The sequence below is a fragment of the Sphingomonas benefaciens genome (assembly GCF_052907485.1).
Genome location: NZ_JBREIC010000002.1, coordinates 393,491 through 449,065, shown reverse-complemented (window position 1 = coordinate 449,065; position 55,575 = coordinate 393,491). Strand labels below are relative to the sequence as shown.

The window sequence follows — 55,575 nt, the reverse complement described above, 5'->3', positions numbered from 1 at the left end:
CGTCATCGGCCCGAGTTCCGGCGACAGCACGGGACCGGTCTCGAGGTGCAACAGCGCATCATAGGCACCGGCGGTGGCGGCGGTGTTGGCGGCGACCAGTGCGACCAGCGCCGCCGCGATCAGCACGATGCCGCCCGCCGCCTCGCTGGACAGGAAGGTGCGCAGCGCCGATCGCGCGCGTCGGGGCAGCAGGCTCATGCCCGCTGGCCTAACCCCTCCCGCTCGCCGCGCAAGCGCAACCCGCCAGCCTGCGCCAGCGACAGCGCCCAGAGCAGCAATCCGCCGAGCGCGAGGCTGCTGCCGACCCAGCCGGTCGCGGTCCAGCCATAGCCGGCGGCGATGGCCAGCCCGCCGAGCCACGGGCCAAGCGCATTGGCGACGTTGAACGCGCTGTGGTTGAGCGCGGCGGCGAGGCCCTGCGCATCGCCGGCGACGTCCATCAGCCGCGTCTGCAACACGGTGGCGAGCGCCCCGCCGAAGCCGATCGCGAGCACGTCGACGATAACGAAGGTCAGATGGTGCGCGGCGACCGGGAACAGCGCCAGCCACGCCGCCGACCAGACCAGCAACACGCCCGCGGTCGGCATCAGCGCGCGATCGGCGAAGCGCGGCACGACCAGATTGCCGAGCGTCATGCCGACCCCGAAGGCGGCAAGGACCATCGGCACGGTGCTGCGCGGCACGCCGGTCACCGCGACCAACGTCGCGGCGAGATAGGTGTAGACCGCGAACAGGCCACCGAAGCCGATCGCTCCGGTGGCGAGCGTCAGCCAGACCTGCGGCCGGCGCAGCGCACCGAGTTCGCGCAAGGGGCTGGCGTTGGCGGCGGCGCGGTCGCGCGGCGCCAGCGTGCCGACCAGGGCGGCGGTGAACAGGGCGAGGCCGGCGACGATCGCGAACACCCAGCGCCAGCTCGCGATCTGGCCGAGCCAGGTCGCCAGCGGCACGCCGACGATGGTGGCGACGGTCAGCCCCAGCATGATCCGCCCGACCGCCTGCGTCCGTCGCGCCGGCGGCACCAGCGAGGCGGCGACCAGTGAGGCGATGCCGAAATAGGCGCCGTGCGGCAGGCCGGCGAGAAAGCGGAAGGCCAGCATCCAGCCATAGGTCGGCGCCAGTGCCGACAGGCCGTTGCCGATCGCGAACAGCGTCATCAGCGCGACCAGCAGCCACCGCCGCGGCAGCCTGGCGGACAGAACGGCGATGGTCGGCGCCCCGACCACGACGCCGAGCGCATAGGCACTGATCACATGACCGGCGGTCGGCGCATCGACGCCCAGCCCGCGGGCGAGGTCGGGTTCGAGGCTCATTGCCGCGAATTCGGTGGTGCCGATCGCGAACCCCCCGACCGCCAGCGCGAGGTGGATGATGCCGGGATGCGCGGCGGCGTTCTGGCGGAATGTCATGACCGCTGTCCTAGCTGCCGATGTTGCATCGCAGCAAGCAACACCGGCTATCGGGAAGCGAAGCTTATCTCGGCGCGTCGATCCGCCACTAGATCGACAGGCCCTGCAGCAGCTTGGGCAGATCGCCCGACTCGCCGCGCGCTTCCGCCATGAAGCGGTTCTTGAGCGGCGGCAGCCGATCGACCGCGCTGATGCCGAAGCGGCGGACGGCGCTCGCCGCCTTGCCGGGGATGCCGAACAGGCGCGTCAGCGTGTCGGTGGCGGCGGCGACCATGAAGGTGTCGAGCCCGCGCCAGCGCTGGTAGCGGTCGAGCAGGGCGGCGTCGCCGAGGTCGAGCCCGAGCCTCTTGCCCTCGACCAGCACCTCCGCCAGCGTCGCGACGTCGCGGAAGCCGAGGTTGAGCCCCTGTCCCGCGATCGGATGGATGCCGTGGCCGGCGTCGCCGACCAGCACCAACCGCGGCGCGGTGATCCGCGCGGCATGGTGGAAGCCGAGCGGGTAGCTGGCGCGCGAACTGGCATTGGACAGGGCGCCGAGGAAACCGCCCATCCGTTTCTCCGCCTCGGCCAGGAAGGCGCGGTCGGACAGCTTGACCAGCCCGGCGCCGTCCTTGGCATGCACCGACCAGACGATCGCGGACCGGTGGCCAATGTCGTCGTCGGGCAGCGGCAGCAGCGCGAACGGGCCGGCGGGGTAGAAGATCTCATAGGCGACGCTGTCATGGTCGCGCTCGTGGTGGAAGGCGCCGACGATCGCGGCATGGTCGTAGTGCCAGCGTGCGACGGTGATCCCCGCCGCCGCACGCGTCGGCGACTGTCGTCCCTCGGCCGCGACCAGCAGCGGCGCGGTCACCGTGCTGCCGTCGGACAGGGTCGCGGTGACGCCCGCCGGCTCGCGCCGCACGTCGACGGCGCGCGTCTGCATGCGCAAGTCGACGCCCGCCGCCGCGCTCGCCGCCTCGAACAGGACGCGGCGGAGCAGCTTGTTCTCGTACATCGTGCCGAGCGCGCCGTCGTCGGCATCGGGGACGAAGTCGAGCTTGCCCGGCGCCAGCCCGTCGCTGACGCGGATCTGGCGGATCGCACAGCCCTGCCCCGCCAGCGTCGCGCCGATGCCGATCGCGTCGAGCATCCGCCCGCTCGCGCTGGCGACGGCGGAGGCGCGGCCATCGAAACCGGGGGCGAGCGTCACCGCCGGATCGGCCGGGTCGACGACGATGCTGGTCAGCCCGTGCGCGTCGAGCGCGAGGGCCAGTGTCGCGCCGACCAAACCGCCGCCCAGGATGATGACGTCTGCTTGCTTGTCCATGCCGCCTCTCTACGCGTCCGCATCACGGGTGCCAACGCGCTTGGCGCTACGCGGGTGCCGCGGCGACGGTGCGGCCCGGTCCGTCGCCTACGCCTTGACGCCGTACCCGTTTTGGTCCGATGGTTTTCCACAGGACATTCTCGGACATCGAAGGGATTTGGGGCGATGGCGAGCCGTGCGCAGCCAGGCTTGTGGCGTGAGACGGTGAAGGCTGGGGCGGTACGGGGCGGTGCCCTGGTCGCCGCGCTGGCCGTCTTCCTGGCCACCGCGCTGATGGTGCTGGCGCTGGCCAGCTACCATGCCGGCGACGCCGCGCTCAACACCGCCTCGGGCAGCCCGATCCGCAATCTTGCCGGGCCGCCGGGGGCATGGTTCGCCGACCTCGCGCTGACGTTGTTCGGCCCGGCGATCGCGCTGCTGCTGCCGATCGGGCCGATCGTCGCGATGCGGCTGTGGCGCGACCAGCCGGCCGGTCGCTGGCTGCGCATGCTGCGCGGCGCCGTGATCGGTGTCGCGCTGATGGCGGCGGCGCTCGCCTTCGTCTCCGATGCGGCGGTGCTGGCGCTGCCCGCCGGCTGGGGCGGCGTCGTCGGCCTCGGCATCCAGCATCTCGCCGAATGGGGACTGAGCTTCATCGGCGCGCCCAATGTCGAGCGTTGGGCGGCGCGCGCGATCGGCCTCGCCGCTGGTGTCGCGGGCATCATCGTCTGGGCAAAGAGCCTGGAGATCGAACTCGGCGAGCGGCGTTTCCGCCTGCGGCGCAGCCGATCGACGGACGACGGCGCCGACGACCTGCCGTTCGACGCCTATGACGACGATGCGGAGGACGAGGAGGAACCGCTCGACCTCAAGCGCAAGGCGATCGAGCCGCGCGCGCTCGCCACCCCCGATCCGCGCCCCGCCCCGGTGATCGCCGACCGCACCGTCGCGCCGTCGCAGGCGCGGCCCAAGCCGCAACAGACGCAGCTGGCGCTCGATCATAGCTACACGCTGCCGGGTCTCGACCTGCTCACCCCCTCCCCGCCCGCGCCCAAGGCGGCGATCGACAAGGCGTCGCTCGAGCGAAACGCGCGGCTGCTCGAGAATGTGCTCGACGATTTCAAGGTACAGGGCGCGATCACCGAAGTGCGCCCCGGCCCGGTCGTCACGATGTACGAGCTGGAGCCGGCGCCGGGCATCAAGGCGAGCCGCGTCATTGCGCTGGCCGACGACATCGCGCGCAACATGTCGGCGGTGTCGGCGCGCGTCGCGGTGATTCCGGGGCGCAACGTGATCGGCATCGAGCTGCCCAACCAGAAGCGCGAGATGGTCTCGCTCCATGAGCTGGTCGGCAGCCAGACGTTCGAGGATCAGGCGGCGCAGCTGCCGATCATCCTCGGCAAGAACATCGCCGGCGATCCGGTGATCGCCGATCTCGCGCCGATGCCGCACCTGCTGGTCGCCGGTACCACCGGTTCGGGCAAGTCGGTCGGCCTCAACTGCATGATCATGTCGCTGCTCTACCGGCTGACGCCGGAACAGTGCCGGATGATCATGATCGACCCGAAGATGCTGGAGCTCAGCGTCTACGACGACATCCCCCACCTCCTCTCCCCCGTCGTCACCGATCCCGCCAAGGCAGTGCGCGCGCTGAAATGGGCGGTGGAGACGATGGAGGATCGCTACCGCCAGATGTCGTCGGTCGGCGTGCGCAGCCTCGCCGGCTTCAACGACAAGGTGCGCGCGGCGAAGGCCAAGGGCCAGCGGCTCGGCCGGCGCGTGCAGACGGGCTACCATCCGGACACCGGCCAGCCGGTCTATGAGGAAGAGCAGCTCGACTATGAGCCGCTGCCGCAGATCGTCGTCATCGTCGACGAGCTCGCCGACCTGATGATGACCGCGGGCAAGGAGGTCGAGTTCCTGATCCAGCGCCTCGCGCAAAAGGCGCGCGCGGCGGGCATCCACCTGATCATGGCGACGCAGCGGCCGTCGGTCGACGTCATCACCGGCGTGATCAAGGCCAATCTGCCGACGCGGATCAGCTTCCACGTCACCAGCAAGATCGATTCGCGCACCATCCTTGGCGAGCAGGGCGCGGAGCAGCTGCTCGGCCGCGGCGACATGCTCTATATGCCGGGCGGCAAGGGCATCGTCCGCGTCCACGGCCCCTTCGTCAGCGACGACGAGGTACGCGGCGTCGCCGATCATTGGCGGGGGCAAGGCCAGCCCGATTACATCAGCTCGGTCACCGAGGAGCCGGAGGAGAGCTATACGCTGGAAGGCGCGCCGATCGGCGAGGATTCGGCTGAGGACCAGCAGTATCGCCAGGCGATCCAACTGGTCTGCGAATCGCAGAAGGCGTCGACCAGCTGGCTGCAGCGCCAGCTGCGCATCGGCTATAATTCCGCCGCGCGGCTGATCGAGCGGATGGAAAAGGACGGCATCGTCGGCCGCCCCGACCATGTCGGCCGCCGCGAAGTGCTCCGCGACGCGGAAGGCCACGCGATCTGAGGGTCGGGAAAGGGGGAGCCATCGCCCCCTTCGCCGGTTAAGCGGCTATTCAACGCTTTTCCGGCACCAGGACCCGCATGATCCGACACGCTTTCGCTCTCGCCGCCGCGCTGGCGGCGCCCGTCGCCGTCCACGCCCAGGCGACCGGCGACCTCGCCGCGGTGCAGCGCCATCTCCAGGCGGTCACCACCATGACCGCCGATTTCAGCCAGACCGACCGCAACGGCCGGGTGCTGACCGGTACCCTCACGCTGAAGCGGCCGGGCAAGCTGCGCTTCCAATATCAGAAGGGCGTGCCGCTGCTGATCGTCGCCGATGGCGGGGCGCTGACCTTCATCGACTATTCGGTACGCCAGGTGCAGCGCTACCCGATCCGCAACACGCCGCTCGGCATCCTGCTCGACCCGAGCCGCGACATCACCAAGATAGCCAAGCTGTCGGCGACGTCGAACGCGCAGGTCATCTCGGTCGAGGCGAGCGACCCCAAACATCCGGAGATCGGCCGGATCACCCTGATCTTCATGCGCGATCCCGCCGGCCCGGCCGGACTGATGCTGCAAGGCTGGGTGATGATCGACAGTCAGAACAACCGCACGACGATCCGGCTGAAGAATCAGAAGTTTGGTGCGCCGGTGAGCGACGGAACGTTCCGCTGGAACGACCCGCGGAAGACCGGCGGGCGAAGCTGAACGAAATATCCGGTTCCATTCATGCAAGCGACAGGTTTGCAGCCCTAAACAGACACCCGCGGATGTGGGGCGTTCGGGATTTTTCCCCCTGTTGCCCGGACGGTACCGACCACTTCCCGCCCTGCGTGACGAACGCTGTGTCGGCCCTCGCTCCATGCCCCCGGAGCGGGGGCCTTTCGCGTTCGTGGTGTGCGCCATCATGGCGCAAGCCGCGAACGCGCGGCCGGCGGGCCCTGCCCGTCCGACGTCACGGGCTTCGCTCGTGACGCGCCCGAAGCGGGACTTGGGCGCTGCGGCCGTAGTGACGATCGTTGAAACCCGCCGCCACCTTGCTCCCCCTTCCCCCGCCGCCTAGATGCGGCGACGTGAAGATCGCCTCCTGGAACATCAACTCGGTCCGCTTCCGCTCCGCCATCGTCGAGCAGTTCCTGACCGAAGCGGCCCCCGACGTCCTCTGCCTGCAGGAGACCAAGGTCGTCGACGCCGACTTCCCGCACGATCTGTTCGACCAGCTCGGCTACATCCATCGCGTGATCCACGGCCAGCGGATGCACCATGGCGTCGCGATCGTCAGCCGCGTGCCGATCGAGGCGGACGACCGGTTCGACTGGCAGGCCAATCAGGAGGCGCGGCACGTCGGTATCCGGCTGCCGGGCGGCGTCCGGCTCGAGAACGTCTACGTACCCGCCGGCGGCGACGAGCCGGACCGCGAGGTCAATCCGAAGTTCGGACAGAAGCTCGATTTCCTGGCGCGGATGACCGAATGGTCGCGCAGCCTTGCCTGCCCGACGATCCTGACCGGCGATTTCAACATCGCGCCGCTGCCCAGCGACGTCTGGAGCCACAAGGCGCTGCTCAAGACGGTCAGCCATACGCCGATCGAGGTGGCGGCGCTCGACGGCCTGCAGACATCGAACGACTGGGTCGACCTCGGCCGGCATTTCTATCCGGCGCCGGCGCGGCTGCACACCTGGTGGAGCTATCGCTCGCCCGACTGGACCAAGAACGATCGCGGCCGCCGGCTCGACCATATGTGGGCGACCGGCGACGTCGCGCGCCAAGCGATCGGCCATACCGTGTTCGAGGATTGCCGCAGCTGGCTGAAGCCGTCGGATCATGTGCCGATCATGACCGAGTTCGCCTTTTGAACGACCGGCACCCCCACGACGCGCAACGTCCAAGCGATCCGCGTGCCGCGGCGCGGGCGGTCGACGCGTTGCGGCGGGGCTGGCCGATCGCGATCGACGGGCTGACCCTGCTCGCGGTCGAGACGGCGGATGCCGACCGACTGGCGGCGTTCGATCCGGCGGGCGGGGCGGGGGTGCTGATTTCGTCCGGCCGGGCGGTGACGCTGAAGCTCGCCAATCAGCTCGCGGCCGCCGATCCCGATGCGCCGGTGCTGATCGAGCGCGCGCCGTGGCTCGATTTCGCCGCCGCGACGGCGCTGGCCGACCCGAGCCTCGACCTGGCGACCCCGCTCAAGGGGCCGTGGCGGACGGTGACATTGGACCGGCCGGTCGCGGCTGCGGCGGCGCTGCGGCTGGCGCGGATCGCCGGGTTGCTGCCGGCCTTTTTCGTCGGCGGCGGCGATCCGGAGGTGACGATCAGCCCTGCGGATATCGATGCGCATGAGGATGCCCGCCGCCTGACACTGGCGACGCGGGCACGGCTGCCGGTCGAGGGGGCGGAGGATGCGGAGATCGCCGCCTTCCGCTCGCCGGAAAGCGCCGACGAGCATGTCGCGCTGCTGATCGGCCAGCCCGATGGTCGGCCGCCGCTGGTGCGGCTGCACAGCGAATGCCTGACCGGCGACGTGCTCGGCAGCCTGAAGTGCGATTGCGGGCCGCAACTCCACGCCGCGATCCGCGCCATCCAGGCGAGCGGCTGGGGCATCCTGCTCTATCTGCGCCAGGAGGGGCGGGGGATCGGGCTGGTCAACAAGCTGCGCGCCTATGCGCTGCAGGACCAGGGCTTCGACACGGTCGATGCCAATACCCGGCTGGGCTTTGCGGTCGATGCGCGCGACTTCGGCGTGGCGGCGCGGATGCTGCAGCTGCTGGGGCAGCGTTCGGTGCGACTGCTGACCAACAATCCGGCCAAGGTGGCGGGACTGGAGGCGGCGGGGATGACGGTGGTCGAGCGCGTGCCGCACAAGCTGCCGCCCAATCCCCATAACGAGCGTTATCTGGCGACGAAGCGCGACCGCACCGGGCACCAGCTCTGATCCCGCTTCCGCTGACGGGAGGGTCAGGGGAAGGGGGCCGCTAGCACGCCGTCACGGATCAGTCGGCGAAGGCGTCCGGATCGATCAGCCCGGTCAGCCGCCGGGCGGCGCGGCGCGCGAACGACAGGGTGCAGCGTTTGCGGACATGCGCGGGCAGGGGATGGGTATGCGCCTCGCGCACGATCGCAGCATCGTAGCGGTCGGCGACGATCACACCGGTGCGTTCCGGCAGGAAGGCGACGCCGTCGAGCGGCGCAAGGTCGAAACCGGCCGGCACCGCCCAATAATAGCGGTCGCAATGCGCCAGATAGTCGGGCCATTTGCCGTCGCCGAGCAGATCGGCCCGCGACACCTTGATCTCGACGATGACCAACTGGCCACGCGCGTCGAGCGCCATCAGGTCGGCGCGGCGGCCACCGTCGAGCGGCACTTCGGGGATAGCGGCGAGGTCGTGGCGCAGCAGCATCCGCGTCACGCCGCGCGCCACGTCAGCGGCGCAGATCGCGGGATCGCCGCCGTCCAAACACGAAGCCGGGGCCATGTCGAGCATGACCCCGGCTTAGAACATTTCACGAACGGGGCAAGCCCCGGATCGCGAAATCAGCGATAGAAGACGTGGTTGCCGATCGACGCGATGCGGATGACGTTGCCGCCCGGGCGACGGTTCGGCGTGTTGAAGTACAGCGCCTGCGGGGCCGGGCTGTCCCAGGCGGCGTCGAGCGCGATCTTGGCGACGGCCAGGGCGGTGCGATAGGTGGCGCGGCTCTCGTCGATCGACGGGATGGCGCCGCCGCGAACGAAGGAGAACTGGCCGCGTTGCTTGACGACGCCGCAGACGTCGGAGGGGAAGCGGCCCGACTTCGACCGGTTGATGATGACGTTGGCGACGGCGAGCTGGCCGGCGAGCGGTTCGCCCTTGGCCTCGAAATAGACGGCGCCGGCGAGGCAGCGCTGCGCGTCGGAGACCTCGCCCGCGTCCTGCGCGGCGACGGCCTGGGCCAGCGTGTCGAATTCGTCCTGATCGTCCTGGTCGTCCTGCTGCGGGAGCGGCTGCACGACGGCGGTCTGCGCGCTGGGAGCGGGAACGATGACGGGGGAGAGGGTGTTGGAGTCAGACGGAGTCGCCGTCTGGGTGGCCGTCACGACCTTGCGATCGAGGTCGGAGGCGCGGCCGGGCGAACTGGTGCTGATCAGCCCGGCGAGAGAGAAAGTCATCGCCGCGATGGTGGCGGCGCGCTGAAGAACGGTCATTCAACTAGTCAATATGCGGTGAGATCACGGACCCGACGCGTCCTTCCCGAAGGAACTGGCATCGTCCGGGCTTCCCCCCGACTGCGTCACCGATCCGTATCGCACACGGACGCGGCACAACGCGCTTGCAACGTGCGCGGGGCGTTGCTTCACACGACTGTCACCGTCAATCGTTCAGGATCGTTTCAGCGGCGAACCGTTCGGCTTGCGCGATATCCAGTTCGATCACCCACAGATCGGGGTCGCGTTCGCGCCGTCGCCGCCAATAGTCGTCGATAGGTCCGGATGGAGTCGAATCTATCAGTGTCACTGACCCATTCAGATCGCGCGAGCGCTCCAGCAGCCGCGATGCGCCGTCCCGGTCGACCAGCGCGATCAACAGCCCGCCGTCCTGCGCCTCGCCCCGCGCCCGCACCACCGCGAGGCCCCCCGCATCGTTGACCCGGCGCAGCAGCGCTCCGACGACGAGGTGGGTCGGCAGCCGCGCGGTCATGCCGCGCGATAGCCGGGCAGGCCCGACAAGGGGATCTGCGAGCGCATGAAGGTGCCGGTGCCGCGCGCCGCCTCCTCGCCCTCGGCATCGACCAGTCGCGCATCGCCGACATAGACGCGGCGCTTGCCGCTGATCCAGCGGCCCTCCGCGACCACCGGTCCGCTGCGCAGCGGCCGGGTGAGCAGCAGGTTGAACGCCGTGGTCAGCAGGAAGCGGTCGCTGACCAGGCTGTTGCACGCATAGAAGGCGGCATCGTCGAGCATCTTGAAATAGCTCGTCCCATGCACCGCGCCGGCGGCGTGGAAGTGGCGTTCGTCGAGGACGAAGTGGATGCGGGCGATACCGGGGGCGGGGATCTCCAGCCGCGAATCGAACAATCGATTGATCGGCGCGGCGGCATAGAGCGATTCGAGCGCGCGGAAATGCGCCGTTTCCGCCTCGCCGGCGACCAGCGCATCAGGCGGCGTCATGCGCGAGTTCGGCGGTGAACAGCGCGTAAAGCGCATCGGGCGAACCGGCGCCGCGCAATTTGGCGAGAAAGGCGCGGTCGCGCAGCCGCCGCGACACCCGCGCCAGCGCCTTCAGATGCTCCGCGCCGGCATCGACCGGCGACAGCAGCAGGAAGACGAGGTCGACCGGCAGGTCGTCGACCGCGTCGAATTCGATCGGATGGGCCAGGCGCATGAACACGCCGGTGACCGCATCGAGCCCGTCGAGGCGCGCATGGGGAATGGCGACGCCGCCGCCGAAGCCGGTCGAGCCCAGCTTCTCGCGCGCTGCCAGCCGCTCGGCGACCAGGCGCGCGTCGATCCCCTGCGCCTCCGCGGCGGCGGCGAGCTGGGCGAACAGCGTCTTCTTGTTGGCGACGGCCACGTCCTTGAAGACGGCGTCCGGCCGCAGCAGGTCACTGAAATCGGTCATGCGAAACTCGAAGGGCCCCCCGCCGGGCCCTTAGCGGCTCCGGCGGGGGCGGGAAAGGTCAGCTGCCGGCCTGTACCCGCTGCGGTTCGACCCAGCCGATCGTGCCGTCGCCGCGGCGATAGACCATGTTGTAGGCACCGGTACCGGCATTACGGAACAGCAAGGCGGCGGTGTTGCGCAGGTCGAGCATCATCACCGCGTCCGACACGCTCGCGTCGGGGATGTCGACGCGCGTCTCGGCGACGATCAGCGGCGCCTCGCCCGCCTCGTCCTCGGCATGTTCCTGGAACAGCGTATAGCCGGCATTGTTGTCATAACCGCTGTCCTCCTGCAGCTGGACGACCTCGCCGGCGTTGCGATCCTTCAGCCGGCGCGAATAGCGGCGCAGCTGTTTGTCGATCTTCTCGGCGGCGCCGTCGAAGGCGAGATGGGCATCCTGCGCCTCGTGCCGGCCCTTCAGCACCAGGCCGCGCGTCACGTGCATGACGATGTCGCATTTGAAGCCGACGTCGTGCGGCCCCTTGCCGAACGTCACCTCGGACGAGATGGCGCGACTGAAATATTTGGTGGCGATACCCTGAAGTCGGTCGCTCACATGATCCTTGAGCGCGTCGCCGGTCGCGACCTGGTGACCAGAAATCCGGATATCCATCGTCTTCTCCATGGTTGGGGCGGGCCTGTTGACCTTACCCGGGTGATCGTCAGTTGGGCGATCCGACCTCCCAAAGCGGATTGTCCAGGGTAGCAACAAAGGCTGCGTGGGCGGCAAGTTCCGCGTCATGCGCACGGAAGGTGCGCGGCGGCCGCACGATGCTGGGCCGGCGCGTCGCCAGCGGGCTGGCGGTGGCGACGGCGATGTCGCTGACCAGGCCGAGGCCGATCTGCCGCCCGCCCATCAGCTCGACATACACCTGGGCGAGCAATTGCGCGTCGAGCAAGGCGCCGTGCAGCACGCGATGCGACCGGTCGATGCCGTAGCGCGAGCAGAGCGCGTCCAGCGTATGCTTGGCGCCGGGATGCTTCTGCCGCGCGATCGCCAGCGTATCGACCATCCGGTGCATCGCGACCAGCTCGCGGCCGCAGCGGCCGAGCTCGCCGTTGATGAAGGAAAAGTCGAAACCGGCATTGTGCGCGATCAGCGGCGAATCGCCGATGAAGTCGATCAGCTCGTGCACCACCGCCGCGAACAGCGGCTTGTCGGCGAGAAAGGCGTCGGAGATGCCGTGCACCGCCTGCGCCTCCGCCGGCATCGACCGTTCGGGATGGTAATAAGCGTGGAAGGTCAGGCCGGTTTCGACCCGGTTGATCAACTCGACGCAGCCGATCTCGACGAGTCGGTCGCCGCCGGCGAAGCTGAGGCCGGTGGTTTCGGTGTCGAACACGATTTCACGCATGCGAGACGTTATCCGCCCGCGCGCGCCGTCACGCAAGCGAGGACGTGACGAACCGCCTCGCGGGTCCGGTCGAGCGGCACGTCGGTGGGAATGACGAAGTCGGCGCGGGCGCGCTTGTCGACATCGGGAAGCTGGCGGGCGAGGATCGCGTCGAGCTTCGCCGCGGTCATGCCGGGACGGGCGAGGACGCGGGTGCGCTGCACCTCGGCGGCGGCGCTGACCACCGCCACGGCATCGACCCCTGCATCGCCCCCGGTCTCGAACAGCAGCGGAATGTCGAGCAGCACGACCGGCGCGTCGGCATGGGCGGCGAGGAAGGCGGCGCGCTCGGCGGCGACGGCGGGATGGACGATCGCCTCCAGCCGTTTCATCGCCGCATCATCCCCCAGCACGGCGCGGCCGAGCGCCTGGCGATCGACGCCGTTCGCATCGGTGGTCCCCGGAAAGACCCGTTCGATCGCCGCGACGACCGATCCGCCCGGCCCCTGCAGGCGGTGGACCGCCGCGTCGGCGTCGAACACCGGCACGCCTTCCTCGGCGAACATGGCGGCCACCGTCGATTTGCCCATGCCGATCGATCCCGTCAGCCCGAGCAGGACCGGCCTCATGCGATCAGCAGGTCGCGCAAATCGTCGTCGCGGTCGCGGGGCGGTGCGACGCCGAAAAACAGTTCGAACGCCAGCGCCGCCTGGCCGACCAGCATTTCCAGCCCGTCGACCGTCTCCAGCCCGCGCGCATTGGCGGCGGCGAGCAGCGGCGTCTCGAGCGGCGCATAGACGATGTCGTAGACGATCGCCTGCTCGCCGAGCGGCGACAGGTCGAGCTCGAGCGGCGGCTGGCCCGCCATGCCGAGCGTGCTGGCATTGACCAACAGCCCGGTGTCGGGGGCAAGCGGCTGGGCGAGGGGCCTGGCCTGTCCCTTGAGGCCGAAGGCGGCGAGCAGCGCGCCGGCCTTCAGCACGTTGCGGTTCATCAGCGTCACCGGGCCAACGTTCATCCGCGCCAGCGCGAACAGCACCGCCCGCGCTGCACCGCCCGCCCCCACCACCGTCACCGGTTTGCCGGCAAGGTCGAAGCCGGCGAGCGGCGCGTAGAAGCCGCCGGCATCGGTGTTGGTGCCGATCGGCGTGCCGTCCTCCGCCCGCACCACGGTGTTGATCGCGCCGATCGTATGACGCACGTCGCCGCGATCCTCGACGTGATCGAGCGCGGCGATCTTGTGCGGCATGGTGATGTTGCACCCGCGCCAGTCGGGGTCGGCGCGCCGGCTGGCGAAATAGCCGGGCAGCTCGTCGGCGGAGACGAGGGTGCGGCGATATTCCGCGTCGATGCCGAGCGCATCAAGCCAGAAGCCGTGGATGATCGGCGATTTGGATTGCGCGATCGGGTCGCCGATCACTTCGGCATAGATGGTCATGCGGCGGCTCCCTTGCAGGCGAACTGGCCGCCGCACACGGTTTGGACGGCGACGTAACCGCTGCCGATCAGCACGATCGGCAGCAACAGGGCGACGAGGGCCAGGCGCAGCAGCAGGCGGCGCGCGGTCGCCCGCTTGCCGGCCGCGGCGGCGATGGCTAGGATCAGCGCGACGAGAAAGCACGGCACCCACGCGACACAGCCGGCGAACAACAGATTGACCGGCCAGCCTCCCGCCGCCGGCGCATCGAACAGCATCGGGCTGATGAATAGCGCAAGGCCGCCGACCGGCAGGCCGAGCCCCGCCAAAATCGCCAGGACGATCGCCGCACCGCGCTCGCCGCTCACGCCGACATCACCCCGCGCACGCGCAAATAGTCGAGGACGTTGAGCAGCGGCAGGCCGAGCACGGTGAACTGGCTGCCCTCGATCCGCGTAAACAGCTGCACGCCCGGCCCCTCGATCCGGTAGCAGCCGACGCAGCCGCCGATCGCCGGCCATTCCTGGTCGAGATAGCTGTCGATAAAGGCAGGGGAGAGCGGGCGGACGTGCATCTTCGCCGCCTCGACATGGCGCCAGACCGGGCGACCCGCCTCGGCGATCACCGCCGCGCTCCACAGATGGTGCACGCTGCCGCTCATCCGCGCCAGATGCTCGGCGGCCTGGTCGCGGCTCTCCGGCTTGTCGAGCAGGCTGCCGTCGGCGAGCGCGACGACGCTGTCGCTGCCCAGCACCAGCCGCTCGGGCGCGCGCGTCGACACCTTGACCGCCTTCAGCTCGGCGAGCGCGTCGGCAAGGTCGCGTGGCCGGGCGCCGGCCATCGCCGCCTTGACGGCATCCTCGTCGACGCCGGCCGCGGTCGCGTCGAACGGCACGCCCGCGGCGGTCAGCATCGCGCGCCGCGACGCGCTCTGCGAGGCGAGCAGCAGCAGGCTCATTCGCCCTCGCGACGGAGCGGTCGGGCAAGCAGCGCGCCGATCACGCCGTCGACCGGCTCGCCGGCGAGCAGGCGACACACCGCATCAGTCACCGGCATCTCGACCCCGGCGATCGCCGCCGCCTCGCGCAACACCGGCGCGGTGAAGGCGCCTTCCGCGACGGTGCGGCGGTCGGCGAGCAGGTCCGCCGCCGCCCGGCCGCGACCGAGCCCGACGCCGAGCGAGAAGTTGCGGCTGCTCGTCGACGAACAGGTCAGCACCAGGTCGCCTAGTCCCGACAGGCCGGCGAGCGTCTCCGCGCGCGCGCCGCGCGCCAGGCCGAAGCGCGTCATCTCGGCGAAACCGCGCGCGATCAGCGCCGCCCGGGCGTTCTGGCCGAGGCCGGCACCCTCGACGACGCCGCAGGCGATGGCGAGCACGTTCTTGACCGCGCCGCCGATTTCCGCGCCGATCACGTCGTCGCTGGCATAGGGGCGGAAGTGCGGCGCGGCGAGGCGGGCGGCGAGCGCCTCGCCCAGTGCCGCGTCGCGCACCGCCAGCGTCACCGCGGTCGGCAGGCCGGCCGCAACCTCATGCGCGAAGGTCGGGCCGGACAGGACGGCGACCGGCGCCTGCGGGTGGACGGCGCGCGCGACCTCGCCGACCAGCATCCGCGTCCCCGCCTCGATCCCCTTGGCGCACAGCACCAGCGGCGTGGCGCCGACCGGCGTCTCGGCCAGGACGCTGCGGACGTGCTGAGCCGGCGCGACGACGAGCAACGCGTCGACCCCGGCGAGATCGCCGAGGCTGCCGGTCGCACGGATCGCCGGCGACAGCGGCACGCCGGCGAGGAACAGGCCGTTCTCGTGGTTGGCGTTGATCCCCGCCACCACCTCCGGCTCGCGTGCCCACAGCAGCACCGGCTCGCCACGGTGCGCCGCCACCTGCGCCAGTGCGGTGCCCCAGGCGCCGCCCCCGATCACGCCGATCTTCATGCTTTCACTCCTGCCCCGCGCACCGCCTGCGCGGTCGGATCGAGCGGCCAGCGCGCCCGCGCCGGCGTGTCGAGCGGATCGGTCAGCCCGGCGGCGAACCGCTCCGCCCCGGCCCAGGCGATCATCGCCGCATTGTCGGTGCACAGCCAGAGCGGCGGCGCGACGAAGCGCAGGTGGTGCGCCTCCGCCAGCTCCTGTAACGCGCCGCGCACGGCGCCGTTCGCCGCGACGCCGCCGGCGACGACCAGCGCGGTCGCCTCGATCCCGGCGATGCCGCGCGTGGTGCGGTCGATCAGGCAATCGACGACGGCGGCCTGGAACGAGGCGGCAATATCCTCCGGCGCATGCTGACCGACCGCACGCGCCACCGCGCTCTTCAGCCCGGCGAAGGAAAAATGCGGCTCTTTCGAACCACTTAATGGTCGCGGCAGCGGTACGATCGGCCGCCCCTGCGCGGCGGCACGTTCCACCGCCGGGCCACCGGGAAAGCCGAGGCCGAGCAGCTTGGCGGTCTTGTCGAACGCCTCGCCCGCGGCATCGTCGATCGTCGTCGCCAGCCGGCGATAGCGGCCGACCCCCTCGACCAGCAGCAGCTGGCAATGGCCGCCGGAGACGAGCAGCAGCAGATAGGGAAAGGCGAGGTCGGGATCGGACAGGCGCGGGCTGAGTGCGTGACCTTCGAGATGATTGACCGCGATCAGCGGCTTGCCGACCGCATGCGCGATCGCCTTGCCGGTGACGAGGCCGACCATCACTCCGCCGATCAGCCCCGGCCCGGCGGTGGCGGCGATCGCGTCGACCTGGTCGAGGCGGAGGCCCGCGTCGGCGAGCGCCGCCGCGATCAGCGGCTCCAGCGCCTCGACATGGGCGCGCGCCGCGATCTCCGGCACGACGCCCCCGAAGGGCGCGTGATGCGCTTCCTGCCCGGCGAGCCGGTGCGCCAGCACCTGCCGGTCGCCAGTGACCAGCGCCGCGGCGGTTTCGTCGCAGGAGGATTCGAGGCCGAGGATGACGGGCACGGACATGGCGCTCCCTCTAAACGGGTTGAGGAAGGTTGTCGAAGGGGGCGGATATCGGCCATGGACGACATCGGAATTGGACTGCCCTCACCCGTCCGCGGCTTCGCCGCTCCCTCCCTCTCCCGCCGGGCGAGGGAAGGGGCCCGCGGCCGGAGGCCGTGGGAAGGGTGAGGGTGGAGTATCGATGACCGTCCCCTTCAAGCTCGGCACGCGCGGATCGCCGCTGGCGCTGACCCAGGCGAACATGGTGCGCGATGCGCTGTGCGCGGCGCACGGCTGGCCGGTCGATACGGTCGAGCTGGTCGTGATCCGCACCACCGGCGATCGCGTGCAGGATCGCGCGCTGGCGGAGATCGGCGGCAAGGCGCTATGGACCAAGGAGCTCGACCGGGCGCTGCTTGCCGGCGAGATCGACGCCGCGGTCCATTCGATGAAGGATGTCGAGACGATCCGTCCGGCGGCGATCGCCATTGCCGCGATGCTGCCGCGCGCGGACGTGCGCGACCGGCTGATCGGCGCCGCCACGATCGCCGCGCTGCCGCAGGGCGCGGTGGTCGGCACCAGCAGCCCGCGCCGCGGCGCGCAGCTGCGGCGGTTGCGGCCGGATCTTCGCATCGTGCTGTTCCGCGGCAACGTCGACACGCGGCTCGCCAAGCTGGCGGCGGGCGAGGCGGACGCCACCCTGCTCGCCGCCGCCGGGCTCGATCGGCTCGGCCGCGACGCGGTCGGGGCGGCGATCCCGACCGGCGACATGCTGCCCGCGCCGGCGCAAGGCGCCGTCGGTATCGAGGTGCGCGCCGACGACGTGCCGGCGCATGGCTGGGTGGCGGCGATCGACGACCCGCTGACCAGCCGCTGCGTGCGTGCGGAACGCGCCCTGCTCGCGGCGCTGCAGGCGGACTGCCATTCGCCGGTGGCGGCGCTCGCCGCGGTGTCGGGCGAGACGCTCAGCCTGCGTGCCGAGCTGCTCGCCGAGGATGGCAGCGCCCATGTCGAGGGCAGCGCTGAGGGGCCGGATGGCGAGGCGGTGGCGCGGGCGCTCGCCGCCGATCTGCTCGCGCGGGCGCCCGCGGCGGTGCGGCGGCTGTTCGGCGGATGACGCGCGCCCTGGTCGTGCGGCCGGAGCCCGGCAATGCGGCGACCGTCGCGCGACTGCGCACGCTGGGCGTGGAGGCGCAGGGCTGGCCGCTGTTCGCGGTCGCGCCGGTCGGCTGGCTGCCGCCGGATCCCGCGGACTTCGATTCGCTGCTGGTGACCAGCGCGCAGGCGATCCGCCACGCCGGCCCCGGTCTCGCGCGCCTCGCCGCCCTGCCGGTGATCGCGGTCGGCCCGGCGAGCGCGATGGCGGCGCGCGCGGCGGGGCTGCGCGTCGCGGCGATGGGGGAGGGGGATGCGGTCGCGGCGCTCGCGGCGGGCCGGGCCGGCGGGCTGCTCCGGCCGCTGCACCTCGCCGGCCGCGATCATGTCGCGACGGGATGCCCGACGATCGTCGTCTATGCCAGCGATGCGGTGCCGGTCGACGCCCGTGCCTTTGCCGCCGCCGCGGATGGCGCCGTCGTGCTGCTCCATTCCGCCCGCGCCGCGTCACGCGTCGCCGCCTTGATCCCGCCGGCCCGACGCGGCGCCGTCGCGCTCGCCGCGATCAGCCCGGCCGTGCTCGCCGCCGCCGGCGCGGGGTGGGGGAGGGCGGCGGCGAGCGCCATGCCCGACGACGGGAAACTGTGTGTTCTTGCGCAGGCGATTGACCGTGCCGAACCGGGCGGGGATAAAGGGCCATGAGCGAATTTGAACCGATCGTCGCGACGCGCCCGCGCGCCCCACGAGCCGGTCTGATCATCGTCCTAACCCTGTTGGCCTTTGTCGCGGGAGTCGGACTGACGGCATTGGCGATGAAGCGGATCAGCTGGCTGCACGGCACGCCTGCCGCAGCGCCCTCGCCGACCCCGGTCGAACCGACCGGCTTCTCGCCGGCGCAGCCGCTCAATGCCAATGGCGAGGCGCCCGATGCGACGGTGCTCGCCACGCGTGAGGCAGCGCTGGCGGCGCAGCTTGCGGCGCTCGAGACGCGCACCGCGACCATCGGTGCCGATGCCGCGGCGGCGGGAACGCAGGCGACCCGCGCCGAGGGGCTGCTGGTCGTCGCGGCGGCGCGCCGCGCGCTCGATCGCGGCACGCCGCTCGGCTATCTCGAGGAGCAATTGCGCAACCGCTTTGGCGCGACTCAACCCAAGGCGGTCGCCGACGTGATTGCCGCCGGCCGCCAGTCGGCGACGCTGGAAAGCCTGCGCCAGGGGCTGGAGGCGATCGCGCCCGACATCCAGACGGTCAGCGGCGGCGACTGGTGGACCAGCCTGCGCCAGGAACTGGGCGGTCTGATCGTGCTGCGCCGCGCCGACACGCCGTCGTCGCGGCCGGTCGAGCGACTGTCGCGCGCGCGCCACTTCCTTGATGCGGGGCAGGTCGAGGCGGCGCGGGCCGAGGTGCTGCGCCTGCCCGGCGCTCGCCACGCCGGCAACTGGCTCGCCGCGGCGGACCGCTATATCGGCGCGCGCCAGGCGCTCGACCGGATCGAGACCGCGGCGCTCAGCGTCCCCGCCGCTCCGGCCGTGACGTCACCGGCAGCGGCCGCGCCCGCCGCGGCCGAGGAGCCGGCGACGACGACCCAGCCGGGCGGCATCTAAGCAGCGCAGCGAGGCGGCGGCCGGACCGGCGCCGCAAGACCGTGCTGGCGCTGCCGGTCCGCTGATTTGCATGCGGCCTGCCGCCGTCGGACATGGGCGACCTTCACCGGCATAACGCTGTCTGCCCGTGACAGGCATAAGCGAACAGGCGACCCCGCAGGACCGCCGACCGCATCACATTGTGTGGAAAGACTGGAGCGGGCGGCGGGATTCGATCCCTCGACCCCCAGCTTGGCAAAGACACCGGGCACTTTTCGCCAAGGTTTCCATTTGCACGTTACGACCCGCTAAGCCCCTTCCACGACAAGGATAATCTGGACGCAGACCATCCCCTCCATCTCCTGCGCCGACCCGCCGATTTCCGCCCTTCTGCTTCCCCCAAGCTTCCCCGACCGCCGGGGAAGCAGATCGGAGAACGAGCAGGACATCGAGAAATTTGAGGAGTTGAGCATGGCCAAGATCACCAAGCGCGTCGTCGACGCGCTGAAGCCGAGCGATAAGGCTGACGTGTTCGCCTGGGACAGCGAGTTGAAAGGCTTCGGCGTTCGCGTGAAGCCGTCCGGCACGAAGAGCTTCCTGATCCAGTACCGCAACCCGGAGGGCCGCACCCGTCGGCTGGTGCTGGGGCAATACGGGGCTCTGGCGCGGGACGGGGCGCGAGACATCGCCCGCCGGAAACTCGCGGCGGTCGCCGACGGGGAAGATCCGTCCGAGGACCGGCACGCAGCTCGCGCGGGCATGACCGTCTCGGACGTATGCGACGGCATCTGACGGAAGCGGCGGCGTGCCGCATCCTCGGCTGCAGCCGGCGCCCGATCGAAGCGACGACGCTGAAGATGGACCGAAGCCGCATCGATACTCACGTCCGGCCGATCATCGGTCATCGGCTGGTCGCCGGCCTGACGCGCCGCGACATTGAAAACCTTCAGGCCGACATCGCCGCGGGTCGTTCGGCAGCGAAGCGGAAAGGACGTGGCGGCAGGACGAAGGGCGGCATTGGCGTTGCGAGGCGCATCATTTTGATGCTGCTGCCGCGAACATGGCCTGCGCCGACGTACAGGCTGTGCGCGCATGGTTGCGAACGGTGTAGAGACAGACCGGCTGTCACACTCCGTTCCGAACGCCCGAACTGCTCATGATCCAGCCTTGAAAACACGACGTCTCGTCAGGAAGATGACGATCGCGCCGATCCCGAACGCCAGCCCCGTCGCGCAGACGCCGCGCCAGCCCCAGGCACTCCAGACAACGCCCGACAGGGCGGATCCGGCGGCACCGCCGAGGAAGAACAGACCGGTGAAGAGGCCGTTGATCCGGCCGCGTGCCTCAGGGCGAATGAGATTGATCGCACGTCGTCCAAGCGTTTGGTCAGCGATGACGCCAAGATCAAGGACGATCGCCGCGATCAGAAGGAACGCGAGCGAGGTGTCCCGGCTGCCCGCGAAAACCTCACCTCCGAAATAAGCGAGGATCATGGCGGTGGCGACCGCGGCATGAGCCAGCATTGTCGCGGGCCGCGTCGCGCCCCGATCCCCGGCGCGACCGGCGATCGGAGAGATGATCGCCCCGGCGGCGCCCGCCAAGGCGAAAAGAGCGATCCCGGTCTGGCCCAGCGCGATCGGCGGCTGGGCGAGGCGGAGCGCGATAGCCGTCCAGAACACGCCGAAGGCGCCCATGCACATGGCCTGCGTCGCCGCGCGCTGGCTGAGTGTCGGCTCCTCCCGGAGGATTGATCCCAGCGATCTGATCAGTTGCAGATAGCCCGTTTGGCCGTTGGGCCGTATTCTTGGAATAAAGCGAGCAAGCCCGAGCGCCAGTGCGGCGACGGCGACACCCAGGGCGGTATAGAGCGACCGCCAGCCGGCGGCCTCCGTTACGAGGCTGGCGAGTGGGCGTGAGAAGAGGATGCCGAGCATCAGGCCGCTCATCACGTTGCCGACTGTCCGTCCTCGGCTGCTTTCGGAACTCAGCGATGCAGCGACCGGCACGAGCATCTGGATCGTGCTCGTCGACAGTCCGACGAGGAAGGACGCGATCAGGAAGGCAGCCGCCGTCGGCGCCGCCGCCAGCGTCAGCAGAGCACAGACATTGGCGGCGAGCGTCGTAAGGATGAGCCGTCGGTTTTCAACGAGATCGGTCAGCGGGACCAGCAGAAACAGGCCCGTCGCGTAGCCGAGCAGCGTCAACGTGGTGGCGAGGCCGGACGTGACGGGCGACAGACCAAGCTCAGGTCCGATGATCCCGATCAGGGGCTGCGAGGCATAGAGCGCCAGCACCACGACGCCGACCGCCAGCGCGAAGAGCGCGGTTGGCGGCGACCCGGCGCCTTGGCTGGCAGATCCGGGTTCGCGAGCAACTCCAGTTCTCAACGCCGTTCCTCCGTCCAACATCAGAGGGCAGCACATTATCTTGATCGTGGATGGCGATAATGGGAGATAATTGGGAGTTAGAATCACGGACACGTTGAGAATGGCGGGGCTTGAGCACTATCGCACCTTCGTCGCGATCATCGAGGCGGGCAGCCTCACCGCCGCGGCGCGCCGACTCGATTGCTCGCTTCAGACCGTAAGCCGATCGCTGATCGGTCTTGAAGCGGAGATAGGCGCGAAGCTGGTCCACCGGACGACCCGCCGGCTCCAGCCGACACCGGCCGGGACGGCCTTCTACGAACGCATCCGGATCGCTTTGCGTGAGATCGATGAGGCCAGAAGCGATGTGATGCGCGGCGCGTCGGAGATCGCCGGTCTGTTCCGGGTGGGCGCCTCGGTCCAGTTCGCTCCGCGCTATGTGGTTCCCACGACGACCGCCTTCATCGACCGGTATCCCGGCGTGGAGGTCGATCTGATCCTGTCCGACGCCCTGATGAACCTGATCGAACACAGGCTAGACGTCGTCGTGCGGATCGGCGAACCCGCGTCCTCGTCGCTGAAGTCGCGCCTGCTCGGCAAACTCAGGCGCGTAGTGGTCGCGGCACCGCAGTACCTCGCGCGCCATGGCCGCCCATCGACGCCGGCCGACCTTCGAGAGCATAGCTGCGTGGTGCGGACGTTCGGACCGGAGGGAGATAGCTGGCCCGTGACGGAGGGGGCTGCGGTGACGAAGGTCGCCGTCAAGGGACGCTTCCGCTGCAACGACGCCGCCGCTGCCAATGCCGCCGTCCTCCAGGGTGCCGGCGTGGGTCTGGCACCGCTCTGGCAGGTCCGATCGGAGATCGACCAGGGCCTGCTGGAGGTTCTGCTCCCCAATCATGAACCGCCCCCCATTCCGGTTCACGCCTTGTGGCTGGAGAACGCCGCCATGCCGGTCCGGACCAGAATGTTCGTTGACATGCTGAGGCACCGGATGGCCAGCGAGCGCATCTAGCATGCCGGGCCTCGCCGGGTTGACCTCACGTCCGCTGGATACCGACGATGACTTTTTGCCATTTAGGGCCAAGCGAAAGGCGTCTCCGATGATAGTCGGAGACACGGGTCGACCTTATCCGAGAATGGTTCAGTCTTCGGGCAGGAGGCAATGCGTGCTATGCAGAAATACACGTCAAAGGGTGCGTAACAGCCAAAAGCCGCCAAAACATCGCTGGAACGCACCGTCTGCTGCTTCCCCCAATCCGCGTCCTGACCACGTCACAGCCGCGTAGCTTGCTGTCGATGGCGAAGTCGAACCGGGTTCGATCGCGCAAACGCCTATGCTGGTCGAGCCACAAGCGAATGGCTCAGACCTGCTGTTGTTTCAGGGCGCGTTGGGCACCGGCCGATCGACCCTCGTTCCAAGGACGAACTTCAAGAAAGGCAGGATTCATCAAAGGTTGGCCCATCACCCGTCTCCATCACACTGACGTGAGCAGTTGAGATCGCGCCGGTGGGGTAACCGATGATGGAAAGAAAAGTAGGATCGGCCTTTAGGGTGTGTGAACGAACGACCGTTGCTCGGAAGGCTGGAGGCTCAAAATTCTCCGACCCGATGCAGACTGGCCAGATCGAGGATCACCATCTTGCGGCCTCGTACGACGAGCAGGCCTTCGTCACGCAGCCGGCCCAGCACCCGATTGATATGGACGGGCGTCAGTCCGAGCATATCGCCGAGCTGTTCCTGCGTGAACGGCCAGTCGAACGTATCGTCCTGCGTGAGCCCCAAAGCTCCGAGACGTGCGTGCGTTTCGGCCACCAGATAGGCCAGGCGCTCCCGCGCATTGCGGCGCCCAAGGCTGACCAGGCGGGCGCGGAGGCGAAATAGCACCTCACCTTGCTGCGCCCGCCGCGCATGCTCGACCAGACTGCGAGAGCGATCCGACATCGCGTCCGTGTCCAGCGCGGCAATGCGAGCCGGACCACAGGCTTCGACATAGGACGAGGTCTCTCGCTCCAGGTCGGCGATGACGCAAAAATCTCCTGGGATGATCACATCGGTTATCTGCCTCGCCCCGTTCCGCAAGATCTGCGACCGGGAGCCCCATCCAGTGACAAGGACGTGCGCGGTCTTGGAGGACGGACGTGCCGGAAACGGGTGCCTGGCCTCAACCTGATGGATGTGGGTCACGTGATTGACAATATTCGACACATCGTACCGATTGCCGATGTCATAGCGGGCAAAGGCCCTGATGATCAGGTTCGAGACATCCTCATCTCGAGCCCTGCTCAATTTCTTGGTGCGAAGGGATGTCCGGTTGAACGCGCCGGTGAGCGGAGCTTCGATCTGGAGATGTGTCATAGCGTCACTCCATTTAGGTGAGGCTATGCTCGTGCGCCGCTGGCGACGGCGGCATAGGGATAGTTCCTAGGTAGGCTTCCGGGCCTTCCCCCCCGCCTTTGACGACGACAGCCCGACGGCGAGCGCGATCTGGCCGAGTTCGGTCAGGCTGCCTGCTCCCAGCTTGCTCATCACCTGTGCACGATGGAGTTCGACGGTCCGCGGACTGATGCCGAGCGTTTGCGCGATGACCTTGTTCGTCCCGCCGTCGATCAATCCAACGAGCACCTCACGCTCGCGCGGCGTCAATCGTCCGATTTGCGCATTGACTGCTTCGTCCCGCGACGACGACCCCGTTGTCGCGTGGCACTCCGCCAGGGCCGTGGCCAGCGTCTCTCGCAGCACCTCCTCCTTTTCGCACAGGACGTAGTCGATCGCCCCGGCCTTCATCGCGGCGACCGCTGCTTCTGCACCAGCCTCCGGTTCGTCCAGCGCAACGGCCGGCAATGCGATCGACCTCGCCTTGAGTTCGCGCGGAACAGTAAGGCCGTCCTCCCGCGCTTTGCGAAGGTCGACCAGAACGCAACCCGGCGCCAAAACCGGAGCGATGTCGAGAAAGGCGTCCGCGCTGTCGAAGAGGCGGGCCTGATAGTCGATCGTTCGTACCAACCGGGCCAGGCGACGCGCCTCCGATGCCCTGGCGCTGATGATATAGACCTGCCGGCTATCCTCCTGCGTCAAATTCTCGGCGATGCCGCCGATGCGCATGATCGCACCGTCGTCATCCCGGATCGGGAAACTCGTGTCGCGTAGCCACCGCACCCCGCCATCCCTCGGCCTGACAATGCGATACTCATATTGCACGACCTCGCCGGCCGTGACCGTTTCCATCGCCCGGGCAACGGCGGATCGATCGTCAGCGTGGATATTCTCCATCCATGCCTCAACCGTGGTCGGCGCCTCGTGGCATGGAACTCCCCAAATGCGCTCGAAGGCGGCACTGCGATAGATGATCTGGCCTGCGGCGGGATCGACGATCCACAGCAGGTTGCTGCTGTTCTCCGCGAACCCGCGGAACTGCGCCTCGCTCGCCCGCACGGCGGCCTCGTTCCGCCGCTGCTTGGACACGTCGACAGCCGCGCCGATGAAGGCTGTGGGGCGGCCGTGCTCGAAGGTGGTGCGGCCGAAGGTGGCGATGTGGCGCAGGACGCCGTCGTCGCGTCCGATCACCCGATATTCGATCGAATAGCGACCGTCGCCCGCCGGGTCGACGCAAGCGAGGATCGCATCGCGCACCCGCGGCAGGTCTTCGGGATGGATTCCATTCTCGTACACCGCCGTGTCGACCGGTGCGCCAGGCGGAAGGCCCCACATCGCGCGTAAGCGGTCATCCCAGTCGAGTGCGCCGGTGACGGGATCCCACGCATAGATCCCCAAGTCCGCCAGCTCGGTGGCAGCCCGCAACCGCGCCTCGTTACGCTTGACCTTCTCCTCGAAGGCGCGCCGCTCGCTGGTGTCGCGCGATACGCCGACGACGAGTTCGACGGTGCCCTCCTCGTTGCGCACCGGTCCCCACAGATAGCTGAAATAGGCAGCATGACCGGTGGGGCTCTCGTAGAACACCTCGTCTTCGATCGTCACGGCGTCCCTGAAGATCCGGTCGATATGGTCGTTGAGGTGGGCGGCCAGGGCGGTCGGATAATCGAGATCGGCGAAGGTCCGCCCCAACATTTCGGCACTGGTAAGGCCGAACAGGCCCAGCATGACCGGGTTGGCATAGACGAACCTCCGCTTGGCATCGAAGGCGTAGACATAATCCGGGATGGAGGACAGAGTCGCTTCCACGAAGCGGGACTGGCTCGCGAGTTTCGCGGCTGCCACCTCGATCTCCTCGCCGGCGCGCTTCAGATCATCGACATCCTGCACCACCACGATCGCCTCTGCATGGTCGGCGTTCTCGCGATGGAAGGGTACGGCGCTGATCCGCATCCAGCGTTCCGGCGCATTACCGGGATCGTAGAGGAAGTCGGTGCCGGGCATCACGCGCTCCCCACGCAGCGCGCGCGAGCCTGGGTAGTCGCCAGGCTGTACCGGCCGGCCATCGGCGTCGTAAGCGCGCCAACGGTGGGCTTCAGCCGGCTGGCGCGACGGCAGGCGGTCGAGATACCCATAAGTCCGCAGGCATCGGTTGGAGAGGGTGACATTGCCGTCGGCGTCATAGACGCCGATGCCAAGCGGGAGATTCTCGAGGACCGAGGCGAGCAGCAGGCGCTCGTCCCGTAGCGCTCGCTCGACCTCGCGCAAGATCGCTGATTCGAGCGCGATATCGTTAGACAGCCGATCTTGCGGCATCTTGCCGGCACTCCCGCAGGTGATTTGCCGGCGTGCCGGCAAGCTCTTTCGGCTGGGTAAGGTTCCCTAGGGATCGTCCGTATGGGGATGAACCGAGCCATGCGGCAGTCCGACGGCATCCCTTCAAGGAGACCGGCATGAAAGCCTTAGTCTGGCATGGCAAGGAGGATATCCGGTATGACACGGTATCCGACCCTGCGATCGAAGATCCCCGCGACGCCATAATCAAGGTTACCAGCTGCGCGATATGTGGTTCAGATCTCCACCTTTTCCATAACCTCGTTCCCGCGATGCTGCCCGGCGACATCATGGGCCACGAGACGATGGGCGAGGTGGTCGAGGTTGGCAGCGACGCCAAGGGCAGCCTGAAGAAGGGCGACCGGGTCGTCATCCCCTTCACCATCCAGTGCGGCGAGTGCGACCAGTGCCGCCGCGGCAACTTCTCGGTGTGCGAGCGCACCAACCGCAAGAAGGAGCTGGGCGATAAGGCGTTCGGCCATGCCACCGCCGGGCTGTTCGGCTACACCCATCTGACCGGCGGCTATCCCGGCGGACAGGCCGAATATCTGCGCGTGCCCTTCGCCGACACCACCCATATCAAGGTGCCCGGCGGGATCGAGGACGAGAAGCTGCTGTTCCTGTCGGACATCCTGCCGACCGGCTGGCAGGCCGCGGTGCAGGCCGACATCCAGCCCGGCGACACGGTCGCGATCTGGGGCTGCGGCCCGGTCGGCCAGATGGCGATCCGCTCGGCGATCCTGCTCGGCGCCGAACAGGTGGTGGCGATCGATCACCTGCCCGAACGCCTGTCGATGGCGGCTGCGGCCGGGGCGATCACGATCAACTTCGAGGAGGAGAGCGTCGTCGAGCGGCTCAACGAGCTGACCGCCGGCAAGGGGCCGCACAAGTGCATCGACGCGGTCGGCACCGAAAGCCACGTCAATTTCGGCCAGCCTGACACGGTGCTCGACCGCGCCAAGCAGATGCTGATGGCGGAGAACGACCGGCCGCACGTGCTGCGCGAGATGATCTATGTCTGCCGGCCCGGCGGCGTCATCTCGATCATCGGCGTCTATCTGGGCCTGGTCGACAAGATCCCGATGGGACAGGCGATGAACAAGGGCCTGACCTTCCGCATGGCGCAGGCGCACGTGCCCCGCTGGACCGGCGATCTGCTGCGCCGGATCGAGGACGGACAGATCGATCCCTCGTTCGTGATCACCCACAAGGTCGACCTGTCCAAAGGTCCCGAGATGTATGCGACGTTCCGCGACAAGGCGGATGGCTGCATCAAGGTCATGCTCCAGCCCTGAAGGACGTTTGCCATGTCACTCACCAACATCACCGGCGTCGCCCGGTCCGAGGGCGACCCTCGCGTCGAGCGCAAGGGGCCGAGCTCCTTGAGCGGCGCCGACCGTCTGTCTCGCGCGCTGGGCTGGTTCTCCATCGGGCTCGGCGTCACCGAGCTGGTGGCACCGGGGCGGCTTGCCCGCATCCTCGGCCTCGAGGGCAAGGAGGGGCTGATCCGTGCCTATGGCGCCCGCGAACTGGCGAGCGCGGTGCCCACGCTGTCGGTCGACAAGCCAATCGGGCTGGGCGCGCGCATCGGTGGCGATGCGCTCGACCTGGCGACGCTCGCCACGGCGCTGGGGCGTGACAACCCCAAGCGCCACAATGCCGCGATCGCCACCGCCCTGGTCCTCGGCATCACCTTGCTCGACGTGGCTGCGTATACCGGTGTCAAGGCCGCGCACCGTCGCTCGTCGGGCAGCGAGCGTGACTATTCCGATCGATCGGGCCTGCCGCGGGGCGCTCAGGCGTCGCGCGGTCTCGCGCGCAAGGACTTCGACATTCCACCCGATTATCGCGCCGAAGGCACGGTCGCAGCCGCGCTGCCGGTGGTCGCGTCATGAGCGCCCCCGCCGCTGAAGCGGAACTCGACGGCTCCGCCCGTGCGGCGGTGACGATCGGCAGACCCGCCGACGAGCTCCGCCCGCTCTGGCTCGGTCCAGCCACCCAGTCGCGCATCTGGACGCATTTCGCCAACGTGACCCCGCTCGACGATCGCACGGCCGACTGGGTCGCGCGCGGGCCGGCAGGCGGCGAGTATCGGTGGCAGACGAAGGTCGCCGACCCGAACTCGAGCGATATTCGATGGTCTGCCGTAGACGGCGCTGACATGCCGAATATCGGATCGCTGGTCTTCCGGCCGGCACCGGGCGACCGCGGCACCGAACTTCACCTAAACGTGCGGTTCGATCCTCCCGGCGGGGCCGTTGGAGCGGCGATCAGCAAGCTCTTCCACATCGCTCCCGCCGAGATCGTGCGCAAGGCGCTCTATAAGTTTCGCGCGCTCGCCCTGACCGGCGAAATCCCGACCACCGAACCCCAGCCCGCCGCCCGCCACGGCGGCACCGACCGCTAGGAGCCAGGCCGATGCGCGCACTCTGCTGGAACGGCGTCAACGATCTGCGGGTCGAGACGGTCGCCGACCCCGAAATCCTCAACCCGAAGGACGTGATCCTCAAGGTCCGGCTGACCACCACCTGCGGGTCGGACCTGCATCTCATCGACGGCCTGATCCCGACGATGCGCGAAGGCGACGTCCTCGGGCACGAGTTCATGGGCGAGATCGTCGACGTCGGGCGCGACGTGACCAGGGTGCAGCGCGGCGATCGGGTCGTCGTCCCCTCGTTCATCGCCTGCGGGCAGTGCTGGTATTGCGCGCACGACCTCTACTCGCTGTGCGACACCAGCCACCCCAAGCCCGAGCTGCAGGAGCCTCTGCTCGGCTATCCGACGGCGGGCATCTACGCCTATTCGCACGCCTTTGGCGGCTATGCGGGCAGCCACGCCGAATATGTCCGCGTGCCCTTCGCCGATACCGACTGCTTCCTCGTGCCCGATGGCCTGGCCGACGACGATGCGCTGTTCATCTCGGACGCCGCTCCGACGGGGTTCATGGGCGCGGACTTCTGCAACATCCAGCGCGGCGACGTGATCGCGGTCTGGGGCTGCGGCGGCGTCGGCCTGATGGCGCAGCAGAGCGCAATGATCCTCGGCGCCGAACGCGTGATCGCCATCGACCAATATCCCGAACGGCTCGCCAAGGCTGAGTCCTTCGGCGCGATCCCGATCGACTTCACCAAAGTGGACGTGGTTGATGCGTTGAAGGAATTGACCGGCGGGCGCGGCCCTGACGCGTGCATCGATGCCGTCGGCATGGAGGCGGCCGGCACCGGGCTTCAGGGCGCCTATGACCGGGTGAAGCAGGCGCTGTATATGGAAACGGACCGCGGCACGGCGTTGCGCCAGGCGATGCTCGCCGTCCGCAAGGGCGGCACGTTGTCGATCCTCGGTGTCTACGGGCTGATGGATAAGTTCCCGCTCGGGCTGCTGATGAACAAGGGCGTGACCGTGCGTACCGCGCAGCAACACGGCCAGGCCTATGTCCCGCGGCTGCTCGAACATGCGCAACGCGGCGAACTGAAGCCTGCAGCGCTGGCTACGCACCGCTTCTCGCTCGAAGATAGCCCGACCGGCTATCACATGTTCAAGCACAAGGAGGACGGCTGCCTGCGCGCGGTGTTCGCGCCCTAGGGCCGCCGCGGGCCAAGGTCTTCACGATACCGGTGAAACAACGGAGACTCACAATGGCGACGCAGGTCAGCAGGGCACTTCTGGTTCGCCTCGAAGCATTGCCCGGCAGGGAGGATGAGGTTCGCGACTTTCTCAACCGGGGCCGGTCGATCGTCGACGGGGAGCCTAGGACAGTCAGGTGGTTCGGTCTTCAGTTCGGTCCCTCGTCGTTCGGGATTTTCGATGCCTTTCCTGACGATGACGGGCGCCAGGCCCACCTGTCGGGTGCGGTCGCGACCGCGCTGAATGAGAATACAGGCGTGCTTTTCGAAACGCCCAGCATCGAAGAGCTCGATGTCGTCGCGGAGAAGGCGCCGACCTAAGCGCACGTCCCCGCGCCGCGTAACCAATCATAGGAGATGGGCAATGCCGGACGACACGCTGAAGGGCATGAAGGTCGCGATCCTGGTGACGGATGGCTTCGAACAGGTCGAGATGACCGAACCGCGCAAGGCGCTCGACGCGGCCGGCGCTGACACCCGGCTCGTGTCGCCGAAGACCGATCAGGTCAAGGCGTGGCAGTTGACGGATTGGGGCGATACCTTCCCCGTCGACCTGCCGCTGGCCGAGGCTAGTCCTGACGCCTTCGACGCGATCCTGCTGCCCGGCGGCGTCATCAATTCCGACACGTTGCGGATGAACGAGGACGCCGTCGTCTTCGCCCAGGCCTATATCGATGCCGGCAAACCGGTCGCTTCCATTTGTCACGGGCCCTGGACGCTCATCGAAACCGGCAGATTGCGCGGCCGGCGGCTCGCATCCTGGCCGTCGCTCCAGACCGACGTCGAAAACGCGGGCGCACAATGGGTGGACGAGCCGGTGGTAGTGGATGGCAATCTGGTCACCAGCCGCAAGCCGGACGACATTCCGGCGTTCAATCGCGAGATGATCGCGCTGTTCGGCCGGGCGCGGTCCGGCCACGCGCAGCGGTCGGCCGATTGATGTCGGCGTGGTCGCCGCGAGGGGTGGAAAGGCGCCCTTTCGGTACTGCGCGCATAGGGTCTCGGTCGTCGGCCAGGGCAGCTGGTATATCGACGAGGCGCACCGGCCGTCTGCGGTGGCGGCGCTTCGTCGGGGCATGGATGTGGGGATGACCGAAAACGACCTCGCCCGGATCGGCGCGGCGTTTGCGCGCGACGCCAATCCGCGCCGGCTTCCCGCGCTGTAACCCGATCGGCCACCAACCTGCTGGCGCCACGCATATTGTCGGCCGGGCGGTCGGCGACCGGAAGCTAGAGACGAGGAGCCGAACATGACCGTAGGACAGGGTGTCGGAGCGGCGCTGATGCTAGTGTTTCTCGCCGACGTCTTCCTGACCGTTTTATACGCCCGCGCCGGCACCGGACTGCTCGCGCCGCACTGGAACCGCGGAATATGGGCGCTGCTTCGCGGCGTCTCCAAGCTGGCCGGCAGGCGCGACAGCACTGTTCTCACGTTTGCCGGTCCGCTCATCGTCGTCTTGCTGATCGGCTTCTGGGCGATCGGTTTGGTGCTCGGTGCCGCGCTGATCATTCGGCCCGAGCTCGGCACCGCCATCCGCCCGTCTAGCGGCGCATCCTCGACTGACTTCGTCACCGCGCTCCTCGTAGCGGGCAATAGCCTATCGATCGTCGGCGGCGGCGACTATTCGCCCCATACAATGGGCACACGGCTATTTTTTCTGCTTAATTCGCTGATCGGCGCGTCGGTGCTGTCGCTGGTGCTCAGTTATCTGGTTCAAGTCTATTCGGCTCTTCGCGAGCGCAACGCGCTGGCGCTCGCGATCGACCTGATGAGCGACGGCACGGGTGACGCGGCGGTGATGCTGGCCAGGCTTATGCCCCGAGGCAAGGCAGGTGACGCGACCAGCGAGCTCGGCAATCTCGCCCGGTCGCTCGCGGCGACCAAGGAGGCGCATCACTTCTATCCCCTGCTCTTCTACTTCCGCTTCGAACAGCCGCTGTATGCGGTGTCCAGGTTCAGCTTTGTTCTCCTTGACGCGATGACGCTGATCGACACCGCGCTCGATCAGGACCGCTATGGCGCCGTCTCAGCTTCTGCGCCTGTCGCGGCGATCCGCCGCGGCGCTCGATTGCTGCTAGAAACCCTCGACTCTCATTTTCCGACTGGCAGCGCCCGCAATGATCCTTCTGCGGAAGCCTGGCAGTTCCGCCAGAGCTATAATGCTGCGACCAGAATCCTTGCGGAGGCGGAGATCGCGACGTCGCCGAACGGCGCGAAAGCATATGTTGCCGCGCGCAGCGATTGGGAGTTGCTCGTCCGGCGTGTGGCTCCGACGCTTGGCTATTCGATGCCGGAAATCGATAGGCGAGCAGAAATCGTGGCATCCTGACGAATGGCGCCGAACGACAGATGGCTGCCGATTACAAGATGAACGGGCGGCAGGGGGGAGGAGCTGAGCAGAACACGCTGAGCGAACGCTTCCGAGTCGTCATGACGGAAGGGCGGAGCAGCCGCTAAGGGCCACATTTGGTCATAGAAGGTGGACGGTGTTGCCCAATTGCCGGCATTCCCGAGCGCCAGCAAAGCTAGTGAACGAGCGAGGCATATCCGTTGCCCAACCCCAATGTCGCGTCAGCGAGTTGGGGGGCCAATTCGCGCGATAGCCACAGCATATAGACCGGTACGACCGTTCAGAGGAAACACCAAAAAGCGGCGCTCGTCGGCCGAAGACATTCACACGATCTGGATATCGCGGGTATTGTAGCAGACCCGCAAGGTGACGTGTCGAAGCTGTAACAGCGGAGGGGAACGATCTAGCAGCCTCGAATAGCCGTGATTGGATCTCAACGCAGATTGCGCGCCAGAAAGTCCACAAATACCCGCACTCGGGCGGGCACGTTGCTGCCACCGACGAAGACGGCATGGATCTGCTCGACGTCGCCGGGATTGAAGCTTTCGAGAAGAGGCACGAGCGCGCCTGTCGTCACCTCGTGAGCGGCGCTGAACGCGCCCACCCGGGCAATGCCGACGCCGGCCGTGGCAAGCTGTGCCAATGTCTCGCCGTTATTGGCCTCGATGCTTCCGCGTACCGACAGGCTGAAGTCGTGACCGTTGCGTCGGAACGGCCAGACCGGCTCGGCGCGGCGGAAGTTGAAGTTCAGGCAATTGTGCCGGAGCAAGTCCTCCGGCTCCTCCGGCACGCCATGCCGCGCGAGATAGGCTGGCGATGCGACGATCACGCGACCGGTTTCGCCCAACTTGCGCGCGGTCAGCGCGCTGTCGGGAAGCGGACCGAAGCGCACGGCCACATCAGCCTGGCCCGCAGCAAGGTCGACCAGCGTGTCGGACAGGGCGATGTCGACGATGATGTCGGGGTACAGTTCCACGAAACGGCCGAGCAGCGGCACGACGCAGAGTCGCCCGTGCGACAATGCGGCGCTGACGCGCAGCCTGCCGCGCGGCGCACCCTGATCGGCGATCAGCTGCTCTGCATCGTCAAGGTCGGCAAGGATACGCCGCGCCGCCTGAAGGTAGCTTTGCCCTTCGGCGGTCAGCGACAGCGCGCGGGTCGAGCGCAGCAGCAGGCGCACGCCAAGGCGGGCCTCGATCCTGTCGATAGCGCGGGCCACTGCCGATGGGCTCATGTCGAGCACGCGCCCGGCAGCCGAAAAGCTTCGCTGCTCCACCACGGTCGCGAATAGCGCCAGCGCACGTGCGCGATCGGTGCCGCCCGTCAGTTTTGCGTTCATGGCAAAGATCCTCTGCTCGCGCACCTTCTATTACGACGCGCTGCGAGCGTCCATCTATGCGCCACGACAGCATAAGGGATGAGACATGGAGTATCGGCAACTCGGCCGCTCGGGCCTTCGCGTGCCCGCGCTCAGCTTCGGGACGGGCACATTCGGCGGCAAGGGGCCGCTGTTCAGCGCCTGGGGTCAGAGCGACTCCGCCGAGGCACGACGGCTGATCGACATCTGCCTCGAAGCGGGTGTCACCCTGTTCGACACGGCGGATGTCTATTCCGCCGGCGCTTCCGAGGAGATCCTGGGGCAGGCGATCCGCGGTCGGCGGGACGAGGTGTTGATCTCCACGAAGACGGGCTTGCCGATGGGGGACGGACCGCAGGATTGGGGCGCGTCGCGCTCTCGGCTGATCCGCGCCGTGGATGCCGCGCTGCGCCGGTTGGCCACCGATCGTATCGACCTCTTGCAACTCCACGCCTTCGATGCCGCGACGCCGACCGAAGAGGTGATGGAAACGCTGGCCGCGCTGATCGCGTCGGGCAAGGTCCGCTATGCCGGCGTTTCCAACTATCCGGGCTGGCAGTTGATGAAGGCGCAAGGCCTTGCCGATCGACATGGCTGGCCGCGCCTCGTCGCGCATCAAGTCTATTATTCGCTGATCGGCCGCGCCTATGAGGCCGACCTGATGCCTCTTGCAGCGGACCAGGGTATCGGTGCGCTGGTGTGGAGCCCGCTTGGCTGGGGTAGGCTGACCGGCAAGATCGGCCGAGATCGTCCGTTGCCAGAATCCAGCCGCCTGCACGAGACTGAGCAATTTGCCCCTCCCGTCGCGCCCGAGCACCTGTATCGCGTCATCGATGCTCTGGAGGTCGTCGCTGCAGAGACGGGCAAAACCCTGCCGCAGGTTGCGATCAATTGGCTGCTGCGGCGGCCAACCGTGTCGTCCGTCATCATCGGCGCACGGAACGAGGAGCAGCTTCGTCAGAACCTGAGTGCAGTGGGCTGGGCGCTGACGAGGGAGCAGATTGCGGCGCTGGACGAGGCCAGCGCCGTGCTGCCGCCCTATCCCCATACGCCCTACCGCCAGCAGGAGGGCTTCGCCCGCCTCGCGCCGGCTCTTGTGTGAGGATCCAGAGATGAAGATCAACCCAGGCTTGCTGGCCCTGGCCATCGGCGCGTTCGGCATCGGCGTGACCGAGTTCGCCCCCATGGGGCTGCTGCCGGTAATTGCACATGACCTTCACGTCTCGATCCCGGCCGCGGGGCTGCTCATCAGCGCCTACGCCTTGGGCGTTCTGATCGGCGCACCGGTGATGACGCTGACCACCGGGCGCGTGCCGCGGCGCACATTGCTGATCGGATTGGCCGCTATCTTCACCGCGGGCAACCTGCTGGCGGCGATATCGAACAGCTATGCCATCCTGCTCGCCGCGCGGGTGCTGACCGCGTTCAACCATGGCGCCTTCTTCGGTGTCGGTTCGATCGTGGCCGCCAGTCTGGTCGCGCCCGAGAGGCGCGCCAGCGCGGTGGCGGCGATGTTCATGGGGCTGACGATCGCCAATGTCGTGGGAGTGCCCGTGGCGACCTGGGCCGGCGAACATCTTGGCTGGCGTGCCTCCTTCTGGGGTATTGCGGCGCTGGGCGTCGCGATGATGGCATCGCTACGGCTGACCTTGCCGCCGCTGCCCGCGACGAGTGGAGAGAGTGCGCTGGCGGAATTGCGCGTACTGACCCGTGGCCCCGTGTTGGCAGCATTGGGCCTCACGGTCGTCGGATCGAGCGCGATGTTCACCGTTTTCACTTACATCGTGCCGATTCTGCGGGAGGTGACGCAGGCCTCGCTGGGCTTCGTTACCGCGATGCTGGTGACCTATGGTTTGGGACTGACCGCCGGCAATTGGCTCGGCGGGCGCTTTGCCGATCGGTCCGTCGATAGTACGTTGATCGTGACGCTCGCGTCGCTGTCGACCATCCTGGTCGCCTTTGCCGTGCTGATGCCGCATGCCGGCCCGAGCGCGGTGCTGATCTTCCTGTGGGGCACGGCGAGCTTTGCACTGGTGCCGCCATTGCAGGTGCGGGTCATGTCCGCTGCTGCCGAAGCGCCGAACCTCGCCTCGGCGGTGAACATCGGGGCGTTCAATCTCGGCAATGCCATTGGCGCGGCGCTTGGTGGCGGCGTCATTGCCGCGGGCTTCGGCTACCCCGCCGTGGCGCTCACCGGCGCAAGCACATCCGCCGCAGGGCTTCTTGTGCTGTTGCTCGTCACGCGCACCCCTTCGAAGCCTAGCCCGCTACCATCGCCGAGCTAGGCCGAGCACGAGAGGAACAGGCATCTGCTTTTGGGCTCCACCGTGATCCAGTTGAAAGGCCGGAAATGGTCACGGTGGCTAGCCAGACGCCCTGGCCAGCCACCACAGCGTTTATGCTAACGTGCGCACGCTCGGCTCGCGGTCCCAGTAACGCTTCTTGGCCGCCTCTACGAACCCGGACAGATCGGTAATCCCTGGATCAGGCTCGACGCCGGCCTTGTCGAGCAGCGGCTTGGCCGCCGCATTGTGCCCGATCGCCTTCAGGTGCCCGAAGGCATCCATCACCCACTGCACCGCGGCACCTTCCTTGACGAGCTTGGCGCAGGCGGCGTCCGCCAGGATCACGGCACAGGCATCGACCGTCACCGATGGCTGGCCGAACAGCTGCGCGTCCGCGGCGATCGTGCTGCCGTCGGACAGCGGTACCTTGCCGACTTTGGGCGCGATCGTCATCGGCGTGCCGCCGGCGGCCTTTACCGCTTCCTGAACCGCCTCGAGTTCGCCGGCGTCCGTTCCTTCGGCAATCAGAATGCCGACCGTGCGGCCCTCCAGCGTATGCTTTTCCAGGGGACCGCGGATGATCCGCAGCGCGGGCGAGATGTCCATGTCGAGCACCGGTGCGGCGGTCTTCGACGGCTGTGGCAGGTCCATGGCGAGGCCGTCGGCAACGCGTTGCGCCAGATCCTCGTCGACGTTGCGCAAATTGGCCATCATCGCGATGCGGATATGCTCCAGGCTGACCTTGCTCAGCTCGAATACCAGCGCCGAGGCGATATGCGCCTGTTCCGCCGGGTCCATCGATCGGAAGAACAAGCGCGCCTGGCTGTAATGGTCGGCGAAGCTCTCCGGGCGAATGCGTAGCTTCTGGCCCTGCTCGTCCGACGGGAAGGTCGTGTAGCCGCCGTCCGGGTCCTCGCGCGCGCCGGCTTCCTCACCCGCCTGCGCCAGGCTGTTGGGCTCGTAATTGGCGCGGCCCTTGGGCACCGCCATTTGCATGTGACCGTCGCGCTGCTGGTTCATGAACGGGCAGCCTGCCGCGGCGGCGCGGCCCTTGGCGGCATTGATCGGCAACTGGTGGAAATTGACCGAGCCCAGTCGGGACAGCTGCGTATCGGTATAGCTGAACAGCCGCCCCTGCAGCAGCGGATCGTTGCTGAAGCCGATCCCCGGAACGACGTGGCTCGGCACGAACGCCGCCTGTTCGGTTTCGGCGAAGAAATTGTCGGGATAGCGGTCGAGTACCATGCGCCCCACGATGCGGACCGGCAGCACCTCTTCAGGAATGATCTTGGTTGCATCGAGCACGTCATAGGGCTGGCTGTCGGCGAATTCCTGGTCGAACAACTGGACGCCCAGGTCCCACGTCGGAAAGTCACCGCGGTCGATGCTCTCGAACAGGTTGCGACGCTGGAAATCGGGATCGGCACCGGCGATTTTCACCGTCTCGTCCCAGATCGTCGAAGCGAGGCCCGCCTTAGGCTTCCAGTGGAACTTGACGAAGGTACTCTTGCCCTCCTTGTTGATGAAGCGGAAGGTATGGACGCCAAACCCCTCCATATTGGCGAAGGTCCGCGGCAATGTGCGATCCGACATCGCCCACATGATCATGTGGGTCGATTCCGGCATCAGGCTGATGAAGTCCCAGAAGGTGTCGTGCGCGGTCGCCGCCTGCGGATAGCCGCGATCCGCCTCCATCTTGGCGGCATGGATCAGATCGGGGAATTTGATCGCATCCTGGATGAAGAAAACGGGAATGTTGTTGCCGACCAGGTCCCAATTGCCCTGGCGGGTATAGAATTTGACCGCGAAGCCGCGCACGTCACGCGGGGTGTCGACCGACCCCGCGCCCCCGGCGACCGTCGAGAAGCGGGTGAAGACCTCGGTCCGCTGGCCCTTTTTCTGAAACAGGTCGGCGACGGTGATGTCGGCCAGACTCTCGGTGCATTCGAAATAGCCGTGTGCGGCAGATCCGCGCGCGTGGACGATGCGTTCAGGAATGCGCTCGTGATCGAAGTGGTTGATCTTCTCACGGTAGATTTCGTCTTCCAGCAGCACTGGGCCACGCGGCCCCGCCTTGAGCTGGTTCTGGTTGTCGACGATCGGCGTGCCGTGATTGGTGGTGAGCACCGGATAGTTTTCGCCGGCGGTTTGATGCGTTTCGCCGCCCGAACCGGCGGTATGTGAGACTGTCTCGGCCATGTTAGCTCCCTGGGATATGGAGGTAGAACGAACCAACATGACGGTCGGGGGCGGAGATGATCTGGATCAATACGATTGATCAAAGCGCGGTCGGATCGATGACTGGTCGAGTACGGTACCCGCACAATTTCAACGGCGGCCGCAGAACAGGCATCCTTTGCGACGGACACAGGTTGCACGTCCGACAAGGAGAAGGGCGTGGCCGAGAGTGAGGATGAGCGCTGGATGCGGCGCGCGATAGAGATTGCCCGAGCAAAGGGGGCCGACCCGTCCACTTCGCCGCTGGGTAGCGTCATCGTGCTCGAGGGGCGGGAAATTTCCGCCGAGCGCAACCAGACGCATGAGCTGCCCGACGCGACCGCGCATGCCGAGATGATGGCGATCCGCCGCGCCTGCGAAAGCCTGGGCGAGCTGGAGCTGAGGGGAGCGACGCTCTACTCAACGCTGCAGCCGTGCGGCATGTGCACCATGGCGTCGATCTGGTCGAAGGTCGGGCGCGTAGTGTACGGTGCCGGTCGCGACGACGTTCATCGCATGTATTTCGAGGCCAGGCACATCGACACGCTGTCGTTCATTGCCGACGCCTATCGGGACGATATCGTCATCGAGGGCGGGTGTTTACGTGCCGAGTGCGCAGAGCTCTACTATGGCCCAGACGCCGACCTGCCTCGCGAGGAGCAGGCAAACCTATGAGCAGCCAGCAGACCATCGACGTCAACATTGCTACGGCTGACGAAATCGACGCCATACCGGCGCTCAAGGGCCATGGCTTTGAGATTGTACGCTACCGGGAAGATCGGGGCGGCTTCACCGACCTGCGCCAGTTGGATGAGGTGCCCGGCATGGTCGGCAAGGCCGACGGCTTGGATGGCATTCTGACGATTGGAAAGGATTAGCTGCCCGCATCCAGACGCTGGTTTACTCAGACCACGCACTGCTGACGATGAACGAGAGACCCCTTTGGGGAGCGCCATACCACGTGGCGAGCGACTGCAGTTGGGTCCTGTCAATGGACTCGTTTGAGGGGGATCGCGGCGCTTCGTTAAAGCTGCTGCACGACGCTAGCAGCGAAAGCGGCCGGTCAGTGGTGATGGCCTCACGCTGTCCCATCGTTGTAAGAAAGCGCGATTAGGCGCGGCCCCAACATTGGGGGCGTGATGTGAGTTGGCTTCGCGACATCGATCGGTGGTTCGTGGCGGATGTGTTGCCGCACGCTGCGGCCTATCGAGCGAAAGCGGCGCATTTCTGTGGGCGCGACGACGCGGACGATCTGGTCCAGGAAGCTTATGCCCGCGTGTTGAACGCATCGGACTATCGGGCGATCACTACCCCGCGCGCGTTTGTCCTGGCGATCATCCACAACCTGGCATTGGAGCGGTTGCGTCGGGCAAGCGTCGTGCGGATCGATCTGCTCGCGTCGCTGGAGGCATTGGATGTCGCGGATCCTGCACCCGACGCCTTTGCGGTCGCATCAGGCCGATCGGACATGCAGCAACTCCTGCAGCTGATCGATGGCTTGCCGCCGCAATGCGCGCGGGTCCTTCGTATGCGCAAAGTCCAGGGCATGGCGCCCGCGGCGATCGCCGAGACGCTGTCACTCTCCGTCTCGACCGTCGAAAAGCATATCGCTAAAGGACTGGCCCTCGTAACGAAGGCGCGTCGCGATCACGCGCGCTGCGTGGAGGAAGTTTGTCCGATCGCTTCGAATCTTCGCAGCATCACGCTAACCTGACGGACGAAGCCGCCTGTTGGCTGGCTGCACTCGATGCCGGGTCTGCAGACGTGACGGCGTTCGAGGCGTGGCGGGCGGCGGATATTCGTCATGCTGTCGCCTTCGCTGAGGTGGCAGGAGCATGGCGGGATATGGACCGGCTCCGTCACGCAGACGGCGATCGGTCGGAGAGGGTCGATCCGATCTCTTCGGCACCGACCGCGCGCACACGCCGTCAGGTCCTTCGCACCGCCGCATCGGTCGCCGCGATTGCCGCTGTCGGTGGTGGCGTGGCGTATCGTGCGCAGGCACGCGAGATGGCGACGACTGCGGTGGGGCAGCGCAAATCGCTGGCGGCGGCGGCGGGCGTGTCGCTCGATCTCAACACCGATAGCCGCATCTACTGGAAAGACGGCGTGCCGATGCGGCTCTGGCTGGACCGCGGCGAAATCGCGATCGCCTTGGCGGCGGATCGGCAGGCACAGCTGATGACACCCGCCGGACGGTTCCAGCTGCTGCCAGGCACCTACAATGCGCGGCTGCGCGGCGTGGGATGCGAGCTGGCGGTAGTCGAGGGGGGGCTATCGGGTGAGGGCGATCTGCACATGCGGGCGGGCGACACGGCGTTCGTCAACGGCGGGATGGTCAGCACCCGCTCGCATGACGGCGACGACCTCGGCCGCGTCACCGCTTGGCAGCGCAACACGCTCGTGCTGAACGGGGAAAGCCTTGATTATGCCCTGTCCGAAGTGAACCGCTACCTGCCAAACAAGATTGTGATCGGCGATCCGCTTCTGTCCCGGCTGCGACTGGGCGGCACGTTCGCGACGACCGACCCGGCGGAATTCCTGCAGGCGTTGCGTACCTCGTTCAACGTGCGCGCCACCCGGATCGGCAACGGCGAGGTCATTCTCACCCGCGCCTGAGTTTTTTTGCAAACCGGGTAGCGGTTTTTCCGCGCCCATCCATCCCTGCATCGACATTCGTGCCAAGCGGGGATTTTCCATGTTCAAGTTTCTCACGACGACGGCCCTCGTCGCGGTCGCGTTGCCGGCGTTCGCCATCGCGTTGCCTTCGATCGCTACGGCGCAATCGCCATCCGCACGCATACGGTTCGACATCAAGGCGTCGGATACCGCAAGCGCGCTGAACAGGTTCGCGCGGCAGGCCGGCGTCCATGTCGTCTTCCCCTATGACGCGGTCGCCACGCGCCGGGTTACGGCCTTGCGCGGGATGTTCAGCCGCGAGGAGGCGTTGCGCCGACTGATCGCGGGGCAGGGGTTGGTGATTGCCGAGCAGACGCCTTCGATGATCTCGCTGAAAGTCGCGCCCGTCGAGGCACCAAATGACACGGCGAGTGCCGCGACGCAGGATATCATCGTGCTGGGGCAGGGACAGTCGCGCCAGGTGCAAAGCGTGTCGCCTCGGGCGATGAAAAAGCTGACCCCCGGCGCCTCGCCGCTGCGCGCGCTCGGACGGTTACCCGGCGTGAATTTCGATTCGTCGGACGCGCGCGGGACCTATGAGGCGGCGACGCAGCTGTCGATCCGCGGCTTCCTGACCGATCAGATGGGATATACGCTGGACGGCGTTCCGCTCGGCAATATGCAATATCGCAACAACAACGGTCTTTCGATCAACCGGGCGCTGCTGACCGAAAACAATGGTACCGCGACGCTCGCACAGGGCAGTGGCGCATTGGGGACGGCGTCGACCAGCAATATCGGCGGCACCGTCGACTTCACCTCGATCGATCCGGCTACACGATTCGGGTGTCGATCTCGAAGGAAGTTACGGCAGCGCTGATTCGTGGCGAGGATTCGTGCGCGTCAACACCGGCGACCTTCCGTGGGGCGGCCGGCTCGCGCTGTCTTACGCGCACGATCGACAAGGGAAGTGGAAAGGCTGGGGCAAGCAGGTCCAAGACCAGGTCAACGCCAAGTATATCCAGACGATCGGTGAAGGCGCGACATCCACTACCTTCATCGACCTCATCGATCGACGCGAGGACGATTATCTCGACACCTCGCTCGCAAAACTGCGGGTCTATGGTTGGCAGTTCGACAATATTCCGACCTTCGCGCTTGCCGAACAATTGGCGACGCTGACACAGAATGGCGGCACGCCGCCTGCGCCCTATGTGAATGCCGACGACAGCGTCTACCAGGGTGGCGGAGTACGGCGCGACCTGCTTGGCTATGAGAAGCTCGCCTACGAGCTCTCGCCCAACATTAGCGGCTTCACGACCGGCTATATCCATCTCGACAAGGGCATCGGTACGTATGCCGACCCCTACGACCCGACCCCAGCGGCGTTCGGCGGCTCTCCCCTCTCGGTGTCGGCCAATCGATATTCCATCGATCGCAAAGGCGTCATTTCGCGCCTGACGCTGCGGGCGAGAAATCACCAGATCACGGGCGGCCTGTGGTACGAGCATAACGCCTTCGACCAGGCGAACTATCTCTATGGCCTCCAAGCTGGCGTGACCCCGCGCAACTTCCAGCACTTTTACACCAATCCGTTTCAGACGACCTATTCCAACCAATACCGCACTGACACCGTGCAACTCGACATCAGCGACACATGGCAGGCTACCGACCAGCTTCGTCTCAACGCGGGCATCAAGGGCGTTTCCTCCACGAACACCGCGCACAGCATCGTCAGTCGCAAGCCGATCGACGGATCGATCAAAGCCGAAAACTGGTTCCTGCCGACTTTGGGCGGCCTCTACACGATGGACGCGCACAACGAATTCTTCGGTGACTATACCCGAAATATGGCGGCGTTCGTCGCCTCGACGTCGGCCGGGCCGTTCTCGAGCAGCTCGCAGGCCGGTTTCAATTACATCCGCGGCAACTTGAAGCCCGAGATGACCAACACGTTCGAAGCCGGCTATCGCTTCCACGACCGCGCGTTGCAGCTGTCGCTGACCGGCTATTACGTCAAGTTCACCAATCGCCTTCTCGCCTCGTCGATCAGCGCGACAATCGTCGGCAACCAGAACGTCTTGCAGAACGTCGGCAGCGTCTCGTCACGCGGCGTCGAGGCCGCGGCGAACTGGCGGATCAGCTCAACCTGGTCGGCGTACGGCAGCTGGGCCTATAATGATGCGACCTATGACGACAACGTCCAGCCACTCGGCGGCGCCGTCGTCGCGACCAAGGGCAAGCAGGTTGTGGCGTCGCCGAAGAATGTCGGCAATGCCGAACTGAATTATGACGACGGGACATTATGGGGCGGTGTCTCGGCGCATTATCGCAGCCGGCGGTACTATACGTACCTCAACGACGCCATTCTGCCTGGCGCGGTCAACGTCAACCTGACGGCTGGCTACCGGATCAACCGCAGGTTCGAGCTTCAAGCCAACGTGCTCAACCTGTTCGATGCGCATTACATCGCCTCGACCGGCACAGCCGGGTTTGTGACCTCCGACCCCGGTGGTACGTACACGACCCTGCAGGCGGCGGCCCCACGCCAGGTTTTCGTGACGGCGCGCGCGCACTTCTGATGTGACGGGGCGGGAAGCCACTCACCTTCCCGCCGCTTCGGCCCCTTCCACAACAGGTATCGTATGGATCGTCGTACACTCCTGGCGCTCGCGGTGGGCGCACCTCTCATGCCGGCCGCCGGGTCCGTGACGCCCGCCGCACCGTCGCGGCGGGATCAGGCATTCAGCTTTGTCTTCATGGGAGACTGCCATATCCGACCCGAACTCGATGCCGCACGGGCCTGTGCGATGTGCTTCGAGCAGGTGTCCGCCTCCGACTGCGATTTTGTCATCCAGGGCGGTGACCATATCGAGGACGCGCTCGAAACCGGACGCGGGCGCGCGACGATGCTGATGGACCTCTATCAGCGCACCGAGCGGGCCCACCTTCGCAAGAAAGTGTATCACGTTCTTGGCAACCACGACTGCCTCGGCGTCTTTCCAAAGAGCGGGATCGACCCCACCGCGGCGGACTATGGCAAGCAATTCTATATCGAGCGCTTCGGCCCACGCTACTACGCCTTCGACCACAAGGGCGTGCATTTCGTCGTGCTCGACACGGTCGGCCTGACCACAGACCGGAGCTATGAGGGGCGCGTCGATGCCGAACAGCTCGCGTGGCTGCGCGCCGACCTGGCGGCGCAACCCAAGGACAGACGGATCATCGCCGTCGCGCACATCCCGATCCTGTCGGCGCTGCAATGCTATGAACCGGCATCTTGGCTCGATACGCCGCATAATTGGACGTATGCGGTCAATGGCCGCGAGATACTTCGCCTTTTCCAAGGGCATGACGTGCTGGCGGTATTGCAGGCACATAGCCACAGCTATGAGCGGATCGAGCTGAACGGCATCTCCTTCATCACGACGGGGGCCGTTGCGGGTGCCGATTGGCGTGGGTCATTTCTTGGCACGCCGGAAGGGTATACGGAGATTAGCGTCTCCGGCCGTACCGTGCAAAGCCGCTACCGGACGTATGGTTTTACCAGCGTCGATCCCCACGACGTGCCTATCTGATTGGCGCCATGTAACGAACGGCAAATGCCGCCTAATGACGCAAGTTGCGGGAAGGCGACGTTCACCGCGCTGGCTTCGTCGACCTGACGACGGGTCAATCGCGACAGTCACCGCGCGACCTCATGCGGAATAGTCGCTGCGGGAAGGCGGCTGAGCCAACCCCGCCCCGTTGACGACCAGTGCCACGCCGATCGCGTTGCGCAGCGCGGCCGGCAGCTCGACCTCCAGCGCGTCGGCGGTGCGTCGGAAGACGAGCGGCGCGGCGTCGTTCGGGATCGTCACGCGCGTCACCGTGCCGCGGCTCGCGAGCGCGGGCAGCCGCACGACGCCGTCCTCGGGCCAGCCGAGCACCAGGGCATGGACCGCATTGCCCTTGCGGACATAACGTATGTCTCTGGCGGTAAAAGGCGAGTTCCGTCCGCCCTCGTTGAAGTCGCCGCCGCTCGCCTTGGTCGGCCCCTCGCCGAACAGATGCCAGGGACGCGTGCCGTAGATGGCCGCGCCATATCGCCCCATCCACACCCCGATCGCTTCGACGATCGCCTCTTCCTTGTCGTCGATCGTACCGTCGCCGCGCATGGGAACGGACAGCATCAGATTGCCGTTCTTGGCCGCCACGTCGCACAGCGTATGGATCACCTTCGCCGGCGTCTTGTAGCCGTTCCCCTCGTAGACGCTGCGGTCGTAATGCCATTGGCCCAGGCACGTGTCGGTCTGGAACGGATAAGGCTGAATGCCATCATGCACCCCGCGCTCGACATCGTCGACGATGCCCGGCCGCCGGTCGGCCGGGGTGCCCTTAGCGGTCACCACCGCCTCATTGCGGCCGTGCCAGTCGATCGAGCAGTTGTAGAAATGTGCGGTGATGTCGAGGCCGGCTTGTCCGAGCGGCAGCGCGAAATTGTCGAAATAGAGCATGTCCGGCCGATAGCGTTCGATCAGCTCCCGGCAGCGCAGGAACCAGTTGCGCGCGAAATCCGGATTGGCGGTCGGCGGGTTCTCGTTCCAGACCCGGTCATTCTTCTCATGCCAGTCGTTGGCCGCGGCGATTGAGCGGATGCCGTCCGGCATCTTCATGGTCGGACCGGTATAAAGCTGTTGCGGGTCGAGTCCGTCCCACCATGTCCCGCTGCCCTGCGCCTTGGTCAGCCAAGCCGCGTCGTAGCGGCGCCCGGCGAGCGGACCTTCCGGATCATAGCCATAAGCCGGCTGGAGCCAGTGCCAGCTATGCGCGGAGTGGTTGGACACGCCGAAGCGTAGCCCCCGCTGCCGCGCCAGCCGGCTCCATTCACCGACGAGGTCGCGCTTCGGCCCGATGCGCGTGCTGTTCCACGGATGATAGGTGGAGGCGTAGCTGTCGAAATTGTCGTGATGGTTGGCGAGCGCCATGAAGTAGCGCGCGCCCGCCCGCGTATACAGATCGAGCAGCCGCGCCGGATCCCAGCGCTGTGCCGTCCAGCGCGGATACATCTCCATGAAGCCGACCTGCGAGGGGTGGCCATACTGCGCGACATGATGCCGATAGGCACGCGAGCCCTGGAGATACATCTCGCGCGCGTACCAGTCGCCTTGCTCGGGCACGCATTGCGCGGACCAATGGGCCCAGATGCCGAACTTGGCATCGCGGAACCAGTCCGGCGCCTGATAACCGGCGACCAGCGACGGCCAGTTCGGCTCGAAGGCCAACCGCCGCGCCGCGTAAAGCGGACGCGGCATGAGCGAAGATCCGGCGACACCCCAAGGGACGCCAGCAACGACCGGCGATCAACGTCCATATTGTCTCCTCTCGGTCTAAGCATCAGGGCGAGAGTAACAGCAGCGACCGGGATGTGGCCGCCAGACGCCCACCCAGCAGATCCCTCGCCGCGGTCGTGCCCTCACGCCACCGCGGGTGCTAGGGGCCAATAGGTGGCATAGCGCTCGTGCGCGATGCGGTGATAGGGGACCAGCCGGACCGGACGGCCGTCGGTCGCGGCGAGCGTGAACTCCAACGGGCGGTCGCCGGGGCGCAGCCGTTCGGCCACGGTGGCGGGATCGCCCGCGAGCGTCGGCACGGCGATCGGCGCATCGTTGTAGACGCCGTATTTGCGCTCGCTCACCACGATGTCCGCGCCGGGCGCCAGCCCCTCGCGACCCAGCGCACCCGCCAGCACCAGCGGGCCGTAGGTGAAGGCGACGATCTCGGGCGCGGCGGGGGAGCGGTGCACCGCGGCGTGCATCTCCATCCGCAGCTCGACGCGATCGCCCGTGCGCCATGTGCGCGCCACCTCCAGATAGCGGCCGGGCTCGGACGAGCGCACCGTCTCCTCGCCATTGACCAGCACGCGGGCGGTGCGGCTCCAGCCTGGATGGCGCAGCCGCAGCGTCAGCGCGGTGGGCGCGCGTAGGGTCCACCGCAGCGTCGTGGAGGGCTCGTCGGGGAAGCGGGTCGTCTGCGTCAGCACAGCGCCCTTGGCGCGCCACGCCACCGTGGAGGGCACGAACAGGTTCACCATTAGCGCGTCCTCGTCGTGGAAGTAGATCGAGTCGCGATATTTGACGTGGTTCTCCATGCCCGTGCCGGTGCAGCACCAGAAGGAGCGGTCGGGCGTGTGGTAGAGCTTCATATAGCCGGGGCGCGCGCCTTGAAAATACGTCGCCATGCCGCTGTCCGGGTCCTGCGAGGCAAGGATGCCGTTGAACAGCGTGCGCTCGTAATAATCAGCATAGTCCGCGCGCGGGTCCTGGAGGAATAGTGCGCGGGTGAGCTTGAGCATGTTGTGCTGACAGCACGTCTCCGATCCCTTGGCCGAGAAGACGTGTGCGCCAAAATCGGCGACGGGGAAGAAATGCTCGTTGTCGCCGTGCCCGCCCGGAGCGAACGAGCGGGTGAGCACCACCGTGCGCCAGAAGAAGCACGCCGCATTGTGGTAGCGTGCGTCTCCTGTCACCTCGGCGATGCGCTGGAAGCCGACGATCTTCGGGATTTGCGTGTTGGCGTGCAGCCCGTCGAGATGATCGCGCTCCTGCGCTAGCGGCGTCAGGATCGCCTTATGCGAAAAGCGTTCGGCGACGGTGCGATAGTCGGGCTTGCCGGTCATCGCATAGAGGTCGGCAAACACCTCGTTCATGCCGCCATGCTCTGTCTCGAGCATCGTCTCGAACTGCGTGTCGCTGAGCGGGCGCGTCGCCACCACCGCCCAGTCGGCCAGCCGCAGCAGCACCGCGCGCGACGTCTCGCTGTCGGCAAGCACGGCAGAATCGCGCAGCCCCGCAAAGACTTTGTGCAGCGTGTACCAGGGCACGCCGGTGATCGGCTCGCCGCGCAGATGCGCCGCGACCAGCGCAGGCCCCTTGGGGAAGGCGCAGACCAGTCCGCTGCCCGACGTCGCCTGGCACGCTGCGAGCTCGGCCGCAACATGCTCGATGCGCGCGCGGAACCGCGCGTCGCGCGTCGAGCGATAGCCGAGCGCACAGGCCGAGAGATAATGGCCCAGCGTGTGGCCGTGGCAGTTGATGTCCGCCCATTCGGGCTCGCTTTCCCATCCGCCATAGGCCGGCGCGCGCGGCGGCAGCCCGGCATTGACGCGGAAATTGTGCAGCAGCCGGTCGGGATCGAGGCTGAGGATATAGGCCTCGGTCAGGCGTTGCGCGTGCAGGAAGGGGCTGTCGGCAAGTGTCACATCGGCGAGGTCGAACGGGCGCGTCTTGGCGACGGTGATGCTATTTTCGCCCGGGGCGGGTGGTACAACGGCGCTGACTGAGCGCGGCAGCAGGGTGGCAGGCCCCGTCACCAGAGCAGCCTGTCCCACGCCAGCCAATATGCGGCGACGCGACGGACGCGAGCGGCTGGATTCAGTCATCATGGCAGGGCCCCGGACGGTCGATATCGCTCCATAGCTAGCAGTCCGAATAGGACCGTCAACGCGGACCGCGCTGTGGATCACAGCCGCTGATTGCAGTGCATCCAGCAAGCGGTTGATAGTAAAGAGCAGGCCCCGCTAGAAAATATTTTGCCTCAACGCCGGCGCGTGTTGCACGATTTGCCGCTGGCAGCTTCAACGCGGAAGGGCTTGTCCGGCCTTCCCAAGGGTGTAACCTCAAATCCGCGCTCTGCGCCGCCTTCTGCGTGTCCGAGCAGCTTCTATCCGGCTTTCCAGCCTAGCGTTCGAAGGCACTTCCCAGTGCGCGCCACGACCCACACGCGGGCCGCTTTTGCGCCGCCATCGGTGTTGCGCCGCTCATCGGTCGATCGCTGCGCAATCGCGCGCAACTACCGCGGCTTTCCGCTCATCACGAGCCGCATGAACGGTAGCGGTATTGTCCGGATCGATGGTCGAATACCCTGACGTGACCCAGTCTTTCATCCAGCTGCGACCAGAGATCGATCGGTATCTGACGGTCCCCCCGGTTTCTCATCTGGCACGATGCGAGCTTCTGGCCCGCATCCTTCGGGTTAACTCCGAAGGATGCAGAATATTCGGCTGGCGTCAGCCAGCCAAGCATCGCGTGAGGCCGTTCTCGTACGCCCACCGGTCAAGCACCTGCGAGATGAACTCCGGAACGTTGTCGAACCGAATGGCCTTCGGCGCCCCACGCACCGACGCGCTGCGCGTCACCGCCGAGACGACCTGTTTGCCGCGAATTGCCTGATCGACGTCGATCGCCAGCGCCTCGCGGGTGAACGCGTCGACCACCGTCAACGCCCGCAGCTATCGGCCACATCTCGTCGGGGGTCGAGGCCGCAGGCTGGCGTTCGCGGTTCGCCGCGCTGACCTTGCGACGAGGACGCCGAGCCGAAGCTCAATCCATCGTCTCGATACCGCCGGTAACCCCGCTTGTGGTTCACCGGCCAGCCCTCCCTGCGCAGCAGGATGTAGATCCGCAAATTACGAGCGTAGCAAGCTCGCTAAGTCCCTCGGCGGCGACTGGCCGGTGAGCGATCCGGATGTGTCGCCCACGGGTGGCGGAGCGACCACGGCGCCCCTGGCCCGGTTTGGCATTCCGACCGCCGCAGCGGACGGGATCATCGCGCTGTTCAAGCACGTCGGGATGACTTCGATCGGTTCCAATACGTACCGCTCGGGCGATCGTGGGCGTGTTGCGGCCGCGCGCGACCCCGATCGGCCCTCGTCAGCAGGCGGTGCTGTCGCTACACGCGGATCGATGCCAGAGACGGAGCAAGCAGGGGCGCGTCGCGTCGCGCGGGTCGTGGTGCTGGGCGGCGGCACCGCGGGATGGATGACCGCCGCGGCGCTGTCGCGCAGCTTTGGCCGCCGGGTCGCGATCACCCTGCTGGAATCGGATGAGATCGGCACCGTCGGCGTCGGCGAGGCGACGATCCCGACGATCCATTGGTTCAACGAGCTGATCGGGCTGGACGAGGCGGCCTTTCTCCGCGCCACCAAGGCGACCTTCAAGCTGGGTATCGAATTCGTCGACTGGCGCGGGCCGGGACACCGCTACTTCCATCCCTTTGGCCATTATGGCGTACCGCTGCCCGGCGTCGCCTTTCACCAGCGCTGGTTGAAGGCCCGGCAGGATGGGCTCGACAGGCCTCTGGCCGCCTTCTCGCTGGCGCAACAGTTGGCGGCGGACAACCGCTTCGCCAAACCGGTCGCCGATCCGCGGTCGATCCTGTCTACCCTGGGCTATGCCTATCACTTCGATGCCGGCCTCTATGCCCGCCACCTCCGCGACCTTGCCGAAGCGGCGGGGGCGCGACGGGTGGAGGGCAAGCTCGACCATGTCGAGCGCGATGGACAGACCGGCCATGTCGCGGCGCTCATCACCGAGCGGGGCGAGCGGCTCGACGGCGACCTGTTCATCGACTGCTCTGGATTTCGGGCGCTGCTGATCGAGGGGGCGATGCAGGCCGGCTATGAGGACTGGTCGCACTGGCTACCCTGTGACCGCGCGGTGGCAGTGCCGTGCGCGCGCGTCGCGGAAACCACGCCCTATACCCGTTCCACCGCCTGTGCGGCCGGCTGGCAATGGCGCATCCCGCTCCAGCATCGTACCGGCAACGGCTATGTCTATGCCAGCGCGCACCTGTCCGACGACGAGGCGGCGGCGACGCTGCTCGTAGGTCTGGATGGTGAAGCCATGGCCGAACCGCGCTTCCTGCGTTTCCTCGCCGGGCGGCGCCGGCGCAGCTGGATCGGCAACGTCGTCGCGATCGGCCTGTCCTCGGGTTTCCTCGAGCCGCTCGAATCGACCAGCATCCATCTGATTCAAAGCGGTATCGCCAAGCTGCTGACACTATTCCCGGACCGCGACATGGATCCAGCCTTGGCGGCGCGTTACGATGCGCTGCTCGCGGCCGATATGGACAATATCAAGGACTTCCTGATCCTCCATTATCAGGCGACGACGCGCGACGAACCGCTGTGGCGGGCGGCGCGCGCGATGGCGATACCGGAAAGCCTGGCGATGCGGATCGATCATTACCGCCGGGCCGGCCGGTTGATGGTCGGCAGCGATGATCTTTTCCGCGAGGCGAGCTGGCTGGCGGTGCTCGACGGGCAGGGGATCGGCGCAGACGACTATAATCCGCTCGCCGATACGATCGACGCGGCGACCAATTGTGCACAGGTGCGACAGATTGCCGACTTGATCGCCCGTGCCGCACCGACCTTAGCCAAGCATGACGCCGCGCTTGCCGCCCTGATCGGCGAGACGGTATGACCGCGCGGATCAGCGCCCGGCGGGTCGGTGTCGAGCAGCAGCCGATCGCGATCGTCGACGGCTTCCACCCCGATCCCGATGCCCTTCGCGACGTTGCGGCCACCGCGTGTTTCGAACCCGGGCGCCACCATTACCCCGGTCTGCGCGCGCCATTGCCGGCGGACTATTTCGCGCGCGTTCGCCCGGCGCTGACCTTGGTGCTGCGTGAAGTATTCGGCGCCGGCGGTGGTATCGCGCTGATCGACGCGAGCTTCGCGATCGTCACCACATTGGCCGATGCGCTGACCATCCCGCAGCGCGTTCCGCATGTCGATGCGCTTGACGCGGACCGGATTGCGCTGGTCCATTATCTCAGTCCGGCAGGCGGCGACGGCACCGCTTTCTATCGGCATCGCAGCACGGGTTTCGAAACGATCGATGCGTCGCGCGGGCCCCATTATGGCGAGAGGCTGGCGCGGGAGATCGCGGCGACACCGCCGGCGCAGGCCTATATCGCCGGTGACACGCCGCTGTTCGAACGGATCGACGGCGTCTCCGGCGATTACAATCGCGCGGTCGTGTACCGGAGCGCGATGCTGCACAGCGGAGCGATCGCCCCCGATACGCTGTTGAGCGCCGATCCCGCGCAGGGGCGGCTGACCGTCACCGCCTTCCTGCAACTCGGGACGTCCTAGCTGACGCTGATCGCGGGGCGAGTGGCATCAGGCGCGATCGCCGGACGCGCTGATCAGCGCCGCGAGCGGGGCGGCTGCACCGCGAGATAGACGGTGCTCCACAATTGCGCGGCATTGGATTCGTCGACATCCAGCTTGCCCGCCCCGAACGGCACGACCCGATAGCGACCGCCCTGATAGGTCCAGGACCAGAGCTCGGAACTCTGCGTCGCCCTCGTCGCCTCGATCGCGCGCCACAGCGTCGCCTGTGCCGCGAGCAGCGTCCGCCGCGTCGCTGGCGGCAGGTCGCTTCGCGCGAGCTGCTTTTCCAGCCCCGCGGCGAAAAGCGCCTGCTGCCAGGACCAGACGACCGCCCCGTGATAGGCGGCCGGGGTGAAGCGCGCTTGCACCTCCGCTGGGGCGAGCGCGGCATTGGCAACGAGCAGGCCGACGTCGGTCATCAGGCCGGCGGGAAACGGCCGCATCAACGCGGTGACGTAGGTGCCGAGCGCGGCCGGGTCGGGGGTGCCGAACAGCAACGCAAATCCCTCGTCGGAATTGATGATCGGCACCGGCCGTCCCTGCGCATCGAGGGCGATGGCATGATAGGTCAGCGGCGCCGTGCCCAATGCGGCGAGGGCGGGCTCGGCGGGGACCCCGACGCTGGCAGCATAGCGGCGGATCAGCGGCCCGGCCTCGGCGGCCGGCAACGACATGCGGAACAGATCCGGTGCCTTTGCCCGCCAGGTCGCCGCCATGGTTCCGGCGGTAGCCAATGCCTGGCGATCGGCTCGGCTCAGATACGGATCGAGCAGCCCGGCGGCGAGCAGCCGTGCCCCTGCCTCCAGCGCAGCCGGCACCAAAACGGCATTGACGTCATAGGCATATTTGCCTCGCCCCAGCCCTTCTTCGCTGTCGCGCCATTCACCGGTCAGGCGGCCATCGTGGATGCCGACGAGGTTGGTCGCCCGCGGCGCGGCGGCAAAGCGTTGGGCCTGCGCCACCACGAAGCGCAGGTTGCGCACCAGGCCGGCACCCGCGCTTTCGGAAGCGCCGGGATGCGCTACGCTGGCGATCGGCCGGGCCAGGAAGCGGCGTGCGGCGGCCGGGTCGCCGAGCAGATAGGGCGCAGCGACCGGCGCCAGCATGTAATCGTCGTCGACCATGCCATAGTCCAGCGTGGCCCCGTCGCCGCCACGGCCGTCCTTGCGATGTTCGACCACGGCGAACTCGCCGATCCCCTCCTCATGAGCGACGTCGCCTTGCGGCCCGAGACGCGCGAGGACGGCACCCAGCCCGGCCTCGATCGCCGGTGGGCGCAGCGCCGGCATCAGCAAGCGCAGCGACATCAACGTGTCGCGGCCGAAATAGGTATTGAAACGCCACGACCCGGCGTTGAATTTTTCCTGATAGCTGAGGAAGCGCAACGCGTTCCGGGCGCCTGCGTCGTTCGCCGCGCGTGCGTCGAGCAGTTGATCGAGCGGGATGCCGTGGAGCGGCGTCTCGCCCGTCGCCGCGACGATCGCGATCCGGATGCGACCGCCCGCACCCGCTTCGATGCCGGATGCCGACAGGCGCCCCTCGATCATGCGCAGTTCGAGCCGATAGCCGGGCGCGCCGTCGAGCCGGTCGCGCCGCCACACGATCCGGTCGCCAGCCACCTGCGGCCGGGTCGCCACCTCGGGCGGGAAATGGCCGACCGACTGATAGTCGCGCAGGAAGCGGACGTTGGACAGCACCGCCTGCTTGAACGCCAGGCGCGGCACCGTGATGGTCGTTTCGGTCATGATGCCGTGCAGCGGGCGGCCCTTGTCGTCCCGCAGCGTGATCGGACGCGGAGCCGCGTCGAGCGTCCACGTCGCGGGGCGGGGGAGCGGTTCGAACCACAAGCCGACGCCGCTATTGCCGGCCGGGAAAGCGATCAGGATGCGCGGGTCGATGCCGTTGCGCAGCAACAGATGTGCGGCCACGGCACCGTCGCGCACGAAGGCGTTGAGATTCTGTCCTTCGGTCACTTGATAGGCGAGCTCAGGCACGTCGCCGTGCTGCGGCCGCTGTTTCTGTGCCGCCAGGCCCGCCGCCATCGCCGCCCCGGCGAGCAGCGCCATCACGATCCGCGTCATTGCCATTCTCCCGACGAAACGGAGGCGCGGCAAGCTGGATAGCCGCCGCGCCTCACAGGGCAAGCCAAGGCTCGCAACGCAATCGTCGCCGATCAGAATTTGAACGTCAGCGAACCGCCATAGGTCGCGCCGACGATGCCGCGGGCGTAGAAATAGCCGTTGGTCACCGCCTGCGTCTGGCCTTGGCGCGGGTTGCCTTCGGTCAGTCCGACGACGTCGAAGATATTGTCGGCGTTCAGGTTCAGCTGGACCCGATCGCTGACGTTGAAATTGACGCCGACGCCGGTCACGCCATAGCTCGGCAGGGCGATGCCGTTGCCGTTATCGGCGTAGATCTTGCCGATATATTTGTAGCGGCCGTAGACCTCGCCAAGGCCGTGGGGCAGCTGCACGGTCGGGCTGATCGTGAACAGCTGTGCCGGCGTGCGTTCCGGTCGGTTGCCCTCATATTGCGATCCCGCGTCGACGCCGTTGAGCTGCAGGTTGAGCAGCTTCGGGTCTTGGAAAACGCCCTGGAAATCGACGGCGAACCAATCGATCGGCCGGACCACGAAATCGAGTTCGACACCGATCGTGCGCAAATTGGCGTTCAGATTGACCTGCTGCGACGGATTGTTCGGGTCGGAGAAATTATAGTTCTGGTTGCGGAAGTTGGTGCGGAACACCGTCGCCGATCCGGAGAACAGCTTGCCGTATTGGTAGCGGGCGCCCGCCTCGTACAATTCGATCGTGGTGATCGGATCAGTGGTGTTGGTCTGGAAACCGTTGGCGTAGCGGGCGTAGATCGAGAAGTTCGGCGTGAACAGATAGTTGGCGCCGATCGTGTACGCCGCCTTCTGGCGCAGTCGCTTGGTTTCGGTGAAGGTGCCGTCGAAGCTCGAACCGACATTGCGGACGACACCGACCACGCCGGGCTGCACCGCCTGGTTGGTGGCCAGCGCATTGCCGTCGCGCGCCGTCGCCTTGTCGCTCTCCCAGCGGACGCCGCCGTCGATGCGCAGGTCGCCGATCGCGAATTCGTCATTGGCATAGAGCGAGACGGTGCTGTCGAGCCGCTCGCGGATGCCCGCACCCCAGTCACCATAGGACACCAGGCCATTGTCGGACAGCACGCCGACCACCTGGTTGTTCGCGTTGAGCGCGACGATATCGTAGATGTCGCTGTTGGTCTTGACGTCGTTGACGACGCTGGCGGTCGCCGACTGATCCTGCGACCGCTTGACGTTATAGTACATGACGCCGGCGGTCAGCGAATTCTTGATGCCGCCGGTGTCGATCTCCCAGCGGCCACCGGCGTTGATGCCAAGGTCGCGGCCGTCGATATAATCGTGGTTGAGCGTCGTGCGCTGCAGAAAGCCGTTGCCGTTCAGCGCATTGAGGGCCGCGGTCTGGTTGGCGCCGAGCACCACGCCGGTGCGCAGATTCTGGATGCCGAACCGCGCTGCGGTCGGATAGGCGGCCGCGCCGGCCGTCAGCAAATCGTTGATCGGCGAGGTCGCGCCCGGCGTCAGATAGTTGACCGCGCTGGTCAGCCCCGCATTGCCCGTACCCGAGCCGGGGAACAGGCCATTGAAGTCGTACGAATACTTCAGATAGCGGGCGTGGGCGAACAGATCAATCGTGTCCGACACCGGCTTTTCGACGTCGAGCCGGATTTGCGCCGTCTTCGCCTTGATGCCGTCGCGATAGCGGAATTCGCGGAAGCCGCTGGGGTGGGCGAAGGTCGACACCGGCACCGCGATGTTCGAGAAGGCGTCGCCGCCGACATTGCCGAACTGCGTGTCGAGGCCGGGAATGCCGCCGGGCTTGTTGTTGGTGAAGCTGTACGGCTGGTCGGCGTAATAG

55 protein-coding genes and 3 pseudogenes (2 of these 58 only partly in view) are annotated in these 55,575 nt (G+C 67.2%); 30 read left to right on the top strand and 28 right to left on the bottom strand.

Going from position 1 to position 55,575, the window contains the following annotated elements:
• The 3 genes from nhaA to ACU5AX_RS10500 form a co-directional block, all read right to left on the bottom strand.
• Window positions 1–198 carry the start of a Na+/H+ antiporter NhaA gene (gene nhaA / locus ACU5AX_RS10510; protein ID WP_446690840.1) on the bottom strand. The gene continues 1,002 nt to the left of window position 1, outside the view, so only the first 198 of its 1,200 coding nucleotides appear in the window; the start codon lies at window positions 196–198; its stop codon lies off the left edge, out of view.
• Entirely contained in the window at window positions 195–1,406 is a 1,212-nt protein-coding gene (locus tag ACU5AX_RS10505; RefSeq protein WP_446690839.1) for an MFS transporter, read from the bottom strand. Before ACU5AX_RS10505 ends, nhaA begins: the two co-directional genes overlap by 4 nt.
• 88 nt (window positions 1,407–1,494) lie before the next feature.
• Window positions 1,495–2,715, bottom strand: coding sequence for a UbiH/UbiF/VisC/COQ6 family ubiquinone biosynthesis hydroxylase (locus ACU5AX_RS10500; protein ID WP_446690838.1), 1,221 nt, complete (start codon window positions 2,713–2,715; stop codon window positions 1,495–1,497).
• Between the two features lie 165 nt (window positions 2,716–2,880).
• On the opposite strand from ACU5AX_RS10500, the gene ACU5AX_RS10495 reads away from it, so the two are divergent.
• The 4 genes from ACU5AX_RS10495 (at window position 2,881) to ribA (ending at window position 8,118) form a co-directional block, all read left to right on the top strand.
• Window positions 2,881–5,205, top strand: coding sequence for a DNA translocase FtsK (locus ACU5AX_RS10495; RefSeq protein ID WP_446690837.1), 2,325 nt, complete (start codon window positions 2,881–2,883; stop codon window positions 5,203–5,205).
• Window positions 5,206–5,282: 77 nt separating this feature from the next.
• Entirely contained in the window at window positions 5,283–5,894 is a 612-nt protein-coding gene (locus tag ACU5AX_RS10490; RefSeq protein WP_446690836.1) for a LolA family protein, read from the top strand.
• 365 nt (window positions 5,895–6,259) lie between these two features.
• Complete coding sequence (locus ACU5AX_RS10485; protein ID WP_446690835.1) at window positions 6,260–7,042, top strand: exodeoxyribonuclease III; 783 nt, start codon at window positions 6,260–6,262, stop codon at window positions 7,040–7,042.
• Entirely contained in the window at window positions 7,039–8,118 is a 1,080-nt protein-coding gene (gene ribA / locus ACU5AX_RS10480; protein WP_198353834.1) for a GTP cyclohydrolase II, read from the top strand. The genes ACU5AX_RS10485 and ribA overlap by 4 nt, the downstream gene beginning before the upstream one ends.
• 58 nt (window positions 8,119–8,176) lie before the next feature.
• Here the strand turns inward: ribA and ACU5AX_RS10475 are convergent, their stop codons facing one another.
• The 13 genes from ACU5AX_RS10475 to tsaD form a co-directional block, all read right to left on the bottom strand.
• Window positions 8,177–8,668 (bottom strand): MmcB family DNA repair protein, encoded by a 492-nt coding sequence (locus ACU5AX_RS10475; RefSeq protein ID WP_198353833.1) that lies wholly within the window; start codon window positions 8,666–8,668, stop codon window positions 8,177–8,179.
• 50 nt (window positions 8,669–8,718) lie between these two features.
• Window positions 8,719–9,369 carry a cell wall hydrolase gene (locus ACU5AX_RS10470; RefSeq protein WP_446690834.1) on the bottom strand — a complete coding sequence of 217 codons (651 nt, stop codon included), beginning with the start codon at window positions 9,367–9,369 and terminating at the stop codon, window positions 8,719–8,721.
• A gap of 166 nt (window positions 9,370–9,535) precedes the next feature.
• Complete coding sequence (locus tag ACU5AX_RS10465; protein ID WP_198353831.1) at window positions 9,536–9,862, bottom strand: DUF1491 family protein; 327 nt, start codon at window positions 9,860–9,862, stop codon at window positions 9,536–9,538.
• Complete coding sequence (locus tag ACU5AX_RS10460) at window positions 9,859–10,332, bottom strand: PaaI family thioesterase (protein WP_446690833.1); 474 nt, start codon at window positions 10,330–10,332, stop codon at window positions 9,859–9,861. Before ACU5AX_RS10460 ends, ACU5AX_RS10465 begins: the two co-directional genes overlap by 4 nt.
• On the bottom strand, window positions 10,319–10,783 hold the full coding sequence (locus tag ACU5AX_RS10455) for a PTS sugar transporter subunit IIA (RefSeq protein ID WP_446690832.1): 465 nt from the start codon (window positions 10,781–10,783) through the stop codon (window positions 10,319–10,321). The genes ACU5AX_RS10460 and ACU5AX_RS10455 overlap by 14 nt, the downstream gene beginning before the upstream one ends.
• 58 nt (window positions 10,784–10,841) lie before the next feature.
• Window positions 10,842–11,435, bottom strand: coding sequence for a ribosome hibernation-promoting factor, HPF/YfiA family (gene hpf, locus ACU5AX_RS10450; RefSeq protein ID WP_198353828.1), 594 nt, complete (start codon window positions 11,433–11,435; stop codon window positions 10,842–10,844).
• 49 nt (window positions 11,436–11,484) lie between these two features.
• A complete protein-coding gene (dnaQ, locus tag ACU5AX_RS10445) occupies window positions 11,485–12,177 on the bottom strand; it encodes a DNA polymerase III subunit epsilon (RefSeq protein ID WP_446690831.1) in 693 nt (230 codons plus the stop codon).
• Between the two features lie 8 nt (window positions 12,178–12,185).
• On the bottom strand, window positions 12,186–12,785 hold the full coding sequence (gene coaE / locus ACU5AX_RS10440) for a dephospho-CoA kinase (protein ID WP_446690830.1): 600 nt from the start codon (window positions 12,783–12,785) through the stop codon (window positions 12,186–12,188).
• On the bottom strand, window positions 12,782–13,594 hold the full coding sequence (locus ACU5AX_RS10435; protein ID WP_446690829.1) for a shikimate dehydrogenase family protein: 813 nt from the start codon (window positions 13,592–13,594) through the stop codon (window positions 12,782–12,784). Before ACU5AX_RS10435 ends, coaE begins: the two co-directional genes overlap by 4 nt.
• Window positions 13,591–13,941, bottom strand: coding sequence for a hypothetical protein (locus tag ACU5AX_RS10430; RefSeq protein ID WP_446690828.1), 351 nt, complete (start codon window positions 13,939–13,941; stop codon window positions 13,591–13,593). The genes ACU5AX_RS10435 and ACU5AX_RS10430 overlap by 4 nt, the downstream gene beginning before the upstream one ends.
• The gene (locus ACU5AX_RS10425) at window positions 13,938–14,531 is read right to left on the bottom strand and encodes a Maf family protein (RefSeq protein ID WP_446690827.1); all 594 of its coding nucleotides are present in this window, start codon (window positions 14,529–14,531) and stop codon (window positions 13,938–13,940) included. Before ACU5AX_RS10425 ends, ACU5AX_RS10430 begins: the two co-directional genes overlap by 4 nt.
• Complete coding sequence (locus ACU5AX_RS10420) at window positions 14,528–15,505, bottom strand: NAD(P)H-dependent glycerol-3-phosphate dehydrogenase (RefSeq protein WP_446690826.1); 978 nt, start codon at window positions 15,503–15,505, stop codon at window positions 14,528–14,530. The genes ACU5AX_RS10425 and ACU5AX_RS10420 overlap by 4 nt, the downstream gene beginning before the upstream one ends.
• On the bottom strand, window positions 15,502–16,524 hold the full coding sequence (tsaD, locus tag ACU5AX_RS10415) for a tRNA (adenosine(37)-N6)-threonylcarbamoyltransferase complex transferase subunit TsaD (RefSeq protein ID WP_446690957.1): 1,023 nt from the start codon (window positions 16,522–16,524) through the stop codon (window positions 15,502–15,504). The genes ACU5AX_RS10420 and tsaD overlap by 4 nt, the downstream gene beginning before the upstream one ends.
• A gap of 184 nt (window positions 16,525–16,708) precedes the next feature.
• Between tsaD and hemC the strand changes: the two genes are divergently transcribed.
• From hemC to ACU5AX_RS10390, 5 genes are all read left to right on the top strand, one after another.
• Window positions 16,709–17,623 (top strand): hydroxymethylbilane synthase, encoded by a 915-nt coding sequence (hemC, locus tag ACU5AX_RS10410; RefSeq protein ID WP_446690825.1) that lies wholly within the window; start codon window positions 16,709–16,711, stop codon window positions 17,621–17,623.
• Window positions 17,620–18,303 (top strand): uroporphyrinogen-III synthase, encoded by a 684-nt coding sequence (locus tag ACU5AX_RS10405; protein ID WP_446690824.1) that lies wholly within the window; start codon window positions 17,620–17,622, stop codon window positions 18,301–18,303. The genes hemC and ACU5AX_RS10405 overlap by 4 nt, the downstream gene beginning before the upstream one ends.
• Window positions 18,300–19,205: a hypothetical protein gene (locus ACU5AX_RS10400; RefSeq protein ID WP_446690823.1), complete on the top strand. Its 906-nt coding sequence runs from the start codon at window positions 18,300–18,302 to the stop codon at window positions 19,203–19,205. Before ACU5AX_RS10405 ends, ACU5AX_RS10400 begins: the two co-directional genes overlap by 4 nt.
• 450 nt (window positions 19,206–19,655) lie before the next feature.
• On the top strand, window positions 19,656–19,976 hold the full coding sequence (locus ACU5AX_RS10395; RefSeq protein ID WP_446690822.1) for an Arm DNA-binding domain-containing protein: 321 nt from the start codon (window positions 19,656–19,658) through the stop codon (window positions 19,974–19,976).
• Window positions 19,961–20,344, top strand: coding sequence for a hypothetical protein (locus tag ACU5AX_RS10390; RefSeq protein WP_446690821.1), 384 nt, complete (start codon window positions 19,961–19,963; stop codon window positions 20,342–20,344). The genes ACU5AX_RS10395 and ACU5AX_RS10390 overlap by 16 nt, the downstream gene beginning before the upstream one ends.
• On the opposite strand, the gene ACU5AX_RS10385 is transcribed toward ACU5AX_RS10390, so the two are convergent.
• The gene (locus ACU5AX_RS10385; RefSeq protein ID WP_446690820.1) at window positions 20,339–21,571 is read right to left on the bottom strand and encodes an MFS transporter; all 1,233 of its coding nucleotides are present in this window, start codon (window positions 21,569–21,571) and stop codon (window positions 20,339–20,341) included. The genes ACU5AX_RS10390 and ACU5AX_RS10385 overlap by 6 nt on opposite strands.
• 100 nt (window positions 21,572–21,671) lie before the next feature.
• On the opposite strand from ACU5AX_RS10385, the gene ACU5AX_RS10380 reads away from it, so the two are divergent.
• Entirely contained in the window at window positions 21,672–22,565 is an 894-nt protein-coding gene (locus ACU5AX_RS10380; RefSeq protein WP_446690819.1) for a LysR family transcriptional regulator, read from the top strand.
• A 238-nt stretch (window positions 22,566–22,803) separates the two neighbouring features.
• On the opposite strand, the pseudogene ACU5AX_RS10375 reads toward ACU5AX_RS10380, so the two are convergent.
• The 3 genes and pseudogenes from ACU5AX_RS10375 to ACU5AX_RS10365 form a co-directional block, all read right to left on the bottom strand.
• Window positions 22,804–23,001, bottom strand: a pseudogene (locus ACU5AX_RS10375) (integrase); the annotation flags it as partial.
• Window positions 23,002–23,144: 143 nt separating this feature from the next.
• Complete coding sequence (locus tag ACU5AX_RS10370; RefSeq protein ID WP_446690818.1) at window positions 23,145–23,909, bottom strand: Crp/Fnr family transcriptional regulator; 765 nt, start codon at window positions 23,907–23,909, stop codon at window positions 23,145–23,147.
• A 66-nt stretch (window positions 23,910–23,975) separates the two neighbouring features.
• Entirely contained in the window at window positions 23,976–26,240 is a 2,265-nt protein-coding gene (locus tag ACU5AX_RS10365) for a PAS domain S-box protein (protein ID WP_446690817.1), read from the bottom strand.
• A 137-nt stretch (window positions 26,241–26,377) separates the two neighbouring features.
• Here ACU5AX_RS10365 and ACU5AX_RS10360 point away from each other — a divergent pair, with 137 nt between their 5' ends.
• From ACU5AX_RS10360 to ACU5AX_RS10325, 8 genes are all read left to right on the top strand, one after another.
• On the top strand, window positions 26,378–27,553 hold the full coding sequence (locus ACU5AX_RS10360) for a zinc-dependent alcohol dehydrogenase (protein ID WP_446690816.1): 1,176 nt from the start codon (window positions 26,378–26,380) through the stop codon (window positions 27,551–27,553).
• Between the two features lie 12 nt (window positions 27,554–27,565).
• Window positions 27,566–28,153, top strand: coding sequence for a hypothetical protein (locus ACU5AX_RS10355; RefSeq protein ID WP_446690815.1), 588 nt, complete (start codon window positions 27,566–27,568; stop codon window positions 28,151–28,153).
• Complete coding sequence (locus ACU5AX_RS10350; protein WP_446690814.1) at window positions 28,150–28,665, top strand: SRPBCC family protein; 516 nt, start codon at window positions 28,150–28,152, stop codon at window positions 28,663–28,665. The genes ACU5AX_RS10355 and ACU5AX_RS10350 overlap by 4 nt, the downstream gene beginning before the upstream one ends.
• An 11-nt stretch (window positions 28,666–28,676) precedes the next feature.
• On the top strand, window positions 28,677–29,840 hold the full coding sequence (locus tag ACU5AX_RS10345; RefSeq protein WP_446690813.1) for a zinc-dependent alcohol dehydrogenase: 1,164 nt from the start codon (window positions 28,677–28,679) through the stop codon (window positions 29,838–29,840).
• Between the two features lie 53 nt (window positions 29,841–29,893).
• Entirely contained in the window at window positions 29,894–30,202 is a 309-nt protein-coding gene (locus ACU5AX_RS10340; protein WP_446690812.1) for a putative quinol monooxygenase, read from the top strand.
• Between the two features lie 43 nt (window positions 30,203–30,245).
• Window positions 30,246–30,821 (top strand): type 1 glutamine amidotransferase domain-containing protein, encoded by a 576-nt coding sequence (locus tag ACU5AX_RS10335; RefSeq protein ID WP_446690811.1) that lies wholly within the window; start codon window positions 30,246–30,248, stop codon window positions 30,819–30,821.
• Window positions 30,822–30,828: 7 nt separating this feature from the next.
• A complete protein-coding gene (locus tag ACU5AX_RS10330) occupies window positions 30,829–31,047 on the top strand; it encodes a hypothetical protein (RefSeq protein ID WP_446690810.1) in 219 nt (72 codons plus the stop codon).
• Window positions 31,048–31,131: 84 nt separating this feature from the next.
• The gene (locus tag ACU5AX_RS10325; RefSeq protein ID WP_446690809.1) at window positions 31,132–32,211 is read left to right on the top strand and encodes an ion channel; all 1,080 of its coding nucleotides are present in this window, start codon (window positions 31,132–31,134) and stop codon (window positions 32,209–32,211) included.
• Between the two features lie 454 nt (window positions 32,212–32,665).
• Here ACU5AX_RS10325 and ACU5AX_RS10320 read toward each other — a convergent pair whose 3' ends face one another.
• Window positions 32,666–33,571: a LysR substrate-binding domain-containing protein gene (locus ACU5AX_RS10320; RefSeq protein ID WP_446690956.1), complete on the bottom strand. Its 906-nt coding sequence runs from the start codon at window positions 33,569–33,571 to the stop codon at window positions 32,666–32,668.
• An 85-nt stretch (window positions 33,572–33,656) separates the two neighbouring features.
• On the opposite strand from ACU5AX_RS10320, the gene ACU5AX_RS10315 reads away from it, so the two are divergent.
• A complete protein-coding gene (locus tag ACU5AX_RS10315) occupies window positions 33,657–34,691 on the top strand; it encodes an aldo/keto reductase (RefSeq protein ID WP_446690808.1) in 1,035 nt (344 codons plus the stop codon).
• 10 nt (window positions 34,692–34,701) lie between these two features.
• Window positions 34,702–35,874 (top strand): MFS transporter, encoded by a 1,173-nt coding sequence (locus ACU5AX_RS10310; RefSeq protein WP_446690807.1) that lies wholly within the window; start codon window positions 34,702–34,704, stop codon window positions 35,872–35,874.
• 111 nt (window positions 35,875–35,985) lie between these two features.
• On the opposite strand, the gene ACU5AX_RS10305 is transcribed toward ACU5AX_RS10310, so the two are convergent.
• Window positions 35,986–38,073, bottom strand: coding sequence for a catalase (locus ACU5AX_RS10305; protein WP_446690806.1), 2,088 nt, complete (start codon window positions 38,071–38,073; stop codon window positions 35,986–35,988).
• Between the two features lie 198 nt (window positions 38,074–38,271).
• Here ACU5AX_RS10305 and ACU5AX_RS10300 point away from each other — a divergent pair, with 198 nt between their 5' ends.
• The 5 genes and pseudogenes from ACU5AX_RS10300 (at window position 38,272) to ACU5AX_RS10280 (ending at window position 40,710) form a co-directional block, all read left to right on the top strand.
• Window positions 38,272–38,766: a nucleoside deaminase gene (locus ACU5AX_RS10300; RefSeq protein ID WP_446690805.1), complete on the top strand. Its 495-nt coding sequence runs from the start codon at window positions 38,272–38,274 to the stop codon at window positions 38,764–38,766.
• Entirely contained in the window at window positions 38,763–38,969 is a 207-nt protein-coding gene (locus ACU5AX_RS10295; protein WP_446690804.1) for a ComEA family DNA-binding protein, read from the top strand. The genes ACU5AX_RS10300 and ACU5AX_RS10295 overlap by 4 nt, the downstream gene beginning before the upstream one ends.
• A gap of 296 nt (window positions 38,970–39,265) precedes the next feature.
• Entirely contained in the window at window positions 39,266–39,805 is a 540-nt protein-coding gene (locus ACU5AX_RS10290; RefSeq protein WP_446690803.1) for an RNA polymerase sigma factor, read from the top strand.
• Window positions 39,763–39,909, top strand: a pseudogene (locus ACU5AX_RS10285) (DUF4880 domain-containing protein); the annotation flags it as partial. The gene ACU5AX_RS10290 and the pseudogene ACU5AX_RS10285, both read left to right, overlap by 43 nt.
• A 27-nt stretch (window positions 39,910–39,936) precedes the next feature.
• Window positions 39,937–40,710, top strand: a complete 774-nt coding sequence (locus ACU5AX_RS10280; RefSeq protein ID WP_446690955.1) for a FecR family protein — start codon at window positions 39,937–39,939, stop codon at window positions 40,708–40,710.
• Here ACU5AX_RS10280 and ACU5AX_RS10275 read toward each other — a convergent pair.
• Window positions 40,697–40,963 carry a hypothetical protein gene (locus tag ACU5AX_RS10275; RefSeq protein ID WP_446690802.1) on the bottom strand — a complete coding sequence of 89 codons (267 nt, stop codon included), beginning with the start codon at window positions 40,961–40,963 and terminating at the stop codon, window positions 40,697–40,699. The two genes, ACU5AX_RS10280 and ACU5AX_RS10275, sit on opposite strands and share 14 nt — an antisense overlap.
• A gap of 75 nt (window positions 40,964–41,038) precedes the next feature.
• Between ACU5AX_RS10275 and ACU5AX_RS10270 the strand changes: the two genes are divergently transcribed.
• The 3 genes from ACU5AX_RS10270 to ACU5AX_RS10260 all read left to right on the top strand — a co-directional run bounded on the left by ACU5AX_RS10270 (window position 41,039) and on the right by ACU5AX_RS10260 (window position 44,288).
• The gene (locus ACU5AX_RS10270; protein WP_446690801.1) at window positions 41,039–41,590 is read left to right on the top strand and encodes a TonB-dependent receptor plug domain-containing protein; all 552 of its coding nucleotides are present in this window, start codon (window positions 41,039–41,041) and stop codon (window positions 41,588–41,590) included.
• Between the two features lie 16 nt (window positions 41,591–41,606).
• A complete protein-coding gene (locus ACU5AX_RS10265) occupies window positions 41,607–43,292 on the top strand; it encodes a TonB-dependent receptor (RefSeq protein WP_446690800.1) in 1,686 nt (561 codons plus the stop codon).
• A gap of 63 nt (window positions 43,293–43,355) precedes the next feature.
• On the top strand, window positions 43,356–44,288 hold the full coding sequence (locus ACU5AX_RS10260) for a metallophosphoesterase family protein (RefSeq protein ID WP_446690799.1): 933 nt from the start codon (window positions 43,356–43,358) through the stop codon (window positions 44,286–44,288).
• Window positions 44,289–44,408: 120 nt separating this feature from the next.
• On the opposite strand, the gene ACU5AX_RS10255 is transcribed toward ACU5AX_RS10260, so the two are convergent.
• From ACU5AX_RS10255 to ACU5AX_RS10245, 3 genes and pseudogenes are all read right to left on the bottom strand, one after another.
• A complete protein-coding gene (locus ACU5AX_RS10255; RefSeq protein WP_446690798.1) occupies window positions 44,409–46,004 on the bottom strand; it encodes an alpha-L-fucosidase in 1,596 nt (531 codons plus the stop codon).
• Window positions 46,005–46,165: 161 nt separating this feature from the next.
• Window positions 46,166–48,130, bottom strand: coding sequence for a glycoside hydrolase family 127 protein (locus tag ACU5AX_RS10250; protein ID WP_446690954.1), 1,965 nt, complete (start codon window positions 48,128–48,130; stop codon window positions 46,166–46,168).
• A 645-nt stretch (window positions 48,131–48,775) separates the two neighbouring features.
• Window positions 48,776–49,152, bottom strand: a pseudogene (locus ACU5AX_RS10245) (DDE-type integrase/transposase/recombinase); the annotation flags it as partial.
• 281 nt (window positions 49,153–49,433) lie between these two features.
• On the opposite strand from ACU5AX_RS10245, the gene ACU5AX_RS10240 reads away from it, so the two are divergent.
• Together ACU5AX_RS10240 and ACU5AX_RS10235 are read left to right on the top strand one after the other, a co-directional pair.
• Window positions 49,434–50,954 (top strand): tryptophan halogenase family protein, encoded by a 1,521-nt coding sequence (locus tag ACU5AX_RS10240; protein WP_446690797.1) that lies wholly within the window; start codon window positions 49,434–49,436, stop codon window positions 50,952–50,954.
• Complete coding sequence (locus ACU5AX_RS10235; protein ID WP_446690796.1) at window positions 50,951–51,628, top strand: DUF6445 family protein; 678 nt, start codon at window positions 50,951–50,953, stop codon at window positions 51,626–51,628. Before ACU5AX_RS10240 ends, ACU5AX_RS10235 begins: the two co-directional genes overlap by 4 nt.
• Window positions 51,629–51,681: 53 nt before the next feature.
• Here ACU5AX_RS10235 and ACU5AX_RS10230 read toward each other — a convergent pair whose 3' ends face one another.
• A complete protein-coding gene (locus ACU5AX_RS10230) occupies window positions 51,682–53,730 on the bottom strand; it encodes a hypothetical protein (RefSeq protein ID WP_446690795.1) in 2,049 nt (682 codons plus the stop codon).
• Window positions 53,731–53,822: 92 nt separating this feature from the next.
• Window positions 53,823–55,575 carry the 3' portion of a TonB-dependent receptor domain-containing protein gene (locus ACU5AX_RS10225; protein WP_446690794.1) on the bottom strand. Its footprint extends 803 nt past the window's final position, so 1,753 of the gene's 2,556 nt are visible here — the last part of the coding sequence; its start codon lies beyond the right edge, outside the window; its stop codon occupies window positions 53,823–53,825.

Coding starts and splice junctions, on each gene's coding strand:
- ACU5AX_RS10390 (WP_446690821.1), top strand. CDS start 19,961: ATGCGACGGCATCTGACGGAAGCGGCGGCGTGCCGCATCCTCGGCTGC.
- ACU5AX_RS10345 (WP_446690813.1), top strand. CDS start 28,677: ATGCGCGCACTCTGCTGGAACGGCGTCAACGATCTGCGGGTCGAGACG.
- ACU5AX_RS10460 (WP_446690833.1), bottom strand. CDS start 10,332: ATGACGCCGCCTGATGCGCTGGTCGCCGGCGAGGCGGAAACGGCGCAT.
- ACU5AX_RS10475 (WP_198353833.1), bottom strand. CDS start 8,668: ATGCTCGACATGGCCCCGGCTTCGTGTTTGGACGGCGGCGATCCCGCG.
- ACU5AX_RS10230 (WP_446690795.1), bottom strand. CDS start 53,730: ATGACGCGGATCGTGATGGCGCTGCTCGCCGGGGCGGCGATGGCGGCG.
- ACU5AX_RS10400 (WP_446690823.1), top strand. CDS start 18,300: ATGAGCGAATTTGAACCGATCGTCGCGACGCGCCCGCGCGCCCCACGA.
- ACU5AX_RS10500 (WP_446690838.1), bottom strand. CDS start 2,715: ATGGACAAGCAAGCAGACGTCATCATCCTGGGCGGCGGTTTGGTCGGC.
- ACU5AX_RS10455 (WP_446690832.1), bottom strand. CDS start 10,783: ATGACCGATTTCAGTGACCTGCTGCGGCCGGACGCCGTCTTCAAGGAC.
- ACU5AX_RS10405 (WP_446690824.1), top strand. CDS start 17,620: ATGACGCGCGCCCTGGTCGTGCGGCCGGAGCCCGGCAATGCGGCGACC.
- ACU5AX_RS10395 (WP_446690822.1), top strand. CDS start 19,656: ATGGCCAAGATCACCAAGCGCGTCGTCGACGCGCTGAAGCCGAGCGAT.
- ACU5AX_RS10370 (WP_446690818.1), bottom strand. CDS start 23,909: ATGACACATCTCCAGATCGAAGCTCCGCTCACCGGCGCGTTCAACCGG.
- ACU5AX_RS10240 (WP_446690797.1), top strand. CDS start 49,434: ATGCCAGAGACGGAGCAAGCAGGGGCGCGTCGCGTCGCGCGGGTCGTG.
- ACU5AX_RS10355 (WP_446690815.1), top strand. CDS start 27,566: ATGTCACTCACCAACATCACCGGCGTCGCCCGGTCCGAGGGCGACCCT.
- ACU5AX_RS10295 (WP_446690804.1), top strand. CDS start 38,763: ATGAGCAGCCAGCAGACCATCGACGTCAACATTGCTACGGCTGACGAA.
- ACU5AX_RS10465 (WP_198353831.1), bottom strand. CDS start 9,862: ATGACCGCGCGGCTGCCGACCCACCTCGTCGTCGGAGCGCTGCTGCGC.
- ACU5AX_RS10335 (WP_446690811.1), top strand. CDS start 30,246: ATGCCGGACGACACGCTGAAGGGCATGAAGGTCGCGATCCTGGTGACG.
- ACU5AX_RS10260 (WP_446690799.1), top strand. CDS start 43,356: ATGGATCGTCGTACACTCCTGGCGCTCGCGGTGGGCGCACCTCTCATG.
- ACU5AX_RS10315 (WP_446690808.1), top strand. CDS start 33,657: ATGGAGTATCGGCAACTCGGCCGCTCGGGCCTTCGCGTGCCCGCGCTC.
- ACU5AX_RS10235 (WP_446690796.1), top strand. CDS start 50,951: ATGACCGCGCGGATCAGCGCCCGGCGGGTCGGTGTCGAGCAGCAGCCG.
- ACU5AX_RS10495 (WP_446690837.1), top strand. CDS start 2,881: ATGGCGAGCCGTGCGCAGCCAGGCTTGTGGCGTGAGACGGTGAAGGCT.
- hpf (WP_198353828.1), bottom strand. CDS start 11,435: ATGGATATCCGGATTTCTGGTCACCAGGTCGCGACCGGCGACGCGCTC.
- ACU5AX_RS10320 (WP_446690956.1), bottom strand. CDS start 33,571: ATGAACGCAAAACTGACGGGCGGCACCGATCGCGCACGTGCGCTGGCG.
- ACU5AX_RS10325 (WP_446690809.1), top strand. CDS start 31,132: ATGACCGTAGGACAGGGTGTCGGAGCGGCGCTGATGCTAGTGTTTCTC.
- ACU5AX_RS10380 (WP_446690819.1), top strand. CDS start 21,672: ATGGCGGGGCTTGAGCACTATCGCACCTTCGTCGCGATCATCGAGGCG.
- ACU5AX_RS10470 (WP_446690834.1), bottom strand. CDS start 9,369: ATGACCGTTCTTCAGCGCGCCGCCACCATCGCGGCGATGACTTTCTCT.
- coaE (WP_446690830.1), bottom strand. CDS start 12,785: ATGAGGCCGGTCCTGCTCGGGCTGACGGGATCGATCGGCATGGGCAAA.
- dnaQ (WP_446690831.1), bottom strand. CDS start 12,177: ATGCGTGAAATCGTGTTCGACACCGAAACCACCGGCCTCAGCTTCGCC.
- ACU5AX_RS10360 (WP_446690816.1), top strand. CDS start 26,378: ATGAAAGCCTTAGTCTGGCATGGCAAGGAGGATATCCGGTATGACACG.
- ACU5AX_RS10350 (WP_446690814.1), top strand. CDS start 28,150: ATGAGCGCCCCCGCCGCTGAAGCGGAACTCGACGGCTCCGCCCGTGCG.
- ACU5AX_RS10280 (WP_446690955.1), top strand. CDS start 39,937: ATGGACCGGCTCCGTCACGCAGACGGCGATCGGTCGGAGAGGGTCGAT.
- ACU5AX_RS10420 (WP_446690826.1), bottom strand. CDS start 15,505: ATGAAGATCGGCGTGATCGGGGGCGGCGCCTGGGGCACCGCACTGGCG.
- ACU5AX_RS10275 (WP_446690802.1), bottom strand. CDS start 40,963: ATGGACGCCGGCCTGCCGCGCGAACCTGTTCAGCGCGCTTGCGGTATC.
- ACU5AX_RS10340 (WP_446690812.1), top strand. CDS start 29,894: ATGGCGACGCAGGTCAGCAGGGCACTTCTGGTTCGCCTCGAAGCATTG.
- hemC (WP_446690825.1), top strand. CDS start 16,709: ATGACCGTCCCCTTCAAGCTCGGCACGCGCGGATCGCCGCTGGCGCTG.
- ACU5AX_RS10490 (WP_446690836.1), top strand. CDS start 5,283: ATGATCCGACACGCTTTCGCTCTCGCCGCCGCGCTGGCGGCGCCCGTC.
- ACU5AX_RS10305 (WP_446690806.1), bottom strand. CDS start 38,073: ATGGCCGAGACAGTCTCACATACCGCCGGTTCGGGCGGCGAAACGCAT.
- ACU5AX_RS10310 (WP_446690807.1), top strand. CDS start 34,702: ATGAAGATCAACCCAGGCTTGCTGGCCCTGGCCATCGGCGCGTTCGGC.
- ACU5AX_RS10365 (WP_446690817.1), bottom strand. CDS start 26,240: ATGCCGCAAGATCGGCTGTCTAACGATATCGCGCTCGAATCAGCGATC.
- ACU5AX_RS10425 (WP_446690827.1), bottom strand. CDS start 14,531: ATGAGCCTGCTGCTGCTCGCCTCGCAGAGCGCGTCGCGGCGCGCGATG.
- ACU5AX_RS10250 (WP_446690954.1), bottom strand. CDS start 48,130: ATGACTGAATCCAGCCGCTCGCGTCCGTCGCGTCGCCGCATATTGGCT.
- ACU5AX_RS10435 (WP_446690829.1), bottom strand. CDS start 13,594: ATGACCATCTATGCCGAAGTGATCGGCGACCCGATCGCGCAATCCAAA.
- ACU5AX_RS10255 (WP_446690798.1), bottom strand. CDS start 46,004: ATGCCGCGTCCGCTTTACGCGGCGCGGCGGTTGGCCTTCGAGCCGAAC.
- ACU5AX_RS10505 (WP_446690839.1), bottom strand. CDS start 1,406: ATGACATTCCGCCAGAACGCCGCCGCGCATCCCGGCATCATCCACCTC.